47 protein-coding genes and 1 pseudogene are annotated in these 43,725 nt (G+C 61.9%); 30 read left to right on the top strand and 18 right to left on the bottom strand.

Annotated elements, in window-relative coordinates; all coding sequences use genetic code 11:
- Positions 1 to 52: 52 nt before the first annotated feature.
- The 9 genes from B3H64_RS05685 to B3H64_RS05645 form a co-directional block, all read right to left on the bottom strand.
- A complete protein-coding gene (locus B3H64_RS05685; protein ID WP_050617047.1) occupies positions 53 to 325 on the bottom strand; it encodes a hypothetical protein in 273 nt (90 codons plus the stop codon).
- A gap of 312 nt (positions 326 to 637) precedes the next feature.
- The gene (locus tag B3H64_RS05680; protein ID WP_286733661.1) at positions 638 to 2,404 is read right to left on the bottom strand and encodes a PcfJ domain-containing protein; all 1,767 of its coding nucleotides are present in this window, start codon (positions 2,402 to 2,404) and stop codon (positions 638 to 640) included.
- A gap of 4 nt (positions 2,405 to 2,408) precedes the next feature.
- The gene (locus B3H64_RS05675) at positions 2,409 to 2,747 is read right to left on the bottom strand and encodes a hypothetical protein (RefSeq protein ID WP_050617049.1); all 339 of its coding nucleotides are present in this window, start codon (positions 2,745 to 2,747) and stop codon (positions 2,409 to 2,411) included.
- Positions 2,744 to 3,907, bottom strand: a complete 1,164-nt coding sequence (locus tag B3H64_RS05670; RefSeq protein WP_286733659.1) for a DUF3102 domain-containing protein — start codon at positions 3,905 to 3,907, stop codon at positions 2,744 to 2,746. The genes B3H64_RS05675 and B3H64_RS05670 overlap by 4 nt, the downstream gene beginning before the upstream one ends.
- Positions 3,908 to 4,121: 214 nt before the next feature.
- Positions 4,122 to 5,471 (bottom strand): AAA family ATPase, encoded by a 1,350-nt coding sequence (locus tag B3H64_RS05665; RefSeq protein WP_414653464.1) that lies wholly within the window; start codon positions 5,469 to 5,471, stop codon positions 4,122 to 4,124.
- A complete protein-coding gene (locus tag B3H64_RS05660; protein ID WP_286733657.1) occupies positions 5,452 to 6,198 on the bottom strand; it encodes a helix-turn-helix domain-containing protein in 747 nt (248 codons plus the stop codon). Before B3H64_RS05660 ends, B3H64_RS05665 begins: the two co-directional genes overlap by 20 nt.
- Entirely contained in the window at positions 6,191 to 6,535 is a 345-nt protein-coding gene (locus tag B3H64_RS05655; RefSeq protein WP_286733654.1) for a hypothetical protein, read from the bottom strand. The genes B3H64_RS05660 and B3H64_RS05655 overlap by 8 nt, the downstream gene beginning before the upstream one ends.
- Before the next feature lie 162 nt (positions 6,536 to 6,697).
- Complete coding sequence (locus tag B3H64_RS05650; RefSeq protein ID WP_050617055.1) at positions 6,698 to 7,147, bottom strand: helix-turn-helix domain-containing protein; 450 nt, start codon at positions 7,145 to 7,147, stop codon at positions 6,698 to 6,700.
- A gap of 36 nt (positions 7,148 to 7,183) precedes the next feature.
- Positions 7,184 to 7,375, bottom strand: coding sequence for a hypothetical protein (locus tag B3H64_RS05645; RefSeq protein WP_154666614.1), 192 nt, complete (start codon positions 7,373 to 7,375; stop codon positions 7,184 to 7,186).
- Between the two features lie 549 nt (positions 7,376 to 7,924).
- On the opposite strand from B3H64_RS05645, the gene B3H64_RS05640 reads away from it, so the two are divergent.
- Entirely contained in the window at positions 7,925 to 8,092 is a 168-nt protein-coding gene (locus B3H64_RS05640) for a hypothetical protein (RefSeq protein ID WP_154666615.1), read from the top strand.
- A gap of 11 nt (positions 8,093 to 8,103) precedes the next feature.
- On the opposite strand, the gene B3H64_RS05635 is transcribed toward B3H64_RS05640, so the two are convergent.
- Together B3H64_RS05635 and B3H64_RS05630 are read right to left on the bottom strand one after the other, a co-directional pair.
- Positions 8,104 to 8,265, bottom strand: a complete 162-nt coding sequence (locus B3H64_RS05635; protein ID WP_154666616.1) for a hypothetical protein — start codon at positions 8,263 to 8,265, stop codon at positions 8,104 to 8,106.
- Positions 8,266 to 8,280: 15 nt separating this feature from the next.
- Complete coding sequence (locus B3H64_RS05630) at positions 8,281 to 8,502, bottom strand: hypothetical protein (RefSeq protein ID WP_286733650.1); 222 nt, start codon at positions 8,500 to 8,502, stop codon at positions 8,281 to 8,283.
- A gap of 118 nt (positions 8,503 to 8,620) precedes the next feature.
- Between B3H64_RS05630 and B3H64_RS05625 the strand changes: the two genes are divergently transcribed.
- On the top strand, positions 8,621 to 8,863 hold the full coding sequence (locus tag B3H64_RS05625) for a hypothetical protein (protein ID WP_278894504.1): 243 nt from the start codon (positions 8,621 to 8,623) through the stop codon (positions 8,861 to 8,863).
- 14 nt (positions 8,864 to 8,877) lie between these two features.
- On the opposite strand, the gene B3H64_RS05620 is transcribed toward B3H64_RS05625, so the two are convergent.
- The gene (locus B3H64_RS05620) at positions 8,878 to 9,078 is read right to left on the bottom strand and encodes a helix-turn-helix domain-containing protein (RefSeq protein ID WP_286733647.1); all 201 of its coding nucleotides are present in this window, start codon (positions 9,076 to 9,078) and stop codon (positions 8,878 to 8,880) included.
- 342 nt (positions 9,079 to 9,420) lie between these two features.
- On the opposite strand from B3H64_RS05620, the gene B3H64_RS05615 reads away from it, so the two are divergent.
- The gene (locus B3H64_RS05615; RefSeq protein ID WP_286733644.1) at positions 9,421 to 9,825 is read left to right on the top strand and encodes a DUF2513 domain-containing protein; all 405 of its coding nucleotides are present in this window, start codon (positions 9,421 to 9,423) and stop codon (positions 9,823 to 9,825) included.
- Between the two features lie 167 nt (positions 9,826 to 9,992).
- Here the strand turns inward: B3H64_RS05615 and B3H64_RS12055 are convergent, their stop codons facing one another.
- Positions 9,993 to 10,214 (bottom strand): helix-turn-helix transcriptional regulator, encoded by a 222-nt coding sequence (locus tag B3H64_RS12055; RefSeq protein WP_414653463.1) that lies wholly within the window; start codon positions 10,212 to 10,214, stop codon positions 9,993 to 9,995.
- 151 nt (positions 10,215 to 10,365) lie between these two features.
- On the opposite strand from B3H64_RS12055, the gene B3H64_RS05610 reads away from it, so the two are divergent.
- The 13 genes from B3H64_RS05610 to B3H64_RS05550 all read left to right on the top strand — a co-directional run bounded on the left by B3H64_RS05610 (position 10,366) and on the right by B3H64_RS05550 (position 20,769).
- Complete coding sequence (locus B3H64_RS05610) at positions 10,366 to 10,722, top strand: helix-turn-helix domain-containing protein (protein ID WP_286733641.1); 357 nt, start codon at positions 10,366 to 10,368, stop codon at positions 10,720 to 10,722.
- Positions 10,715 to 11,131: an ImmA/IrrE family metallo-endopeptidase gene (locus B3H64_RS05605; protein WP_286733638.1), complete on the top strand. Its 417-nt coding sequence runs from the start codon at positions 10,715 to 10,717 to the stop codon at positions 11,129 to 11,131. The genes B3H64_RS05610 and B3H64_RS05605 overlap by 8 nt, the downstream gene beginning before the upstream one ends.
- A 45-nt stretch (positions 11,132 to 11,176) precedes the next feature.
- Positions 11,177 to 12,265, top strand: coding sequence for a type I restriction endonuclease (locus B3H64_RS05600; protein ID WP_278894500.1), 1,089 nt, complete (start codon positions 11,177 to 11,179; stop codon positions 12,263 to 12,265).
- Between the two features lie 150 nt (positions 12,266 to 12,415).
- Positions 12,416 to 12,718, top strand: a complete 303-nt coding sequence (locus B3H64_RS05595; protein WP_286733636.1) for a hypothetical protein — start codon at positions 12,416 to 12,418, stop codon at positions 12,716 to 12,718.
- A gap of 103 nt (positions 12,719 to 12,821) precedes the next feature.
- A complete protein-coding gene (locus B3H64_RS05590) occupies positions 12,822 to 13,856 on the top strand; it encodes a tyrosine-type recombinase/integrase (protein ID WP_278894497.1) in 1,035 nt (344 codons plus the stop codon).
- Positions 13,857 to 14,068: 212 nt separating this feature from the next.
- Complete coding sequence (glf, locus tag B3H64_RS05585) at positions 14,069 to 15,277, top strand: UDP-galactopyranose mutase (protein WP_286733632.1); 1,209 nt, start codon at positions 14,069 to 14,071, stop codon at positions 15,275 to 15,277.
- A gap of 11 nt (positions 15,278 to 15,288) precedes the next feature.
- Entirely contained in the window at positions 15,289 to 16,311 is a 1,023-nt protein-coding gene (locus tag B3H64_RS05580) for a glycosyltransferase family 2 protein (protein WP_050617063.1), read from the top strand.
- A gap of 184 nt (positions 16,312 to 16,495) precedes the next feature.
- Positions 16,496 to 16,672, top strand: a complete 177-nt coding sequence (locus B3H64_RS05575) for an Arc family DNA-binding protein (protein ID WP_286733631.1) — start codon at positions 16,496 to 16,498, stop codon at positions 16,670 to 16,672.
- Positions 16,669 to 17,337, top strand: a complete 669-nt coding sequence (locus B3H64_RS05570) for a ComF family protein (RefSeq protein ID WP_050617064.1) — start codon at positions 16,669 to 16,671, stop codon at positions 17,335 to 17,337. Before B3H64_RS05575 ends, B3H64_RS05570 begins: the two co-directional genes overlap by 4 nt.
- Positions 17,338 to 17,512: 175 nt before the next feature.
- Positions 17,513 to 18,535, top strand: a complete 1,023-nt coding sequence (locus B3H64_RS05565) for a rod shape-determining protein (RefSeq protein WP_050617065.1) — start codon at positions 17,513 to 17,515, stop codon at positions 18,533 to 18,535.
- 57 nt (positions 18,536 to 18,592) lie between these two features.
- Positions 18,593 to 19,132, top strand: coding sequence for a hypothetical protein (locus tag B3H64_RS05560; protein WP_050617066.1), 540 nt, complete (start codon positions 18,593 to 18,595; stop codon positions 19,130 to 19,132).
- Positions 19,133 to 19,135: 3 nt separating this feature from the next.
- Entirely contained in the window at positions 19,136 to 20,098 is a 963-nt protein-coding gene (locus B3H64_RS05555) for a D-2-hydroxyacid dehydrogenase (protein ID WP_050617067.1), read from the top strand.
- A 164-nt stretch (positions 20,099 to 20,262) separates the two neighbouring features.
- A complete protein-coding gene (locus B3H64_RS05550) occupies positions 20,263 to 20,769 on the top strand; it encodes an S-layer homology domain-containing protein (protein ID WP_050617068.1) in 507 nt (168 codons plus the stop codon).
- A 55-nt stretch (positions 20,770 to 20,824) separates the two neighbouring features.
- On the opposite strand, the gene B3H64_RS05545 is transcribed toward B3H64_RS05550, so the two are convergent.
- Complete coding sequence (locus B3H64_RS05545) at positions 20,825 to 22,441, bottom strand: CTP synthase (RefSeq protein WP_286733626.1); 1,617 nt, start codon at positions 22,439 to 22,441, stop codon at positions 20,825 to 20,827.
- Positions 22,442 to 22,691: 250 nt separating this feature from the next.
- Between B3H64_RS05545 and B3H64_RS05540 the strand changes: the two genes are divergently transcribed.
- Positions 22,692 to 23,159 carry a helix-turn-helix domain-containing protein gene (locus B3H64_RS05540; protein WP_278894490.1) on the top strand — a complete coding sequence of 156 codons (468 nt, stop codon included), beginning with the start codon at positions 22,692 to 22,694 and terminating at the stop codon, positions 23,157 to 23,159.
- A 41-nt stretch (positions 23,160 to 23,200) separates the two neighbouring features.
- On the opposite strand, the gene B3H64_RS05535 is transcribed toward B3H64_RS05540, so the two are convergent.
- A complete protein-coding gene (locus B3H64_RS05535; protein WP_238072789.1) occupies positions 23,201 to 24,685 on the bottom strand; it encodes a DUF1846 domain-containing protein in 1,485 nt (494 codons plus the stop codon).
- Positions 24,686 to 24,867: 182 nt separating this feature from the next.
- Here B3H64_RS05535 and B3H64_RS05530 point away from each other — a divergent pair, with 182 nt between their 5' ends.
- From B3H64_RS05530 to B3H64_RS05515, 4 genes are all read left to right on the top strand, one after another.
- Complete coding sequence (locus B3H64_RS05530; protein ID WP_286733621.1) at positions 24,868 to 25,635, top strand: TSUP family transporter; 768 nt, start codon at positions 24,868 to 24,870, stop codon at positions 25,633 to 25,635.
- 70 nt (positions 25,636 to 25,705) lie between these two features.
- A complete protein-coding gene (locus tag B3H64_RS05525) occupies positions 25,706 to 26,068 on the top strand; it encodes a BlaI/MecI/CopY family transcriptional regulator (protein WP_278894485.1) in 363 nt (120 codons plus the stop codon).
- 68 nt (positions 26,069 to 26,136) lie between these two features.
- A complete protein-coding gene (locus tag B3H64_RS05520; RefSeq protein ID WP_286733617.1) occupies positions 26,137 to 28,149 on the top strand; it encodes a M56 family metallopeptidase in 2,013 nt (670 codons plus the stop codon).
- Positions 28,146 to 28,742 (top strand): hypothetical protein, encoded by a 597-nt coding sequence (locus tag B3H64_RS05515; protein ID WP_050617075.1) that lies wholly within the window; start codon positions 28,146 to 28,148, stop codon positions 28,740 to 28,742. The genes B3H64_RS05520 and B3H64_RS05515 overlap by 4 nt, the downstream gene beginning before the upstream one ends.
- Before the next feature lie 48 nt (positions 28,743 to 28,790).
- Here B3H64_RS05515 and B3H64_RS05510 read toward each other — a convergent pair whose 3' ends face one another.
- Positions 28,791 to 31,406, bottom strand: coding sequence for a cation-translocating P-type ATPase (locus B3H64_RS05510; protein ID WP_286733616.1), 2,616 nt, complete (start codon positions 31,404 to 31,406; stop codon positions 28,791 to 28,793).
- Between the two features lie 300 nt (positions 31,407 to 31,706).
- Here B3H64_RS05510 and B3H64_RS05505 point away from each other — a divergent pair, with 300 nt between their 5' ends.
- The 5 genes from B3H64_RS05505 (at position 31,707) to B3H64_RS05485 (ending at position 38,544) form a co-directional block, all read left to right on the top strand.
- Entirely contained in the window at positions 31,707 to 33,629 is a 1,923-nt protein-coding gene (locus B3H64_RS05505; protein WP_238072783.1) for an NAD(+) synthase, read from the top strand.
- A 1-nt stretch (position 33,630) separates the two neighbouring features.
- Positions 33,631 to 34,209, top strand: coding sequence for a chromate transporter (locus tag B3H64_RS05500; protein ID WP_286733612.1), 579 nt, complete (start codon positions 33,631 to 33,633; stop codon positions 34,207 to 34,209).
- Positions 34,206 to 34,787, top strand: coding sequence for a chromate transporter (locus B3H64_RS05495; protein WP_286733664.1), 582 nt, complete (start codon positions 34,206 to 34,208; stop codon positions 34,785 to 34,787). Before B3H64_RS05500 ends, B3H64_RS05495 begins: the two co-directional genes overlap by 4 nt.
- A 181-nt stretch (positions 34,788 to 34,968) precedes the next feature.
- On the top strand, positions 34,969 to 36,339 hold the full coding sequence (locus tag B3H64_RS05490; protein ID WP_256302968.1) for a citrate/2-methylcitrate synthase: 1,371 nt from the start codon (positions 34,969 to 34,971) through the stop codon (positions 36,337 to 36,339).
- A gap of 120 nt (positions 36,340 to 36,459) precedes the next feature.
- Positions 36,460 to 38,544 carry an SEL1-like repeat protein gene (locus B3H64_RS05485; protein ID WP_286733609.1) on the top strand — a complete coding sequence of 695 codons (2,085 nt, stop codon included), beginning with the start codon at positions 36,460 to 36,462 and terminating at the stop codon, positions 38,542 to 38,544.
- A 40-nt stretch (positions 38,545 to 38,584) separates the two neighbouring features.
- Here B3H64_RS05485 and B3H64_RS05480 read toward each other — a convergent pair whose 3' ends face one another.
- The gene (locus B3H64_RS05480; protein WP_286733606.1) at positions 38,585 to 39,835 is read right to left on the bottom strand and encodes a glutamate-5-semialdehyde dehydrogenase; all 1,251 of its coding nucleotides are present in this window, start codon (positions 39,833 to 39,835) and stop codon (positions 38,585 to 38,587) included.
- Positions 39,836 to 39,864: 29 nt separating this feature from the next.
- Positions 39,865 to 40,686 carry a glutamate 5-kinase gene (proB, locus tag B3H64_RS05475; RefSeq protein WP_414600961.1) on the bottom strand — a complete coding sequence of 274 codons (822 nt, stop codon included), beginning with the start codon at positions 40,684 to 40,686 and terminating at the stop codon, positions 39,865 to 39,867.
- A 224-nt stretch (positions 40,687 to 40,910) separates the two neighbouring features.
- Here proB and B3H64_RS05470 point away from each other — a divergent pair, with 224 nt between their 5' ends.
- From B3H64_RS05470 to B3H64_RS05455, 4 genes and pseudogenes are all read left to right on the top strand, one after another.
- A complete protein-coding gene (locus tag B3H64_RS05470) occupies positions 40,911 to 41,423 on the top strand; it encodes a tRNA (cytidine(34)-2'-O)-methyltransferase (protein WP_050617083.1) in 513 nt (170 codons plus the stop codon).
- 76 nt (positions 41,424 to 41,499) lie between these two features.
- A complete protein-coding gene (locus B3H64_RS05465; protein WP_238072777.1) occupies positions 41,500 to 42,690 on the top strand; it encodes a phosphoglycerate kinase in 1,191 nt (396 codons plus the stop codon).
- 28 nt (positions 42,691 to 42,718) lie between these two features.
- Positions 42,719 to 43,495, top strand: coding sequence for a triose-phosphate isomerase (tpiA, locus tag B3H64_RS05460; RefSeq protein ID WP_050617085.1), 777 nt, complete (start codon positions 42,719 to 42,721; stop codon positions 43,493 to 43,495).
- Between the two features lie 32 nt (positions 43,496 to 43,527).
- A pseudogene (locus B3H64_RS05455) lies at positions 43,528 to 43,725 on the top strand (2,3-bisphosphoglycerate-independent phosphoglycerate mutase); the annotation flags it as partial.

Below are 43,725 nucleotides of genomic sequence, written 5' to 3'. Positions count from 1 at the left end.
ACCATTTCGGTGTTAAACAGGATCGGTTTCACGTGTGCCTCCTTTCGTCGCCTCATCCTCCGCACCGCCCCTCCCGGTCAGCCCGGGCCAGCTCACGGAGGCGGGAGACATTGATCCCATAGCATCGAGCGGTAGACTTCATATAGCCATCTTCGACATCCTGCTTGATTTTTTTGATTTCCTCCGGCTCCAGGCCTGTGTCCTCGTAGGCGGCGAGACGGTTGATTACCGTTGGAATCTTAAACGCTTGCTCTGTCGGTGTAGCACCGTCTTTATTCGCAATGGCAACCCGTCCATCTGATCGTCTTACAGTCAACCTATCCATGTTCAACCCTCCTTTAGGCTTCTCCATTCTCGCGCAGGGGGCACCAGCGCGGCGATGTCTTGATGTTCGGATATTCCTCGCCGGGTTTCGTGAATCCAATAAAGGCCGCCATCCTGGGGCTGTGCGGGCAAACTCGCGAGAAAGTCTCCACAGCCGTGGGGTGCTTACACATACAGTCTCCGCGCGGCCCTTCCGGGCGGCTGTTGCCAGTAATTCGCGCTCTGCCGGTCAACTCCATGTGCTCGCACTGCCTGCATACGGGTATCCTTTTCACGTTTCCGCCTCCTTTTGGTCCTCATCGCCTCGTCAGTCTCACGCCGTACTGGGCTGGACAGCCTTTCTGCATATCGGCTTCCCAGCGCTGTCTCTGGGCGCACCGGCCCTGACCCAGCTCAGCCACAGGTCCTCAAAGGCCCGCACCTCCGGGGTTCGTGGGCAGTTCCGCATCCCCCGGTTCTGCTGTACTGTCAGCTTCCGTTCATCCAGCTCCAGGGTGTAGAAGGACTTCCGGGGCATGTTCTTCCTCCGGATGAAGAAAATGGCCGTTTTCCCGTTGGCGTGCTTCTTCCCATAGGTGCTGACGCAGTGGTGGAGGGCGTTGCCCTCATCGGTCAGCTCCTGCTGGCTGGCCGCTGGCCGGATCAGCAGGCCGTCCGCCGCGAAGGCGTACTTGCGCAGCACCATCCGACGTACCCGAAACTTGGACGCCAGCCCCTTCTCCTCCAGTTGGGACATCTGGGCGGTGGCCTCGTCGTGGGCGGCGAACAGATCATGTGGGTAGCGCACTCGCTCATTGCTCAGGTCCCAGCCCAGCCGCTCCGCCATGTCCCAGTAATCTGTGAGGATCTGCACATCCGGTACCTGGGCATACGCCGGCGGGTCCTCGTCCTCCGGCTCCGGGACGTAGTTGGCCTCCCACTGCCCGCACTGCTGAAGCAGGTACCGGATGCTCTTGGCCACTGGGCCGCGGCCCACCAGTTGTCCCACATGCTCGTCGCCCAGGTAGAAGGCGTTGACGATGTCTTCCCCGGTCAGGAGCTCCCCCGCCGCCTTGCTGTATCGAAACAGGTCCCAAAAGAGCTGGTTCCAGTCCTGCTCCCGGGCCAGGCGCAGCTCTTCCCGGTTCAGGTGCAGCATTTTGGCGGGCCTGGTCTGGCTCCAGTCCAGCTCAGGGATATCCAGCCTGCCCTTCGTGTTCTTGTCCCACTTGGCTGCCCGGACCTGGCTGTAAATGAGATCGTCCAGCACTTGTGGCAGACCGTGGACCAGCGCCGCCTCCACATTGGGGTGGGCCTGATAGAGCCGCAGCCAGGCCACCGGGAAGTGGAACGCTCCGGGCCGGTCCTCCATATAGACGTCCAGCTTGCAGTGGGGCAGGCAGCTCTCCGCCACCAGCTCATCGGTGAGGCCGAAGATGTTGTCCTCCTCCCCCCACTGCTCCATCCAATCCCGGGGCTGCCGCCACTCCCGGTTGTACTGGATGAAATAACCGGCATGGCCGCTGTAGGCGTTGCTCCAGCCCTTGAGCTGGGTGCAGTCCGAAGCGGAGAACACATAGGACTCCGCCGGGATGGCATCCAGGTGCTCCCCACCTCCGAAGGACACCTTTCTCTGGATCACCCAGCCCGTCAGGGCCAGCAGGTGATCGGGGCCCACCACGGCGGCGCTCATAGCCCGTCCCTCGGCGGAGACAAAATAGCCCTTCCGCCGCAGGTCCGCCTTCCGGCGGATCTGGACCTGAACGCCGCAGTTGGGGCAGAGGATCTCTTCCCCATCCTCGTACACCATCCCGCCCTCTACCTCGGTAAAGCTCTCCGGCAGGATAAATCCATAGCCCTTTTGTCCCCGGCCGTAGTGGTACAGATCCTGATGGCCGCAACAGGAGCACTGCACGCGGACCATCTTCCGCTTCCGGGGTCTGGCCCACTCGTCCAGCATCACGTCCAGGCCGTAGTCCTCCACCCACTCCAGCTCATAGAGAAAACCGTGGGTGTCCAGCTCATCCTGAAGGATTGCCGAGGCCCAGGTGAGAAAGCCCTCCGGCGGCTGGAGGGACACCAGTTTACGCACATCCTCCATGTCCTCACCCCCAGAAGTCGGCCAGATCCAGCCCGAGGAGGCCGGTAGAGCCGGACTCCTGCCGCTGGGGCAGTCCGTAGAACTCCCGTAGGATGCGGTCGGACTCCGCCGGGGTGACACAGGCAAAGCCCCCGCTCTTGTGGCTGTCCGCGAATGCCTTGATCTTCTTCTCCGCCTCCACGATGGACATGGCCTCCACCTCCAGGTCCTGGGCCAGGAGCTCGGCACACGCCGGCTCCGCCCGGCACAGGTCCATGAGCTGCTCCGCCACCATCCACTGAGGGGAGCGCTCCTTTACCTTGCTCTGCTGCTCCTTCAGCTTTCGGATCGCCTCCTGGATCATTCCGCACACCTCCCGATGGCCTCGGCCAGGGCCCTCAGCGCCTTCTCCGCCCCTTGGGCGGCGGTATGGTCAGTCCTTCCACGCAGCTTGAGGAGAATGCCGTGCATCTTGTTGGCCGTCTCCTGCGACTGTTGGAAGAGGAGCTTGAACATGGACACGTCCTCATCGGAGGCCAGCACGGCATTTTTCCGGGCCTGCTCGGAGTCCTTGAGCTGAGCCTGGGCCTGCTCCAGAGCGGCCTCGGCGGCCTTGCGCTTTTCGTCGGCCTTGGCCTTCGCCTCCTTGGCCTTGTCCAGCTTGGCCTGCATCTCGGCCATGGCCTCTGCCCTGCCCTGCTCGATGGACTCCTGGTCCACCACAGTCTCCACCGCCACGTCCACCGGCCGGTTCTTCAGCTCAGTCAGCTCCTGTTCCAGGCGGGCAGCCTCCCGATCCGCCTGTTCCTTCTCCGCACGGGCCGACTCCAGCGTGGCGTTGACCACCTTCATGTCGGCCTCCATCTTCGCCCGGGCCTGCTCCGCAGCGGCGGCGTCGGCCCTGGCGGCCTCGGCAGCTTTCCGGGCCTCGTCCCGCTCCTTGATGGCCTGCTCCAGCTGCCGGGCGGACATGTCGATAACGGGCATCTCCTTGCCGTCCACCTCGTGGGTCTCGCTCAGGAACCGCTCCCGCTCCTCCGCCGGCAAGGCCAAGAGCGCCAAGGCTTTGGAGGCTCCCAAATCCGCAAGCGTCTGCGGATTTGACCACTCTCTGGCAAGACGCATAAAGTTCTGGGCAGTCCGCTCCGAAAACTCAACCTGCTCGGTGAGCCAGGGCAGCCACTCCCCATGGGAAAGCATCCCTTTGGCCTCTATGAGCCGGGCGCCGATGTCCAAGATGGCCTCCCCGGCCTCCCGCTTCAGATCCAGGATCTCAACGGTGACCGTCTCAATGGTCCGGTCGGGCCGCTCAGGTTTGTAGCTCGACATAGCGGCCAGCTCCGCCTCCTCGGCCTCTCTCCACCGGGCTCTGCGCAACTCCTCTTGGTCATCGATCTCATAGCCTGGCCGGGCGTTGTTATCGTAATAATGGCAGTCCAGCTCCCGGCCCACATAAGCGCATTTCTTCTCACACTCGGCCTGGAGGGGACAGCGATCATTCGTTTTTCCCATAGTCTTTCCCATGGTCAAACTCCTTTCAGCGTTGGTTAAAAAATAAAGTTTGCCTCAAGGTGTGCCCATTCACCTTGTACTCTACGATGTAAAAGCGTCGCTCTGGATGTATGTACCAAACGGTACCCTCTACTGTGGGGGCCTTCGGTTTTTGTCGTTCTACGGCAACAGACGCTTCCTCTGCAAAGACCGACGGCTTAAAGCGCACTCTTTCCCCAATCTGCAATCAGTTTCCCTCCTTGAATGGGTCATCTTCGTCCCTCACCGTCGTCTGCATGGGGATCTGTTCTCCAGACAGCTCCCACCCGAACCGTTTGCTCGGGCCGGTCTCCAACCTGTAAAACCGTTTCGACATAGCTTCAAACTCCAACCCGATGGTCCGTTTTTCGCCAAAAGAGCGATTTTTCAGAACACTCAGCTCGGTCCGTGGCTCCACGGGATCTTCTCCTCTTTTTCCGCCCCGGACACCGCGCTCCAGGGAGAACACATTGTCCGCGAAATTTGTAATATCCCCGATTCCGCCCACATCGTCCACCTTCAGGTGTTTGCCGTCTGTCTTGCGTGGGTGGGCAACCAAGTGCACATGGACCCCGGCATGCTTGGCAAAGCTGACCAAAGCCTCTACAAAGTTGGACTGAGCCCGATAGTAATCCTCGTCCCGGCGTGTTTTGAATCTGGCCGTCATGATGTTGTCTACCAGGAACACCTTGGCGCCGTAAAAATTGCGGGCGTAGCTGAACAGTTTGATGATCCGATCCCCATCATGCGAGGCACTGTCTCCAATGTCGCAGAGGAAAAACCTGCGGCGATACCATTCGTCTATCTGGGCCTGTACGACCTCAGAGACCCTTGGCACCTTGCGGCCGCTGCGCTTGTCCTGCTGCATAGCGATATTATCCGGTCCCGCCGCCTGGAGCGATGTCCAGTATTTGAACTTCCAGGCCGGGAGCTCACCGGAGTAGGCGCACACTGGGATGCCCTGATCAATCGACTCTAGGAGCATCTGCCCCAGCAGCGTGCTCTTGCCCTCGCCTCGCCGCCCGGTCCATACGGAGAGCTCCCCCATGTAAAACCCGCCGATGGCCCGGTCCAAATTGCCGATGCCGGACAGAGCCCGTGGCATTTGTGATACATTCGGCTGTTTCACATCCGCCAGATCCAGCAACCCGTAGACCGGGAGCTCCATCACGTCCAGCAGGATCTGGTCTAAAGCCTTGATACCGTGAGCCGCTTTCAATTCCGGGATTGATTTGCAGCCCCGAAACGCTTTGTCCTGGGCCACGTAGAGCGGTGTCCCGGTCAGGCGTCGTCGGATTTCCTCCACCATCTTGTGGCGGCGCTCCGGGTCTGGGGATACAATGACCACATACGGGAATGCCTGGACGAACTCCGCGCACTTTGGGAGATCCGCCCACTCCACCCCGGAAGCAAGGCAAACGGCGTTGATCTGGATGGTATAGACAGCCTCCGGCCCGTCACAGAACCACAGGCCGCGTGGCATATCTGGGTCCAGGAACCGCGGCTCGTACACGAGCCACTGGCTTACGTCAGGCAGCTCACTCGACAACACGGTCATCCTCCTCCCCGCCATCCCGAGCCGCTGGCCGGTCCCGCGCCTTTGGCTCGTAGACTGTGATCCATCCGGCGGAAGCGGCCAAACTGAGCATGTCCGCCTTTACGGCATCATCTCCCGAGGAAAAACGGTCCAGTCGGGACAGCAGGGCCTTGTAAGCCGCTGGACTGTGCTTGGCCTTTGGCAGCTCCATGCGGGCGTCCACAAAGTTTTTCAGGGTGTCCCTCAGTACCGGGTGTTCCGCCACATAGCTGTTGAGCAGATCTGCAGATTCTTTCGGAAGTTCCTTTTTCCGCTGTTTCGCCTCTGGGGGGCTATAGGGGGTATTACGTTCTATACTTGTTACGTTCTCCTCCACTTTTTGGTGGAGAGGGGTCCCCTCTTTTTGGTGGATAGGGGTCCCCTCCGGGTGGGGAGGGGTATCCTCTTTTTGGTGGATAGGGGTGTCTACCCATAGCCTCCGCTTTACAACCGCGTTTGTGGAGGCGTCTCGGATGACCTCAATCATTATGTATCCCTTCTCGCCCAGGAGTGAGATCAGCCGGCTGATGGATTTAGGCACCATATCAAACAGCTTTGAGAAGTAGGCGTTGCTGGCCCAGCAGTAGCCCTTGGCGTCGGCCAGAGCCGTGATTTCGGCATAGAGCAGCTTGGCATTGGGCCGAAGCTCCGGATCATATCGCACCTTGGCCGGGAGATACGCCATATAGGAGGGAGTGCGCTCATCCATGTTCGCTCCCCCCCTTCCCGTGTTGACATACAAATCCGTCCGTCAGGCAGACCGCGATCCCGCCGGACAAGACAGCCCAGAGCTGATCGACCTCCGGGCCTATGACCGGGTCGGCCGGCATGTCATACTGCTCCCGCACCCGAAATCCGATGCTCCGCAGGTGCGACAGCCGTTCCATCGGCTTTTTTCCTTTCAGGCAGTCCGGGTATCCTCCGCCGTGGCCGGCTTCAAAGGTGACGGACAGCTTGTCCAGCGCCTTTGCCCAGTCTTCGGCTCTTCGGGCTTCTCGGATAGCCCTTTCGGCGTCAAGCTCTGCTAAAGTCGTCTCAATAGACACCGCTGCCACCCCCTTGCAAAACGCTTTTCAATCTGATAAAATGAACCTGGTTTTTAGAGCAGAACCAAGGGCCTGTGCGTCGATGCCAGTCGGCGCGTGGGCCCACTTTTTTTATGCTCATGGGCTCGTCCTCCAAATTTCCAATGTTTGAGTTGGTTTGTCCTATGCGTGCTCCTGCGCATAGCGCAGGGCCATGGCGGCCTTCCCCAGTCCCTCCACCTCGGAGAGAATCTTATCGTATAGGGGCCTCTCCTCATTGTCGATTCGTCCGTCGGCCCCAATGGATAGGAGATCCTTGTCCCTATGCTTATCGGCAAAGGCATAGATCTGACTGAGAAGCTGCATGATTGCCTCTGACAGGGGCATCTCCGCCATCTCTGGGATGATGCGCCGGGCCAGCTCCGCGTTGGCCCGCAGGTGCTGTACGGCCAGGAAGCGGTTATCATAGAGGTCCACCATCCTGGACACGACTTCATCGGATGGGACCCGCTGCCCCTGCTCATAGGCTCGGATACTCTCAACGCAGATGCCAAGGGCCTCGGCTGCTCTTTCCTGGGTCAAACCGGCAGTCTTGCGCGCAGCTTGATAGATATTCCGGTAGTTGTCGTACATGGTAATTGTTCCTCCCGGCGGGTATAATGATGGTAGTCAACAGGCTTCCACGTCGTCCATCAGCGTAATGGTGCCGTCTTGCTGACAGATGATCAGGGCCGTCTTGCCGTCCCGGTACGTAATGCGGACTGCATTGCAGGTCAGCGTATCCACCTGCCGCAGGCTCTGGGGCGGGACCTGTCGCTCCAGCCATTTCTTGATGTTGTTCTGTTCCGTAGTGCTCGGCATAAACATAAGGTTCTCCTCCAGATCATGATAAGAAATACTCCACCCACTGCGGCAGGCCCAGGCAAAGCAGGACCATGCCCCCAAGCAGCAGGCTGTCCCGGATGCGGGTCATGCGCGCATCGCCTCCTTTACTGCCTCGCAGATTGCCTCGAACGGGATCAGTAGCCCGCCCTCTCTTTTGTACCGGACCAGTCCGCCCGGGCTGATATTAAATGTGTACCTGGACTCCCCTTCAACGGACATCCCGAAGGGGGCCCTCTGCTCCCGCAATGCCAGGCGGAGCGCCATCTCCGTCCAGCCGATGTATCTGGCCGCCACGGCCAGGGGTACGTTATCATAGGACAGAATTTCTTCATCCGTCGGGGCGGGTGGCTTTGGGTGTATTCTGCGGTTCAAGATTTACGCCCCCTTCCTCTTAAAAGTGCGTTCTATCGGACAGGTAATGAGATTTCCCGTAAGCCCGCCTCCTTTCAGCTCACGGCCGGATCGGCCTGGTTGCCTCCCGCCCCGCCCTGTGGTAAGATGTGGGCGGAGAAAGGAGGTGGTTTCATGATTGACATTGATGGACTGCGCAAAGCAATCCGGGTATTTGAAATTGACTCCATGCCTCATTCATGGAGCGCCAGCAATCCTGCGAGTATCGGTGATATAAATAAGCTGCGAGATAGTATCAAAGCCGTACTCAGTGCATTTGTTGATGAACTTGAGAAAAAATAGCATAGGCGCCGTCAGTTACTGCTGGCGGCCTCCTTTTTACAAAACTCAATCATCCCGAGGTTGTTTAATCTGCTGTAACACTGATATATGGTTTCCTGTGCCTTGGTCAGCTCTTCCAGAATTTCCTTTAGCTCTTTATCATCTACTTTGATTGATACGGAATAGACGTTCATCGGTGCTTTCTCCTTTCAGCTCACGGCCGGATCGGCCTGGGGTCCGGGTGGTTCTCGGCCATAGAGGGCATCAATGGTGCAGCCTAAAATTTTTTCTGCAACATAGATATGGACAGCTTCGTTAATAATGGAGTTTTTTGTCCTGCATGTCCGCCTTGCATACATTTCCAGCGCCTTGTTGACTTCCCCCGTCGTACGGAATGTCAAACGCGCCCCATTGTCTTTTGTCATCTTCATGACGTCACCCCTTAGTAAATATAGCATGTCATTATTAAGACGTCAATAGTCTTAATTGATAATCTGGCTAATTATGCTTATAATTAAGACATGAGACGTCAAAATATGGAGGATATATATGGAAGAAAAACGTTTTACTCTTCGTATGGATGGGAACCTCTTCAATGATATTTGTGAGTTAGCCGCTACACATCGTCGGTCAACCGCAAAAGAAATCGAATGCGCTATAGCTGCATATGTCTGCAATGAGAAACGGAAAATGATTACGCAGGAATACGACAAAAATATTACCCATGAACAGGCATTGGAAGAAATTGAACGGCTAAATGCACTTTTCGAAACTTACAAGCGATTTGAGTAATTACCACTTCCCTTTCAGCTCGCGACCGGATCGGCCTGGGGTCCGGGTGGTTCTTGGCCATAGAGGGCATCAATGGTGCAGTGGAGTGCCTCAGCAAGTAGTGGCAGCTTGTCCGCGCTGGGGTACCCTTTTCCCGTCTCCCACTTATAGACGGCCATCTCCGTCACTCCCAGCGCCTCGGCCACTTGGGCGCGGATCAGCCCCCGCTGCTCCATTATTGTGTCAATAACAGCGCTATTACGGACACTATAAGAGATACGCAGGCAATTCCAAGCCGGATATAAGCGTCTACCGGGAAGCAACTGAATTTCCGCAGCCCATTTTTATAGTGCGTCAGGCTCCATTCTTCGTCTTTCCGCATTTCCTCACCTCCCTCTGCGCTCGACCTAACTCACCACTGCGGCAGGCCCAGGCAAAGCAGGACCATGGCCACAAACAGCAGGCCGTCATGGATGCGGTGCAGTCGTTTCATTGGTGAACTCCTCTCACACGCTGTCTTGGTTGCCTCCCGGCCCCGCCCTGTGGTAAGATGTGGGCAGAGAAAGGAGGTAAAAAGAATGGTACTGAATCCTGACTGCGTAAGGGACATCTTGCTTGAGGTCGAATCGCTCGGTTTTGATGAATGCCTGACCATCAATCTTTTGCACGAAAGGCTCCCGGTGTATAGTTCCGATCAACTGGAGTACACCTGTCTCATGCTTGAGGATGGTGGCTTTTTGGAACTCATAACCATTGAAACGCTGGGGCGGAATTTACCGGGCGTTAAGTTGATTCAATGCCTCACCTATAAGGGTCATGAGTTTCTTGCCAACGTTCACAAGGATGACATATGGGCTGGCGTTAAATCCGTTTCCAGCAAGATCGGTTCAGCGTCTCTGTCTGCACTCACCCAAATTGCCAGCAACGTAATCTCCGAAATTATCAAGGCCCAGTTCGGCCTTTCCTCCCCAGGAGCCGTTTGATTACCGCCGTACTACACGCCTTCATCTCTTCTTCAGATGGGGGCGTGTAGCCCTTCGTTTGCATGTAGTAACAGATGACCAGTAACCCGACATGGTTTTTTACCCAACCAATGACGCACACGATTATTGCAACGGTCCAAACAAAGCTGAGCATATCATCCCTCCTTTCAGCTCGCGACCGGATCGGCCTGGGGTCCGGGTGGTTCCCGGCCATAGAGGGCATCAATGGTGCAGCCCAATACGTCAGCAATCTGAGGGATCATTGCCCCCGTTGGCATTACAGTCCCAGATTCCCACATAGCTACGGTCGATTGGGTAACTCCCAGTTGTTTGGCCAGCTCCGTTTGCGTCAATTCATTTTTGGTTCGAATTGATTTAAGACCTTTCATTTTTTCACCCCTCTTATTTCAAGTATCTTGATATTACGGTTTTATATTATATCAATAATCTTTATATGTCAAGTATTTTTATTGATTTTCTTGAAATACTCTTTTCAGCAGTATGCTGATACGCTATGATGCTATCAAGGTGGTTGATATTATGAACCGTATTAAGGTGCTTCGGCTAGAACGCAATATAAAACAGGTCGATTTGGCCAAAGCTGTATCAGTCAGTCAGGCCGCACTCTCAGGGTATGAGACCGGAAAGTACGAGCCTGACTTCGATACACTTAAACGGATAGCAGCGTATTTTGACGTCTCCATTGATTACCTCTTAGGGGGCAAATTGGATTCAAGGGATAATGTCTCAGCCACCGAGGATGATATCAAAGCCGCCTTTTGGGGCGGAGACAAAGACTTCTCCGCCGAGGACATGGACGCGATGTGGGCCGACGTGAAGAATTTTGCCGCTTTTGTGGCCCAGAGAAAAAAGCAGGAGAAAAAACGGGATGAATGATATCATCGATCTCTATGACTATGCCGGGCAGCATGGGATCGGGGTTTATTGGTTTACGATGGAGAGCGCCGAGTCTCTCTCCATGGTTGCCCCGGATGGAGATTGCTATATCGCTATGGATCCTTGGTACTTGAGCACGCTGGCGGAGGAAAAAGTCAAGCTTGGGCATGAGCTTGGCCACTGTTCGACCGGCAGCTTTTACAATGAAGATGCCGCTTTGGATGTCCGGCAGAAGCATGAGAACCGGGCCAATCAATGGGCATATCAAAAGCTCGTCCCTGAGGACGAGCTGATGCGGGCTGTTCTCCACGGATATCGTGAGCCGTGGGAGCTGGCCGAGTATTTTGATGTTACCGAGCCTTTCATGCGGGGCGCGATAGAATACTACCACAGGAAGGCCGGAGCATAAATCTGCGTTTGGTAGGAGCCACGGGATAGAAAGAGAGGGAATAATATGGATTTCATTGACCAACTAAAACAGTTTGCAAAGCGAGTCGAGTCCTTAAAAGACTCAATTTCAACAGAGGAAGCTACGAAAACGGCCATTATCATGCCTTTCTTTTCTATGCTGGGATACGACGTTTTTAATCCCCAGGAATTTGTGCCAGAGTTTACGGCTGACGTCGGCATCAAAAAGGGAGAGAAGGTGGACTACGCAATCATCAAGGATGGAGAACCCGTCATTTTGGTTGAATGCAAATCTGTCACCGAAAATCTTGAGAAGCACGATTCTCAGTTGTTCCGTTATTTTGGGACGAGCACGGCTAAATTTGCTGTATTGACCAATGGTGTCATATATCGCTTTTATACCGACCTGGACAGCCCTAACAAGATGGATGATGATCCCTTCCTCTCTATCAACATTTTAGATATACGGGATAACCAGGTGCCAGAGCTGAAAAAGTTCTGCAAAAACGTTTTTGATATTGATTCTATCTTCAGCACAGCATCGGAACTGAAATATGTTCACGAGTTCAAAAGCACCTTTAGCGAACAGCTCAACACCCCATCTGATGATTTCATACGGTTTTTCCTGCAGGGTTGTTATTCGGGGCCCAAAACCCAAAATGTAATCGAAAAGTTCCGGCCCATCCTTCGTAAAGCTCTAAACGATCTCATAAGCGAAATGATGAACGACAAGATTAAAACTGCCCTCGGAGGATCAGGCGGAAGCGTCTCCATTTCCGATACCAAGCCGGAAACGGAGACGGAACCTGAGCAACCTGTTGAGGTTGAAGAAAAGCGCGGTCCCAATATCGTCACAACCGAAGAGGAGCTCGAAGCATACTTTATTGTCAAAAATTTACTTAGCGATGCTGTTGATATCAAGGACATCACATACAAGGACACAGAGTCTTATATTAATATTCTTTACAAAGCAAATACTAGAAAGTGGATCTGCCGTCTTCGGTTGACTGATAAGCAAAAAACACTGATCCTCCCTGGAGAAGATAAAAAAGAATGCAAGTATGCCCTAGATGATATTTATAACTTACCTCAGCATAAGGAAGCTCTGATGGCAGTCTTGCAAAGGTATTTGTAATCCCAATTGAACCTAAATGTGAAAATGGATGCCGCCCCCTGCGGGGGCGGTTTTCCACTAAGGAAGGCCGGAGTATTAACCTGTGGCCGCCGATCCTCTGGGGGAATTTCCCAGGGTGGTAGCACCGCCAGCAAAGGAAGGAGCATGGGCATGCTAGAAGAAAAGGATCTACAGGCAATCGCGCAGTTGATGCAGGGCATGAAAAAAGAAATCATAGGCGAGACCAATGAACTGCTGGCCCAGCAGAAGCGGGAGATCATGCAGGAGGTAGGCGTTCTGATCGAGAACGAGGTCACGCCAAAGTTCAACCTGCTAGCCGAGGGGCAGGAGGAAATTCTACGCCGGATGCCCAGCGAGGAGGATATGGATATCATCGACGGTCGGCTGACCGCCCTGGAGGCATCTGTGCGGAAACTCAACCGGGAAGTGGCCCAGCTCAAAAAAGTGCAATAAAAAACCGCCCCCGGCGCTGCCAACACCAGGGACGGCGGAAAAGGGGTGAATAGCTTGAGGCCCATTCACCCTTCTATTTTATCGGAATAGGAGGAATCTGTCAATGAGAAGAGCGAACGGCACTGGGTCCATCGTGAATCTGGGTCCCAACCGTCGGCGGCCTTATGCCGTCCGGGTGTCCTATCTGGCCCGACCGGGCCTGTGGAAACAGCGGTATCTGTCTTATCACCGCACCAGCCGTGAGGCTCAGGACGCACTGGAGGCCTACAACCGCCAAGAAGTCAAGCCTAGGGTTGCGCCAGTAACGCTGCAGGAGGTCTATGGCCAGTGGTCGGCCCGGAAGTATACCCGTGTCGGCTCGGCATCTGTGGTCTCTTACCGGGCCTCCTGGGCGCGCCTTGCCTCCCTGGCCGAACGGCCCATGGACCGGATCACGGTGGACGACCTCCAGCAGATCATTGACGATGATGAGGCTAACGGTATGTCCAAATCGTCCATCACGAACGACAAGATCCTGATGAAGGCGCTCTACAAATTTGCTATGGAGCGTGACATCGTGCGGAAGGACTGTTCCGCATTCGTGGAGCTTCCCACCGTGGGGGAAAAACGAGAAAAGGGGGCCTTTGACGAGCAGCAGATCCAGAAGCTGAAATCCCTGGCGGAGTCTGGTTTCCCGTGGGCCGACGCGGTGCTGATGCTCTGTTATACGGGCTTTCGGATTACCGAATTTCTGACCCTGACCCCTGCGGCTTACCACGCCGAGGGCGGGTATCTCCAGGGCGGGTTGAAGACCAAGGCAGGGCGTGATCGCATCGTCCCCGTTCACCCGCAGATCAAGCCATATTTGGATCAGTGGCTTTCCAAGGGAGCGGGCACCATTATATGCAGATCCAATGGCCGCCCGGTACCTTCAAAATGGTTCCGCGAAAAAGTCTTTCCGGCAGTCGTCCATGAACTTGGCGCGGATGGCGCCACCCCGCATTGGTGCAGGCATACGGCAGCCTCCCGTATGAAGGTAGCAGGCGTAGACGAGCTAGCAGTGAAGCGCATCCTCGGTCATGCAGACAAGGACGTAACGGAACACTACACGCACACTGATATCGACTTTCTGTCGAAGGAAATTCGGAAGGTTTTGTAACTAGTTTTCCAAACATGTGCAAAACTACAATTTAGAAAATGTTTTTAATTTGTCTCATTTTAAGAATAAATGGGTATTATTTTTAAATATATGTTTGACGGCAACTAAAAACTTTTAAGGAAACCTTAATACTTTTTTCGTTCCTTTCCAGCCCCTCCTATGGTAAAATGAAGAAGCAACCTACAAGAAATCCTGAAAAAGGTGTGAATCGGATGGAGAATTCCTTTGACTGTCTGATCATCGGTGCGGGTTACGCCGGGGCCGTGGCGGCCCGGGAGCTGGCCGAGCGGGGCGGCCGGCGGGTGCTGGTGCTGGAGCGCCGGGACCACATCGGCGGCAACGCCTACGACTGCCCCGACGCCCACGGCGTGCTCATTCATCAATACGGCCCCCATATCTTCCATACCTCCAACAAACGGGTCTTCGACTGGCTCTCCCGGTTCACCGGCTGGCGGCGTTATCAGCACCGGGTCATCGCGAATCTGCCCCGGGACAACCCGGAGGTGGTCCCGGCCCGCAAGAAGTCCGACGGCCGCTTTTGCTTTCCGGTGCCCTTCAACCTGGATTCCCTGGAAAATGCCTTCGGCGCCCAGGATGGCAAACGGCTGGGGCAGAAGCTTCTGGACGCCTACCCCGCCCAGAGCCAGGTGACGATTCTGGAGCTGCGGCAGAACCCCGACCCGGAGATCGCCGCCATTGCGGAATACGTGTACGAGCACGTCTTCGTCCACTACACCATGAAGCAGTGGGGCCAGACCCCCGAGGAGATCGACCCGGCCACCACCGCCCGTGTGCCGGTGCGCCTCTCACGGGACGACCGGTACTTCCAGGACGCCTACCAGGGGATGCCCTTGGAGGGCTACACGCCCATGTTCCAAAAAATCCTGGACCACCCCAACATCACCGTGGAGCTGGGCGTGGAGGCCCGCGACCGGGTGAAGCTGGAGGGCGGAACAGTCACCCTGGACGGCGCGCCCTTTACCGGCGCGGTCATCTTCACCGGACAGGCCGACGAGCTCTTCGGCTTCCGGTTTGGGCAGCTTCCCTACCGCACCCTGGACTTCCGGTTTGAGACCTACGAGAAGCAGTTCTACCAGACTCACGGTACGGTAAACTACACAGTGGACCGGGACTACACCCGCATCACCGAGTTCAAGCACCTCACCGGCCAGGATCTGCCCGGCCTTACCACCATCATGAAGGAGTACTCCCGTGCCTACACCGGGGCCCCTGGCGAGACCCCCTACTACTCCATCATCAACCCGGAGAACAACGCCCTCTATGCCAAGTACGCGGCCCTGGCATCGGAGTACCCCAACCTCCATCTGCTGGGCCGTCTGGCCGAATATAAATATTACAACATGGACGCCATCGCGGGGCGGACCCTGGAGCTCTGCGACAGCCTCCTGACCAAGTCATAGGAGCGGTTTTTGTGAAACTTCTGACATTCGCGGTCCCCTGCTACAACTCGCAGGACTACATGGAGCACTGCATCCACACCCTCCTGGAGGGAGGCGACGAGGTGGAAATCATCCTGGTGGACGACGGCTCCAGGGACAACACCGGCGCCATCGCCGACCGCTATGCCCAGCAGTACCCCGATATCGTCCGGGTCATCCACCAGGAGAACGGCGGCCACGGCGAGGGGGTGAATCAGGGCCTGCGCCACGCCCAGGGGCTCTACTACAAGGTGGTGGACTCCGACGACTGGGCCGACGTGGACGCTCTGCGCCAGGTGGTGGACAAGCTGCGGGAGTTCTCTCAGATGCCGGAGCCGGTGGACCTTTTGGTGTGCAACTATGTGTACGAGCACGTGGAGGACCACACCCAAAAGGTCATGCGGTATACCAACGTGTTCCCCCAGGGACGGGTGTTTACCTGGGACGAAATCGACCGGTTCCGCCCCTCCCAGTATCTGCTGATGCACTCGGTGTTCTACCGCACCGAGCTGCTGCGCCAGTGCGGGCTGGAGCTGCCCAAGCACACCTTCTATGTGGACAACATCTTTGTCTACCAGCCCCTGCCCTACGTCAAGACTCTGTACTACATGAACCTGGACTTCTACCGCTACTTCATCGGCCGGGCCGACCAGAGCGTCAACGAGCAGGTCATGGTTAAGCGGGTGGACCAGCAGCTCCGGGTGACCCGCCTCATGATCGGCAGCCACGACCTGACCCAGATCTCCGCCCAGCACCGGCGGCTGGGGCACTATATGTTCAACTACCTGGCCATGATGATGACCATCTCCTCCATCTTCCTCATCATCGACGGTTCCCCCGCAGCCCTGGGGAAAAAGACCGAGCTGTGGGAGTATCTGCGCACGGCCTCCCCCCGGCTGTTCCACCGGATGAAGTATCGCTCCTTCTCCATCGTCAGCAACTTTCCCGGCTATCAGGGCCGGAAGCTGTCGGTATCCCTGTACCGGCTGGCCCGGAAGATTTACAAGTTCAACTGACCGGGGGCCGCGCCGGACCGGCGCGGCCCTTCTCCTGTCATGTAGGCGGGGATAAAATGCCTCATCGGGAGCGCCCACCATCGTCCTTACATAAATTTTAAGCCGTAAAAATACACTAACAATAATCTTATTTTCACTGCAAAAGATATGCTTTGTTTAACCCGGATATGAGGAGGCGAAGTATATGGAGGAGCGCAAACATCTAAGCATCCGCATGGATGCCGAGCTTCACGACAAGCTGAAGTATATTGCCGAATACGATGGGCGCTCTATGAGCAGGCAAATACTCCATCTCATCACCACTTGTGTGCGGACCTTTGAGCAGGAGCACGGCCCCATCCAGACGGAGGACCCATCATGAGCCGGCCGCTGGGCGCGCTGCTGGACCTTCTCTTCCCGCCCCGGTGCGTGTTTTGTCGCAGACTGCTCCACCGCGGGGAGGAGGGCATCTGCCCCCGCTGCCAGCAGGAGCTGCCCTGGGCCCTGGGGGCCGAGGCGGAGCAGACAGGGGAGTTCTTCTCCCTGTGCGCCTCCCCGCTGTGGTATCAGGACCAGGTCCGCGCCTCCTTCCACCGCTATAAATTTAAGGGGGTCCGGGGCTACAGCCGGACCTACGGCCGCCTGGTGGCCCAGTGCGTCCAGGACCACCTGGCCGGACGGTACGACCTCATCACCTGGGTCCCCCTGTCCCGGGCGCGGCTGCGCCAGCGGGGCTATGACCAGGCCATGCTGCTGGCCTCGGCGGCGGCGCTGGCGCTGGACGACGTGGCGGCCGAGACCCTGTGTAAGGTGCGGGACACCGAGGCCCAGTCCGGCCTGGGGAAAAACGACGCCTCCCGCCGGGCCAACGTGCTCAGCGCCTATCAGGTCACCGATCCCGCGCTGGTGGAGGGCAGGCGCGTCCTGCTCATCGACGATATCGTCACCACCGGCTCCACCCTGTCCGAGTGCGCCCGGGTGCTCCGCACCGCCGGAGCCACCGACGTGGTCTGCGCCGCCCTGGCCCGGTCCCGGCGCTCCTGCTGACGAAACGCCCGCGGACGTGTCTTCTTTTTGAAAATATGGTTGAAATGCGCCGGGACACCCGATATAATAGGGAGGATAGCTCTGGCGATACGGATAATGGCTCATGCAAAGGGGATTAACCATGGGTTTCTGGGCTAAAATAAAGGAAAAGCTAAACAGATTTCGAGGTGCAGGTATGTTCAGTAAAGATATTGGAATCGACCTTGGCACCGCCTCCATCCTTGTATACATCAAGGGCAAGGGCGTGGTGCTGCGGGAGCCCTCGGTGGTGGCCATCGACAAGAACACCGGCAAGCTGCTGAAGGTGGGCACCGACGCCCAGAAGATGCTGGGCCGCACGCCCGGCAATATTGTGGCCATCCGGCCCCTGCGGGAGGGCGTCATCTCCGACTACGACATGACCGAGCGGATGCTGCGGGAATTCATCCGCAAGGTGACCTCCTTCCGGCTGTTCAAGCCCCGGGTGGTCATCTGCGTGCCTTCCGGCATCACCGAGGTGGAGGAGCGCGCCGTCATCGACGCCGGCGTCCAGGCCGGCGCCCGGAAGGTTTACCTCATTGAGGAGCCTCTGGCCGCCGCCATCGGCGCGGGCATAGACATCACCCAGCCTGACGGCCACATGGTGGTGGACATCGGCGGCGGCACCACCGACATCGCCGTCATCTCCCTCAGCGGCATCGTGGAGTCCACCTCCATCAAGATCGCCGGCGACCAGTTCGACGAGGCCATCGTGAAGTACATACGGCGCAAGCACAATGTACTGATCGGTGAGCGCACCGCCGAGGAGCTGAAAATGCAGATCGGCTGCGTCTTCCCCCGCCCGGAGGAGCAGACCGTGGAGATCAAGGGCCGCTGCCTGATGACCGGCCTGCCCCGGGTGTTCTCCGTGTCCTCCAGCGAGATGATCGAGGCCTTTGAGGAGGTCTCCACCCGCATTCTGGAGGCCATCCACGGCGTGCTGGAGCGCACGCCCCCCGAGCTGGTGGCCGATATCTCCACCAACGGCATCGTAATGACCGGCGGCGGCAGCCTGGTCTGGGGCTTCGACAAGCTCATCGAGTCCCACACCGGCATCGAGACCCATGTGGCCGACGACGCCATCTCCTGCGTGGCCTACGGCACCGGCAAGAGCCTGGAGTGGGTGGGCGACATGGCCGACGGCACCCTGAACATTTCCCGCCGCAAGCAAATGAACTGATTCCTGGAAAACCCCCGCCGCTGACGCGGAGGGGGTTTTTTGAAAGAGGGCTTGAAGATGAAAAAGAAATCCTTCAGCAGCGCTACCCTTCTGACCGGCGTGGCCGCCTTTATCGTGTTTCTGGTGGCGGCCTGCGCCGCCTATTACATGACCGCGGGGGTTTTCGTCACCGCCCAGATCGCCGCTGTCTACGCTGTGCTGGGGGCTCTGGGCGCCCTGGCCCTGCTCTTCCGCCGAAAACTGTTTGCCCTGTTCTTTTACGTGGGCTGCGTGCTGGGCTGGCTGTCCGGTAACTTTGTGGGCGGCCTGGAGGGGGACTTTGCCCCCACCGCCGGGCTCATCTGCACCTTTGGCCTCATCCTGCTCTTTGCCGTGCTGGGCGGCGTGCTGGAGTGGAAGGCTTTCCGACGCCGACGCCGGAAGGAGCAGGCCCGTCTGGAGCGCCAGCAAAAAGAGGACGCCGCCCGGGAAGAGCAGCTCATCGCCCAGCAGGCCGCCAAGGCCGACTCCCGGCAGAATTTTTCCTCCGTCCCCGGCCAGGAGGCCCCGGCCGCCCAGCCCCCCGAGGACGGCCAGGCCGCGGAAAGGAGCTTCTGACCCATGTCCGAAATCGTTGTCAATCTGCTCCCGCTGACCCCCGCCCAGCAGGAGCGCTTCCGCGCGGCCGCCCCCCAGGCGGAGCACCGCTTCCTTCCCCGGATGGACATCAACGGCGGCACCCTGCGGGAGGGAGACCCCGCCGGCTTTGACGGCGCCACCGTGGTGATCGGCTGCCCCACCCGCGCCCATCTGTCCCATGCCCCGGGCCTGAAATGGCTCCAGACCTGGAGCGCGGGCACCGACGTCTATCAGCGCCCCGGGATGCTGCCTGAGGGCTGCATGCTCACCTCCGCCGCCGGGGCCTACGGTCCCGCGGTGTCGGAGCACCTGTTCGCCTGCCTGCTGGCCCTTTGCAAAAAGCTGCCCCAGTACCGGGACGAGCAGCGGAACCACCACTGGACCGACCGCGGAACGGTGAAGAGCCTGCGGAACGCGCTGGTGCTGGTGGTGGGGGCCGGCGACATCGGCACCGCCTTCGCCGGGCTGTGCAAGGCCGTGGGCGCCCGGACCGTGGGGCTCAAGCGTACCGTCGGTCCGGTCCCCGCCGCCTTCGACGCTCTTCACCCCATCTCCGAGCTGGACCGGTGGCTGCCCCAGGCCGACGTGGCGGCCTTCGTCCTCCCCCACACGCCGGAAACCGTCCACATCCTGGACGAAAAGCGCCTGGAGTCCATGAAGCCGGGCTCCATCCTGCTCAATGCCGGGCGGGGCTCCGCCGTGGATCTGATCCCCCTGGAGGAAGTTCTCCGCTCCGGCCACCTGTGGGGCGCCGCGCTGGACGTTACTGAGCCGGAGCCCCTGCCCCCTGATCACCCTCTCTGGGATGTGGAAAATCTGATCCTCACCCCACACTGCGCCGGCGGCTTCCACCTAGATGTCACCCTGGCGCGCATCGTGGACATTGCCGTGGAAAATCTGCGGCGCTATGCACAGGGAGAGGCCCTGAACAACCGCGTCCAATAAACAAGAGGTCCCACCTGGGGGTGGGACCTCTTGTTCTGCTCTGAACCGGATGGCACCTCCAACCATCCGGCTTTTGAGGTGTCCGATCGGTAACAATCGGCGGGCCGATTCGACGGCCTTATTGCGCCAAGTATGGTATCTTCTCTGTAAAAGGAGGGATACTCATGCGCACAGCCGCCGCGCTTTTGGTCCTTGTCCTGCTGCTCTTCCTCAATCCGGCCGTGGTGGCGGCGGCGCCACCCGCCGCGCGTATGGACCTGGCCGTCCTGCTGTGGGAGAGCGCCGGTGCCGTCCCCTTCGCGGCCGGCGGCGCCTTCTCGGATGTAGCGCGGAACGACGACGGCGCCACCGCCGCGGCCTGGTGCCGTGAGGCCGGGCTGCTGCTGGGCACGGGCGACGGCCGCTTTTCTCCGGACCGGCCGTTGACCCGGGAGGAGCTGGCAGTGGCCCTCCGGCGGTACGCCCGCATCCTGGGCCGGGACACCTTTCTCCCCGCCGGTGCCGCGGAGTGCAACGACTACGCCGACATCTCTCCCTGGGCGGACGACTCCCTCTACTGGGCCTGCGACGCCGGCGTGCTGAACTGGTCCGAGGGCGGCCGCCTGGACCCCGGCGGCACCCTGACTCTGGCCCAGCTCCAGGCCGTGCTGGAGGATTTTTTGGCCCGCTAAAACCAGGCAGGTCCCTCCCCAGCGGTGTAAACCGCCGGGGAGGGACCTCTTTCGTCTATTCTGCTTCGGCGCGCTGCCCGGCCTTGGCCGCCGCGATAAAGTCCCGGAACAGAGGATGGGCCTTGTTGGGGCGGCTCTTCAGCTCCGGGTGGAACTGGACCCCCACGAACCAGGGGTGGTCCTCCAGTTCCACGATCTCCACCAGCCGCTCGTCCGGGGACAGCCCGGCCAGCACCAGTCCCGCCCCCGTCAGGTCCTGCCGGTAGTCGTTGTTGAACTCGTAGCGGTGGCGGTGTCGCTCGGCAATCTGGTCGCAGCCGTAGGCCTGGTAGGTCCGCGTCTCCCGGGAGGTGACCCGGCAGGGATAGGAGCCCAGACGCATGGTGCCGCCCTTGGCGGTGACGCCGCGCTGATCGGGCATCAGATCGATGACCGGGTGGGCGGTGGCGGGGTCCAGCTCGCTGGAGTGGGCGTCCGCCCAGCCGCAGACGTGCCGGGCATACTCCACCACCGCCATCTGCATCCCCAGACAGATGCCCAGGAAGGGCACCTTATGCTCCCGGGCGTAGCGGACCGCGGAGATCTTACCCTCAATGCCCCGGTCGCCAAAGCCGCCGGGCACCAGCACTCCATCGGCCTCCGCCAGGACCCGGACGGCGTTTTCGTCGGTGACGGTCTCAGAGTCCACCCACTGGACCTCCACCTTCACGTCGTTCTCGATGCCGCCGTGAGTCAGGGCCTCCACCACCGAGAGATAGGCGTCGTGGAGGGCCACATATTTGCCCACCAGGGCGATCCTCACCGTGCCCTTGGGGTGCTTGGCCCGGTGGACCATGGTGGCCCACTCGGTCAGGTCCGGGGCGTGGCAGATGAGGCCCAGACGCCGGACCACCACGTCGGCCAGCCCCTCCCGCTCCAGCATCAGGGGCACGTCATACAGCAGGTCAGCCGTCAGGTTGGGGATGGCGTTTTCCCGGGGGATGTTGCAGAACAGGGAGATCTTCTCCAGGATCTCGTCGGGGATGGGCGCGTCGCAGCGGCACATGATGACATCGGGCTGAATGCCCAGACTCAGCAGCTCCTTGGCCGAGTGCTGGGTGGGCTTGCTCTTGAGCTCCCCGCTGCCGGGGATGGAGACGATGAGGGAGACGTGGATGAACATCACGTTCTGGCGTCCGCGCTCGGCCGCCACCTGCCGGATGGACTCCAGAAAGGGCTGACTTTCGATGTCGCCCACCGTGCCGCCGATCTCCACGATGGCCACATCGGTGTCCGGCGTATCCAGCGAGTAGATGTTCCGCTTGATCTCCCCGGTGATGTGGGGAATGATCTGCACGGTGCCGCCCAGATAGTCCCCCGCCCGTTCCCGGTTGAGCACATTCCAGTAGACCTTGCCCGAGGAAACCGAGGAGTTGAAGGTGAGGTTCTCGTCGATGAACCGCTCGTAATGCCCCAGGTCCAGATCGGTCTCCGCCCCGTCGTCGGTGACAAAGACCTCCCCGTGCTGATACGGGCTCATGGTGCCGGGGTCCACGTTGAGATACGGGTCCAGCTTCTGTACCTTCACCCGCAGGCCCCGCTGCTTCAGCAGCCGCCCCAGAGATGCCGCCGTGATGCCCTTGCCCAGTCCCGATACCACACCGCCGGTGACAAAAATGTACTTGACCGTCATATTGTTTCCTCCCATCCTTCCCTGATGGGACGCCATCGTCCCGGGACGCCGTTGCCCCTGCCTTTTTGTTCCATAAAAATCCTATTTATTCTACCGTTCCCCACCCCTCCCGTCAAGAGAAAATCGCGGGAAACCACCCCGCAGCCTGCACAAAATACCGCTATTTTACCGTGCTATACTTTTTGCTCCACAGGCGCCGTTTTTATGATATACTGATATCGCATCACCCTTTACAAAGGAGGTCATTCCTATGGTCACACTGGCCCAGAGGATCGAGGCCCTCCGCACCGAGCGGAACCTGAGCCGCCCCGCCCTCTCCGCCGCCCTGGGTTTTTCCAAAAACGCGGTGGAAAAATTTGAAACCGGCCGCCAGACGCCCACAAAGGACCAGCAGGACAAGCTGGCGGAGTATTTCGGCGTGTCCCTGTTCTACCTCCGGGGGGAGAGCAGCGACCGCACCCGCATGGAAAGCTGGATGGACGCCGCTTATGCCGACGACGGACCGGGTCACGTTCCCGCTCCCGCCGCACCCCGGAAGTCCGTCCCGCCCACCGGACAGAGCGCCGGCACGGGACAGGGCACCCTGTTCGACTCCTTCCTCTCCAGCAAGCAGTTTCAGGAGCTGCTGCACGCCACGGTGCTGGACACCCTCCGCTCCCCCGAGGGGCAGGAGCTCATCGCCCGGGTGGTCCGCAAGGAGCTTCTCCGCCAACGGTAGCAAAACGCGCCGGCACTTTCGTGCCGGCGTGTTTTTGCGTTCTATTTGTGATAGAGCTTGTTGGTCTCGTAGGTGGGCTCGCAGGTCAGGCGCATCCCCAGCTTTTTATAGGTCACCGAGTCCGCCGGGGAGAGGATGACGGAGGAGTGGGCCTCGCAGGAGCGGAGCTGGTCCAGGTGGGCCAGGGCCTTGGCCGCCAGGGGGTTGGTGGTGGCGCTGATGGCCAGGGCGATGAGGGTCTCATCGGAGTGGAGCCGGGGGTTGCTGCTGCCCAGATGCCGCACCTTGACGGTCTGGATGGGCTCGATGGCCTCCCGGGAGATGAGGTGGTGCTCGTGCCCGATGCCCGCCAGCCGCTTGAGGGCGTTGAGCAGGGTGGCGGAGGAGGCCCCCATCAGGTCGGTGGTCTTGCCGGTCACCACCTCGCCGCCGGGCAGCTCAATGGCGGAGGCCGGGTTGCCCGTCTCCTCGGCCACCTTCAGGGCGGCGGCCACCACCGGCCGCAGCTCGGGACTCACCTTGGCCTGCTGCATCAGCAGCTCCAGCTTGTAGAGAATCTCGTCCCCCCCCGCGCCCTGGCGGCGGTCGCACAGGGCGTCGTAGTACCGCCGGATGATCTCCTGCCGGGCGGCGGCGCACACCGCTTCGTCGTCGGTGATGCAGTAGCCCGCCATGTTCACCCCCATGTCGGTGGGGGATTTGTAGGGGCTCTCCCCGGTAATCTTGTCCAGGATGGCGTTGAGCACCGGGAAGATCTCCACGTCCCGGTTGTAGTTCACCGTGGTCTCGCCGTAGGCCTGGAGGTGGAAGGGGTCGATCATGTTGACGTCGTTGAGGTCGGCGGTGGCCGCCTCATAGGCCAGGTTCACCGGGTGCTGGAGGGGCAGGTTCCAGATGGGGAAGGTCTCGAACTTGGCGTAGCCCGCCTTCACCCCCCGCTTATACTCGTGGTAGAGCTGGCTGAGGCACACCGCCATCTTGCCGCTGCCGGGGCCGGGGGCGGTGACCACCACCAGGGGGCGGGTAGTCTCCACGTACTCGTTCTTCCCGTAGCCCTCGTCGCTGACGATGAGAGGGATGTTTCGAGGATAGCCCGCAATGGGGTAGTGGAGGTAGACCCGGATGCCCAGCCCCTCCAGTCGGCGGCGGAAGGCGTCGGCGGCGGGCTGACGGTCGTACTGGGTGACCACCACGCCCCCCACGTACAGCCCCTGGGTCCGGAAGGCGTCGATCAGACGCAGCACATCCACGTCGTAGGTGATCCCCAGATCCCCCCGCACCTTGTTCTTCTCGATGTCGCTGGCGCAGATGGCGATGACGATCTCCGCCCGGTCCTTGAGCTGGGCCAGCATCCGGATCTTGCTGTCCGGTTCGAAGCCGGGCAGCACCCGGGAGGCGTGAAAGTCGTCGAACAGCTTGCCGCCGAACTCCAGGTACAGCTTGTTTCCGAACTGGGCGATCCGCTCCGCGATGCGGGCCGACTGCATCTCCAAATACCTGCCGTTGTCAAATCCGGGCCTGTCCATTCCTCGGCGGGCGCGCCCATCCTTGGACTGCGCCCCTCCCATCCTCTCTGTTTCTGTTATAGATATATGCAAAACTGGTTCTTGGCAATCCAACTGAAATAGTTTATCATAATTCTGCCCGCCATACAACGGTCAAGTCGTCCGGCGGGCAATAAAATGTCTGCCCACTGTGAGGTCATAGTATGGAAGTCACCTGGACCACTCTGCTAATCGTCTGCCCGCTGGTCTTTTTGTCCGGACTGGTGGACGCAGTGGCCGGCGGCGGCGGGCTCATCTCCCTGCCCGCCTATCTGCTGGCCGGACTGCCGCCCCACGCCGCCACCGCTACCAACAAGTGCGGCTCCGTCTTCGGCACGGGGCTGTCCACCCTCCGGTTCCTGAAAAACGGACGGGTCCGCCTGGGCCCCGCCGCCGTCTCCGCCGCCACCGCCCTCCTGGGCTCGGTGCTGGGCGCCCGGCTGTGCCTGCTGGTTCCAGACACCTTCCTCCACTACTTTCTGGTGGCTGCCCTCCCTGTTCTGGCCGTCTTTCTCCTGTTCAAGCGGGACTTTGGGCTGGAAAACAAGGCCGACGCCCTGTCCGGCCCCCTATTGATGCTCCTGTCCGGGCTCATCGGCCTGGTACTGGGCCTGTACGACGGCTTCTTCGGTCCCGGCGCCGGAACCTTCGTCATCCTGGCCTTCACCGCCCTGTGCCGCTTCGACCTGGTCACCGCCTCCGGCAACGCCAAGGTGGTCAACTTCTGCTCCAATCTGGCCGCCTTCGTCACCTTTGCCCTGGCCGGTGAGATCGTCTGGGCCCTGGGCGTCCCCGCCGCCGTCTGCGGCCTTTTGGGCCACTATACAGGCTCCGGCCTGGCCCTGAAAAAGGGAGCCAAGGCCATCCGGCCCATGTTCTTCGTGGTGTTGGGCCTGCTGCTGTGCAAAACCGCCCTGGAACTCGCCGGTTGATTCCTCTTGACAGGCGCCTCCTACAGGTGTAGTATCACTAACGGATACTACACCTGTAGGAGGCGTTTTTATGCGGCTGTCGGACCGTGAATGGAAGGTGCTGGAGGTTCTGTGGCAGGGGGAGGGGCTGGCCCTGGGCCCGGTGGTGGAGGCCCTGCGGCCCGGCACCGGGTGGAGCCGGAACACCGTGTTCACCTACCTCACCCGGATGGAGGGTAAGGGCCTGGTGACCATCGACAAGCAGCGCGTTCCCCACCTCTACCGCCCAGCGGTGGCGCGCTCCGACTGCGCCGCCGCCGAGCGCCGGGGCCTGCTGAACCGGGTATACCGCGGCTCCGCCGGGCAGATGGTGGCCGCCTTTTTGAAGGAGGAGACCCTCACGGCCCAGGAGCGGGATGAGCTGCGCCGGCTGCTGGACGAGATGGAGGTGTAGGGCCGGGCGCCGTTTTCGCCGCAGGCGGAGACGACACTCAGCGGACTTTGTGACAACGAGGTGACGACATGACCGATTTCTGGTCCTTTTTGCTCCAGACCCTGACGGCCTCCGGCGCGGCGGCGGCCCTGCTGCTGATCAAGGCTCTGTTCCGCGACAAGCTCTCGCCCCGGTGGCAGTGCGGCGTCTGGGCTCTGCTGGGCCTGACCCTGCTTCTTCCCGCCGGGCGGGGCGGCCGGTATGTGCTGTTTAACTGGCCCCTGCTGGTGGAGACCGCCAAGACCGCCTTCACCGGGGACTATGACCTCATCCGGGTGACCGCCCCCATCCCCCTGCCCGGCAGGCTGGGCGGACCCCGGGGGGTGTTCGATGCGCTCTATCTTCTCTACATGGCGGGGGTAGTGGCGCTGCTGGCCTGGTACGCCCTCACCTACCTGCGGCTGCGGCTGGCCCTCCGCCGGGGGACCCCCGCCGATGACGCCCCGCTCCGCCGGGTGGCGGAGCGGTACGACCTGCCCGTCTGCCGGGCCGTCGAGGTGGAGGGGCTGTCCTCCGCCTTCGTCTGCGGGTTCTTCGCCCCGGTGCTGGCCCTGCCCGCCGGGCGGGAGACCGACGAAAAGGTGCTCCTCCACGAGCTGCTCCACCGGACCTATGGCGACGTGGGCTGGGGGCTGCTGGTGTGCCTGTTCCGGTGCGTTCACTGGTGCACCCCCCTGCTTTGGTATGCCTTCGACCAGGTGCAGAACGACCTGGAGGCCCTCTGCGATCAGCGGGTGCTGGAGCGGCTGGAGGGGGAGGACCGGCGGGACTACGGGCGCATCCTCCTGTCCATGGCCGACGAGAAATACGCCCGGGCGCCCGGCACCTCCTCCATGGCCAACGGCGGGCAGAACATCAAGCGCCGCATCGCCTCCATCGCCCGGTTCAAGCGGTATCCGGCGGGGATGGCCCTGACCTCGGTATGTGTGGCGGTGATTCTGGCCCTGCCTCTCGCCCTGGGGACCACCCAGACGCTGGCCAAGGCCGACGGCCTTGGCCACAGTGATCAGGAGGCCTTTCTCACCGCCATGGCCTCCGCCCGCCTCACCCGATGCACCACCCCCGCCGGGGCGCTGGACGCCTATGGCAAGGCGGTGCTGGACTACAACGGCATCTACCGGGCCCTGTGCGCCCCACTGGAGCAGCACCCCGCCCTGGCGGCGGAGATGGAGGCCGCGGCCAGCGGCCCGGACCACTGGGTGCACGAGCGCTGGGAGAGCGGCCTGCCGGGCTACCCCAACGTACAGGCGGGCTACTATATCTATAACCTGACCCCGGCTGGGAAGGGGGCCTATACCGCCCTGATGGTCTTTCCCCTCCAGCGTGTCTATGGCGTGGAGGACGCCTACAGCGAGGAGTCCAACTGGCTGTGGACGGCGGTCCAGACCGTCCGGGTCTGGGCGTCGGAGGCCGGCTGGGTGGTGGAGCCCGCGGAGGACTTCCGGCAGGTCAAATGCCAGAGCATTGGCCGGGGCCATGAGGACGGATTGACCTGGGGGGACGAGGCTCTCCCTCCGGCGGTGGTCTATACCGCCGAGACCGAACTCTACCGGCTGGAGCTGCGCTACCAGACCGTCCACATGGTGGACAACGCGACCAAGACCGAGGATAGCATGTCCTGGTTTTCCGGCCCCGCCTTCTTCTTCGACACCAAGCCCAAGCCCCGGGCCGTATTCAGCGAGGCCCGGCAGGGGGACTCCTTCACCGGAACCTTCCTGGGCTCTGAGGAGGAGCTCGGGAGCATCCACACGGTGCGGTGGTCCGCCGCCCCCATGGACGCCGCCGGCCATCACCCGGACCTGGGCTACGCAGCGCTGGGCAACAGCGGCGGCAGCAGCAGTAGCGGGGCCTTCTGGGGCTGTAAGCAGCCCGGCGGGCTGGAGGAGCCGTGGGACGGCAGCCTGTTCAGCGGGGGCGGCAGCGGCTTGGACGGCGACCCCAATGAGGCCCCGGTCTATCCTGCCGCCTATCGGCTGGAGCTCAGCGTCAACGGGGAGACGGAGACCCTCACCCTCACCCCCCGGGAAGGAGGCGCGGCATGAATCCGGAGCAAAACGTTCTCTACCGCGGGGTGTCCCGCATCGCCTGGTCCTATCTGTTCGCCTTTTTCAACCTCAACCTGGGGTCCCTGAACATCCTGCCCGACTGGATGGCCTTTGCACTGATTTATGGGGCCCTGGACCTGTTGGCGGAGGAGGAACGGGAGCTGCCTCTGCTCAAGCCCTTCTGCATCCTGCTGGGCCTGTGGGAGGGGGCCGGGTGGCTGGCCCAGCTCTTCGGGCTTACCCTCTCCCTCTACCCGCTGGACCTGCTCTTCGCGGCGCTCTCCCTCTATTTCTATTTTCAGCTCCTCACCAACCTGGCCCATCTGGCCGCCCGATACGGCGGGGAGGACCTGTCCCGCCGCCTTCTGCGGCTGCGTACCGCTCAGGCCCTGCTGAACACCTTTATGGCGGTCTACCTCTACCTGGCGGGCTACGGCTCCGGCGTGACCCTCCCCGGCAGTGCTCTGTCGGCCTCCCTGACGGCGCTGCTGATCGCCGGTGTGGTGCTGATGCTGACCGTCATGTCCGCCCTGTTCGCCCTGCGTCGGTTCTTCTTGCCCGCGGAAGAGCCGGACCCTCCCTCCCCCTGAACGCAGCAGCCGGCCCCGCGGCAATGTGCCGCGGGGCCGGCTGGTCTTTTACTTGCGCCGGTCGCAGAGGACCTTGTAGATCTGGATGGCCGCCGTGGGCAGGAAGGCCAGCAGCACGATCAGACCGTACTGGCCTGCCGTCATATGGGCCACCTGAAACAGGCCGCTGAGGCCGGGGAGAAAGAGGACGGCGGCCAGCAGCAGCACCCCCGCGCCGAAGGCCGCCAGGCTGGCCCTGTTGGTGGTCAGGCCCAGCCGGAACACCGACTCCCGTCCCCGGCAGTTGAAGCCGTGGAACAGGCGGGCCAGGGTCAGGGTGGCGAAGGCCATGGTGCTGGCCAGGGCGGCTCCTCCGGCGTTCAGTCCCACGAAGAAGGCGGTCATGGTGGCGGCGGCGATGACCGCGCCGAAGGCCAGGATGCGCAGCATCAGGCTCTTGTTGAGGATGGGCTCCTTGGGGTTGCGGGGCTTCTGGTCCAGCAGGCCCTTGCGGGCGGGCTCCACGCCCACGGCGATGGCGGGCAGGGAGTCGGTCAGCAGGTTGATGAACAGCAGATGGACCGGCGCGAAGGGCATGGGCAGACCCAGCACCGAGGCGAGGAACACGCACAGGATACCCGCCATATTGCCCGACAGCAGGAAGTTGATGGCGTTTTTGATGTTGGTGTAGACGCCCCGGCCGTTGACCACCGCCTTGACGATGGTGGCGAAGTTGTCGTCGGCCAGGATCATGGAGGCGGCGTCCTTACTGACCTCCGTGCCGGTGATGCCCATGGCCACGCCGATGTCGGCGGCCTTGAGGGCGGGGGCGTCGTTGACGCCGTCGCCGGTCATGGAGACGATCTTTCCCTTGCGCTGCCAGGCCTTGACGATGCGGATCTTGTGCTCCGGCGACACCCGGGCGTAAACCGAGATGTGCTCCAGCCGCTCGTCCAGGTCGTGGTCGCTCATGCCGTCCAGCTCCACGCCGGACACCGCCTCATCCCCCTCCCGGAAGATGCCGATCTGCCGTGCGATGGCCGAGGCGGTCACCTTGTGGTCGCCGGTGATCATGATGGTGCGCACCCCGCCCCGCTTGGCGTCGGCCACCGCCTGGACGGCCTCGGGCCGGGGCGGGTCGATCATGGACACCAGACCGATAAAGGTGAAGTCCCGCTCGTCGTCCAGCGTCAGGTCCCGGACCTCCGGCAGCTCCTTATAGGCCAGGGCCAGCACCCGCAGGCCCTCCAGGGAGAGCTCCATATTGGTGCGGGAGATGCGCTCCTTCCACTCGGGCGTCAGCGGCACCGCCCCCGCCCCGGTGAGAACGTGGGTAGAGCGGTCCAGCAGCACGTCGATGGCCCCCTTGGTGTACAGGGTGGGGACCCCTTCGATGACGTGGAGGGTGCTCATCAGCTTCCGGTCGGAGTCGAAGGCCAGCTCCCGCAGCCGGGGGTGCTGGCTCCGGTAGACCCCCTCATCCACGCCGATGCGGTCCCCCATCATCACCAGAGCCACCTCGGTGGGGTCCCCAATGGAGGTCCCCCTCTCCTCGTCGGTGGTGGCGTCGCTGGCCAGCAGAGCGGCCTTCAGCAGCAGCCGCTGCACGTCGTTGGCCAAGTTCAGCTCCGGCTCCGCCAGCAGGGCGCCGTCGGCGTAGATTTTCTGGGGGGTCATCTTGTTCTGGGTCAGGGTACCCGTCTTGTCCGAGCAGATCACCGACACGGCGCCCAGGCTCTCCACCGCCTTCAGATCCTTGATGATGGCGTTCTGCTTGGCCATCTTCTGGGTGCCCAGGGCCAGGACGATGGTGACGATGGAGCTGAGGGCCTCTGGGATGGCGGCCACCGCCAGGGCCACGGCGAACATCAGGGCGTCCAGCACCGGCATGGCCCGCCACAGGGACAGGGCGAACACCACCGCGCAGACGCACAGGATGACCGCCGCCAGCTTCTTGCTGAATTGGTCCAGGCTCTCCTGGAGAGGGGTCTTGCGCTGCTGGGTCTGGTTCATCAGGGCGGCCACCTTACCCAGCTCGGTGTGCATGCCGGTGCCCGTCACCGCCACTGTGGCCCGGCCATAGGTCACCAGGGACCCGGAGAACACCATGTTCTTCTGGTCGCCCAGGGCCACCTGGACCGCCTCGATCACGTCGGCGGTCTTTTCCACCCCCTCGCTCTCGCCGGTGAGGGAGCTCTCGTTCACCTTGAGGGAGAAGTTCTCCAAAATGCGGCCGTCGGCCACCACCATGTCGCCGGCCTCCAGCTCCACGATGTCGCCGGGGACCACCTGGGCCGAGGGGATCACCGTCCGGGCGCCGTCCCGCAGCACCTTGGCGCTGGGGGCGGACATGGCTTTCAGGCTTTCCAGGGACTTCTCCGCCTTGAAGTGCTGGACGGTGCCCAGCACGGCGTTGAGGAGCAGCACCGCGAAGATGACCACGGTACTCTCCCCCTCGCCGGAAACCAGGGAGACCAGGGCAGCCACCATCAGGATGACCACCAGCAGGTCCTTGAACTGTTCGAAGAATACCTGTACCCCGGTTTTTTTCTTCCCATCCGCCAGGGCGTTTTTGCCGTAGCGCTCCAGGCGCTGCGCGGCCTGGGCGTCCGAGAGGCCGCCTGGCCGGCTGTCCAGGTCCTCCAGCGTCTGATGGACCGTCTTGTCGAAATAGCTCTGTTCCACTCTGACACGCTCCCTTTTCCATTCTATCATGTCCAATCGGGCAATAAAAAAGACTTTTGAGTATGCGTTTCGCCCGTGCAAAGCGCATACTCAAAAGTCTTGTCACCGAGATCGGCGTCCTCCACAGGCCGGAGCCGTGATGTTGATGGAGGAACTTGCGACTACTCCCTCTTGGTGAGGGGAATTATACGCAAGGAAACCGGATTTGTCAAGAAGAATTTGGGCGGCGCCGGAGGCCTTTTCTTGCAAATGCCGCTTCGTTGGGGTAAAATACCTCTGACACGAAGGAGGTCGTCATCTATGCGCGATGGATTCGTCAAGGTCGCCGCCGGCACGCCCAAGATCCGGGTGGCCGACTGCCGCTATAACGCCGAGCAGATCTTTACCCTCATGCGGGAGGCCGCCGCCCAGGGGGTGCGGGTGCTGTGCCTGCCCGAGCTGTGCCTGACCGGCTATACCTGCGGGGACCTGTTTTTGCAGGACACCCTTTTGAGCGGCGCCGAGGAGGGGCTGTCCACCATTCTGGAGGCCACCAAAAATCTGGACATGGTCACGGCACTGGGGATGCCGGTGCGTTTTAACAACAAATTGTATAACTGTGCAGCCGTTATACACAAAGGAGAGGTACAGTGCCTCCTCCCCAAGACCCATTTGCCCAATTACGGGGAATTTTACGAGAAGCGGTGGTTCTCGGCCTGGGAGCCGGGCCGGTTCGCCGGTGTGCGGGTGGGGGAGGTCTACGTCCCCATCACCGACCGCCAAATCTTTGCATTTGACGGCATCCCCGACCTGGTCCTGGGCGTGGAGCTCTGCGAGGACCTGTGGGCCCCGGAGCCCCCCTCCGCCGCTCTGGCCCGTTCGGGCGCCACCCTCATTCTCAACCTGTCGGCCAGCGACGAGACCGTGGGCAAGGCGGGCTACCGCCGCAGCCTGGTGACCGGCCAGTCCGCCCGGCTGGTCTGCGGCTACGTCTATGCCGACGCCGGGGAGGGGGAGTCCACCACCGACCTGGTCTTCACCGGCCACAATCTCATTGCAGAAAATGGGACTCTCCTGGCCGAGCGGCGGTTTGCCACCGGGCTCACCATCTCAGAGATCGACGTGGCCAGACTGGCCTACGAGCGCCGCCGGATGACCACCTTCCAGCTCCCCGCCGAGCAGGAGCGCTGTCCTTCCATCTCCCTGGAGCTGGAGCCCTCCACCACCACCCTGACCCGCTACGTCTCCCCCACCCCCTTTGTCCCGGAGGATGCGGCGGGCCGGGCCGAGCGGTGCGACGAGATCCTCAAAATCGCCGCCTTGGGGCTGAAAAAGCGCATCGAGCACACCCGCGCCGCGGCGGTGGTGGTGGGGCTGTCCGGCGGGCTGGACTCCACTCTGGCGGTGCTCATCACCGCCGTGGCCATGCGGCTGCTGGACCGTCCGGCCAGCGATATCATCGCCGTGACCATGCCCTGCTTCGGCACCACCGACCGCACCCGGGACAACGCCGTGGAGCTGGCCGGGCGGCTGGGCGCCACGCTGAAGCGCATCGACATCAGCGAGGCGGTCAAGCGCCACTTCAAGGACATCGGCCAGTCCATGGAGGACCACGACGTGACCTTTGAAAACGGCCAGGCCCGGGAGCGGACCCAGGTGCTCATGGACATCGCCAACCAGGTGGGCGGCATGGTGGTGGGCACCGGCGACCTCAGCGAGCTGGCCCTGGGCTGGGCCACCTACAACGGGGACCACATGAGCATGTATGGGGTCAACGCCTCCATCCCCAAGACCCTGGTGCGCCACCTGGTCAGCTACGTCTGTGGAGACAAGGCCGAGAGCGAGCCCGAACTCTCCCACGTGCTGGCGGACATCCTGGACACCCCCGTCTCCCCCGAGCTGCTCCCCGCCGTCAACGGCCAGATTTCCCAGAAGACCGAGGACCTGGTGGGCCCCTACGAGCTGCATGACTTCTTCCTCTATTACGCCATCCGCTGGGGCTTCCCGCCCAAAAAAGTGCTGCGGCTGGCCGAGCACGCCTTTGGTCGGACCTATGACCGGGCCACCATCCTCCGGTGGGAGAAGACCTTCTACCGTCGCTTCTTCGCTCAGCAGTTCAAGCGCTCGTGTCTGCCGGACGGACCCAAGGTGGGCTCGGTCACGCTCTCCCCCCGGGGCGACTGGCGCATGCCGTCGGATGCGGTGGCCTCTTTGTGGCTGGACGAATTGGAAGGGCTGGCGTAAGATGAACCTCTATCTTGATCTGTTTCTCACCTTTGCCAAGGTCGGCGTGTGTACCTTCGGGGGAGGCTACGCCATGCTCCCCATTCTCCAGCGGGAGGTGGTGGACGGCAAGGGCTGGGCCACCGAGTCTGAGCTGGCCGACTACTACGCCGTGGGCCAGTGCACCCCCGGCATCATCGCCGTCAACACCGCCACCTTTGTGGGGGCAAAGGAGAAGGGCGTCCCCGGCGGCATCGCGGCCACCCTGGGTCTGATCTTCCCCTGCCTGGTCATCATCGGGGTCATCGCCGCCTTCCTCTCCCACGTGGCTGACAATCCCTGGGTGGGCCACGCCTTTGCCGGCGTGCGGGCCGCCGTCTGTGCGCTCATTCTCTCCAGCGTCCTCAAGCTGCGCAAGACCACCATCGTCGACCCAGCTACCGCCGTTCTTTTCGCCGTGGTCTTCCTTCTCTCCGCCGCATCGGTGTTTTTCACCTTCGAAAACCCCGTGGTCACCTTCTTCACCTCCCCGGTGGTGCTGGTGGTCCTGGCCGGGCTGACCGGGCTGGGCATCCGGGTGGCAAGGGGGTGGAGGAAGTGATTTTGCTGCGCCTGCATTTCGAGTTCTTCCGGGTGGGTCTGTTTTCCGTGGGCGGCGGCCTGGCCACCATCCCCTTTCTCACCGACCTGGGTACCCGTACCGGCTGGTTTACCCCGGCCGAACTGGCCAATATGGTGGCCGTGTCGGAGTCTACTCCCGGTCCCATGGGGGTAAACATGGCCACCTATGTGGGCTTTGAGACCAACGGGCCGATGGGCTGCGTTATCGCCACTCTGGGACTGATTACCCCCTCCATCATCATCATCCTGGTCATCGCCCGCTTTCTCCAGAAATTCCGCCAGAGCCGGACCGTGGACGCCGTCTTTTACGGCCTGCGCCCCGCCTCCACCGCCCTCATCGCCTCGGCGGGCTTTCTGTCGGTGGCCAAGGTGAGCCTGCTGTTCTGGCAGGAGCCCCTTCCCGAGCCGGGCGTTCTCTTCACCCATCTGTTCAACTGGAAGTCCATCGCACTGTTCGCCCTGGTCTTTCTCGGCCTCAATGTCCCCAGGCTGAAAAAGCTCCACCCCATATTATTCATCGCCTTTGGCGCGCTGGTGGGCATTTTATTCCGTTTTTAGTGGTTTTTCAGAAAAAAGTCCTTCGGGCCTTTTCGGCGCCGGAGGACTTTTTGCAAGGCAAAAGTTCTATTAATTCATAAAATGGTAACATTTGTGTGCTAGAGTAATTTTTGAGAAACATCCATCTGCAGCCGGGGGGCCTCCCTCCGGCTGCGCTGTATCAGAAAGGAGCGCGATCCCCATGGCCAGCACCCCCATCTACTCCTATTCCGACGTGACGCCTGCTATCGAGGCGCTGGCGGCAAGAAGCCTGCAAAACAGTTGTATCGACCCGGACGACTATGTGCGCTACGACGTCAAGCGCGGCCTGCGCGACCTGAACGGCAAGGGCGTGGTAGCCGGTCTGACCGAGGTCTCCGAGATCGTTTCAAACCAGGTGGTGGGCGGCAAAACGGTACCCTGCGAGGGTCAGCTTTTCTACCGCGGCTACAGCATTGAGGACCTGGTCCGCTGCTCCCTCCAGGAAAAACGGTTCGGCTTTGAGGAGGTGGCCTACCTGCTCATGTTCGGGCAGCTCCCCACCCGCCGGGAGCTCGACGACTTCATGGACCAGTTGGCCTCCTACCGCACCCTGCCCAAAAACTTTGTCCGGGACGTGATCCTCAAGGCGCCCAGCGCCGATATGATGAACTCCCTGGCCAAATGCGTCCTCTCCATCGCCTCTTATGACGACAAGACCGACGACATCTCCCTGCCCAATGTGGTGCGACAGTGTATGCAGCTCATCGCCACCTTCCCCCTCTACTCGGTGTACAGCTACCAGGCATACAACTACAAAGAGGGCAATTCTCTCTATATCCACGCACCCAGCCCCGAGTTGTCCACTGCCGAGAACATTCTCTCCCTGCTGCGCGCCGATTCCTCCTACTCCTTCTGGGAGGCCCACATTCTGGACATCTGCCTGATGCTCCACGCCGAGCACGGCGGCGGCAATAACTCCACTTTCACCACCCACGTGGTCACCTCCTCGGGCACCGACACCTACTCCTGCATGGCTGCCGCCCTGGCCTCTCTCAAGGGCCCCAAGCACGGCGGCGCCAACATCAAGGTCATCCGCATGTTCGAGGATATGAAGCAGCAGGTGAAGGACTGGAACGACGAGGACGAAATCAAGCGCTACCTGAAAGCCCTCCTCCATGGAGAGGCCTTTGACCGGGCCGGGCTGATCTACGGCATGGGCCACGCGGTCTACTCCCTGTCCGACCCTCGGGCCAACATCCTGCGCTCCTTTGTGGAGACCCTGTCCCGGGAGAAGGGCCGTACTGAGGAGTACGGGCTCTATTCCCGGGTGGAGCGTCTGGCCCCTCAGGTCATCGGGGACGAGCGCAGGATCTATAAGGGCGTGGCCGCCAATGTGGACTTCTATTCCGGCTTTGTCTACCACATGCTGGACCTGCCCCTGGAGCTCTACACCCCCATCTTTGCCGTGGCCCGCATCGCAGGCTGGAGCGCCCACCGCATCGAGGAGCTCATCAACATGGGCAAGATCATCCGGCCCGCCTACTGCTACGTGGGGCAGCGGCAGGCGTATGTGCCCATCGACCAGCGCTGAACCGCCGCATCGGATACGGGAAAGGAGGGCGTCCGCCCTCCTTTTTTCTGCCCAAGTTGACACGGGACGGCTGTGCTGATAAAGTATAGGGCAACCAGAAGAAAAGCGAGGAATACCACCATGGCGCAAGACATCCAACCGACCAGCGAAGCCTACCATCCGCAGGATGTGGTCTTTATCAATACCCACCTGATCCAGCGGGCGATGGAGGGCCTGCAAAAGTCCAGGGAGAAATTTCAGGCCCTGCTGGAGCAGGCCGAGCTGGGGGAGCTCTCCGTCCAGTACGACCTGGCCCTCCGGTATCTGGAGGGCGACGGCGTGGAAGCCGACCCCGTCCAGGCCGTCCACTGGCTCTCTCAGGCAGCCGAGCTGGGAGACCTGCGAGCCATGGAGACCCTGGCCCGCTGCTACCAGTTCGGCACAGGGGTGGAGATGGACGAGGTCCGGGCGGCGGAGCTCTACCGGCAGTGCGCCGAGCAGGATTACGTCTCCGCGGTGTGCGACCTGGGGCTGTGCTATGAAAATGGTACCGGCGTGGACCCTGACCCCGCCCGGGCCGCCGGGCTCTATCTCCAGGCAGCCGAGCAGGACTATGCCCCCGCCATGTGCAACCTGGCCGTGTGCTATCTCAACGGCATCGGCGTGGAAGCCGACCCCGTCCAGGCCGCGGCCTGGCTGGAGAGGGCCGCCGCCCAGGACTTTCCCCGGGCCGTCAGCATTTTGGGCAACTGCTATGAGGGCGGCACCGGCGTGGAACGCGATCCGGAGCGGGCCGTCCAGCTCTACCGCCGGGCCGCCCAGCAGGACTACGCCCCCGCCATGTGCAATCTGGCCGTGTGCTACCTCAACGGCATCGGGGTGGCGCCCGATCCGGCGCAGGGGGTGGAGTGGCTCCAGCGCTCCGCTGCCCAGGACTTTCCCCGGGCCGTCAGCATTTTGGGCTGCTGCTACCGGGACGGGGACGGGGTGGAACCGGATGTGGTCAAGGCCGTGGACCTCTTCCGCCAGGCCGTCGAGGCCGGCTATCTTCCCGCTCTGTGCGATTTGGGCCTGTGTTATGAAATGGGTACGGGCGTGGAGCCCGATCCAGCCCAGGCCGTGGCGCTCTACGCCCAGGCCGCCGAGCAGGACTACGTCCCCGCCATGTGCAATCTGGGCTACTGTTACCTCACGGGCATCGGAACGGAGCCGTCCCCGGAGCAGGCTGTGCATTGGCTGCGGCGGGCAGCGGAGCAGGACTTTCCCCGGGCCCAGCTCCTGCTGGGCCGCTGCTGCCAGAACGGCAACGGTCTGCCCCGGGATGACGAAGCGGGCGCCCGGTGGTTCCAGGCGGCCGCCGGGCTGGGCTATCCGCCCGCCATGTGTGATCTGGGCCTGTGCTATGAAACCGGCGCGGGGATGCCCCAGGACCCGGCCCTAGCCGCAGAGTGGTACACCCGGGCCGCCCGGCAGGGCTACGCCCCCGCCCAGTGCAACCTAGCCGTGTGCTACCTCAACGGCATCGGCGTGGAGACCGACCCAGGCCAGGCGGTGGAATGGCTGGAAAAAGCCGCCGGGCAGGACTTTCCCCGGGCCCTGGACATTCTGGGCGACCGCTGCAAGTACGGCGACGGCACAGCGCGGGACGAGGCCCGGGCGGTGGAACTCTATCGCCGGGCCGCTGAGCAGGGCTACCCCGTGGCTATGTGCGATCTGGGGTTGTGCTACGAGCTGGGCGCCGGCGTGGACATGGACAAAGCCGAGGCCGTCCACTGGTACGCCCAGGGAGCCCTGGCGGGCCACGCCCCCTCCCAATGCAACCTGGGCTACTGCTATCTCACCGGCATCGGCGTGGAGCCCGACCCGGAGACGGCGGTGGAATGGCTGGAAAAAGCCGCCGGGCAGGGCCTTCCCCGGGCTATGGGCCTTCTGAGCCGCTGTCTCCGGGCGGGAATCGGGGTGCAGCGGGACGAACGGGAGGCCCTGACCTGGCTGCAAAAGGCCGCCGGACTGGGGGACGGGGACGCCATGCATGTGCTGGGCCAGTGGTACCGGGACGGCGCCGGCGCTCTGCCCAAGGACCGGGAGAAGGCCCTAGACTGGCTCCGCCGGGCGGCGGAGGCGGGCTGCACCGGCGCCGCGGAGGACCTGCGGGCGCTGGAGGCCGACGCGGACGCGCCCCAAGCCAGGAAAAAGGGCCTGCTCGGCAGGCTCTTTGGATCATAAATCAATTGGGCCCGCCTCTTGTAGAGGCGGGCCCGTTCTTTTATTCCCGCACCTGTCCGGTGCCGTAGACGATGTACTTGCTGGAGGTCAGCTCCTCCAGACCCATGGGGCCCCTGGCGTGCATCTTCTGGGTGGAGATGCCGATTTCGGCCCCCAGACCGAATTCAAAGCCGTCGGTGAATCGGGTGGAGGCGTTGACATAGACCGCCGCTGCGTCCACCTGGTCTAAAAACCGCTGGGCCGTGAAATAATTGTTTGTGACGATGGCCTCCGAGTGGCCGGAACCGTGGGCGTTGATGAAGTCGATGGCCTCTCCGGCGTCCTCCACCACCTTCACGGCCAGGATGTAGTCGCCAAACTCGGTGTCCCAGTCCGCCTCACAGGCGGGCTGGACGCCCTCCCCCAGAATGGCGCAGGTCCTGGGGCAGCCCCGCAGCTCCACATTTTTCTGATCCAGCAGGGCCTTGGCCTTAGGCAGGAAGGCCTCCGCCGCCTGCGCGTGGACCAGCAGGCATTCGGCCGCGTTGCACACCGAGGGGCGGGAGGTCTTGGCGTTGTAAATGATCCGGGCCCCCATATCCAGGTCGGCCTCCTCGTCCACATAGACGTGGCACACCCCCACGCCGGTCTCGATGACCGGCACCCTGGCGTTTTCCACCACCGTCCGTATGAGGCCCGCGCCCCCCCGGGGGATGAGCACGTCCAGATAGCCGGTGAGCCCCATGAGCTCCTGGGCGCTGGCCCGGCTGGTGTCCTCCACCAGGGCCACGCAGTCCCGGGGCAGGCCCGCCGCCTCCAGAGCGTCCCGCATGACCGCCACAAAGGCCCTGTTGGAGCGGAAGGCCTCCTTGCCCCCCCGGAGGATGACGGCGTTGCCCGACTTGAGGCAGAGGGCGGCGGCGTCCACAGTGACGTTGGGCCGGGCCTCGTAGATGATGCCGATGACGCCCAGGGGCACCCGGCGCTTGCCGATCACCAGGCCGTTGGGCCGTTTCTCCATCCGGGTGACGCAGCCGATGGGGTCGGGCAGCGCGGCCACCTGCCGCACCCCCTCCACAATACCGTCGATGCGCTGGGGGCTGAGGGCCAGCCGATCCAGCAGCGACGCCTTCATGCCGCTCTCCCGGGCGGCGGCCAGGTCCTTCTGGTTCTCGGCCAGGATAGCGCTCTCCCGCTCTTTCAGCGCCCGGGCCATGGCTTCCAGCGCCCGGTTCTTTTGGGCGGCGCCCGCTACGGCCAGCACCCGCTCGGCGTGCCGGGCCGCCAGGCCCTGGGTCTCCAGAATGGTCATGGACATTCCCTCCTTTTTTCCGCTCTGCGTTACAGCTTCAGGATCTCCGGCTGAGCCACGAACCGGGTCCCGATGTCCTCCCCCGCCACGATGCCGTACAGGTCCTCCGGCCGGGCGCCGTTGGTGATGACCATGTCTACGCCGGCCTTCATGGCCAGCTCCGCGGCGTTGAGCTTGGTGGTCATGCCGCCGGTGCCGCGCCAAGTCCCCGCGCCCCCGGCCACGGCCCGCAGCTCGGGCGTCACCCGGTCCACCCGGTGGATGAGCCGGGCGCCGGGGTTTTGGTGGGGGTCATCGTCGTAAAGGCCGTCGATGTCGCTGAGTAGGACCAGCAGGTCCGCCCGGCACAGCCGGGCCACCATGGCCGACAGGGTGTCATTGTCGCCCAGCACCTTGCACTTCCCTGTCTCGATCTCCGCCGAGGACACCGAATCGTTCTCGTTCACCACCGGGATGACCCCCAGCTCCAGCAGGGATTCAAAGGTGTTGTGCAGATGCTCGGCCCGCACCGGGGCGTCCACGTCCTCGCCGGTGAGCAGGATCTGGGCTACCACCCGGTTATACTCTCCGAACAGCTTGTCGTAGACGTGCATCATGGTGCACTGGCCCACGGCGGCTGCGGCCTGCTTCATCCGCAGCTCGGTGGGCCGCTCCCGCTGGCCCAGCTTGGTGCTGCCGATGGCGATGGCGCCGGAGGACACCAGGATCATCTCATGCCCCATGCCCTCCAGGTCGGCCAGGGTGCGGGCCAGATGCTCCATGTTCTTCAAATTCAGCTTGCCGGTGTCGTGGGTCAGGGTGGAGGTGCCCACCTTCACCACCACCCGCAGGCAGGATTGGCTCTCTTCCAAGGCTCTCACGCTCCTTATAAGTGGTCTCATCATACCACATCGGGCCCCATTCGAAAAGAGCCATTTCCTAAAATCCACCGTTTCTGCTCAACTGTGTGGAAAACAAAGAAATTTCATACAGAATTTATGCTTTTTAGTGTTGTAATTCTGCCACCTTTGCGTTACAATGGGGTCTGCTGAAAGGGGCTTCGACCTACGCACGAAAGTCCGGGAGGTTTCGTAAGATGCTGAACATCGTTTTGGTGGAACCGGAGATTCCCATGAACACCGGCAACATCGCCCGCACCTGCGCCGCCACCGGCAGCGCCCTCCACCTGGTCCGGCCCCTGGGCTTCGATATCTCGGATAAGGCCGTGAAACGGGCCGGACTGGACTACTGGTCCCTGGTGGATCTGCACGTCTACGAGAGTCTGGACGACTTCTTCGCCCGGCACCCCGACCCCGACCTGTGGCTCACCACCACCCGGGCCCGGCTGCGCTACTGCGACGCCCCGTACCGGGACGGCTGCTGGCTGTTTTTCGGCAAGGAGACCGCCGGACTGCCTCAGTGGCTGCGGGAGCGGTACCCGGAGCGCTGTGTTCGGCTGCCCATGATCTCGGAGGCCCGCAGCCTCAATCTGGCCAACACCGTGGCCGCCGTGACCTACGAGGCCCTGCGCCAGCAGGACTTTCCCGGCCTGGCCGCTGACGGCCCCGCCGCCTGGGCCCGGCAGAAGTCCGGCCAGATCCGGCGCTGAAGCCCCCCTGCTCCCCCATTGCGTTCACCATCCATTGCTCTCCTCCATACCATCCATCCTTGAAAGGAGCTTCGCCATGAATTACAACAAGAAAACGGTAAAAGACATCGATGTCGCGGGAAAAAAGGTCCTGCTCCGCTGCGATTTCAACGTGCCCCAGGACAAGGCCACCGGCGCCATCACCGACGATAAGCGCATCGTGGCCGCCCTGCCCACCATCCGCTACCTGCTGGAGCAGAACGCGGCCGTCATCGCCTGCTCCCACCTGGGCAAGCCCAAGGGGGAGTGGAAGGAATCTTTGTCCCTGGCCCCGGTCGCCCAGCATCTCAGCCAGCTGCTGGGCAGAGAGGTCCTCTTCGCCAAGGACATCATCGGCCCGGACGCCCAGGCCAAGGCCGCAGCCCTTCAGCCCGGCCAGATCATGCTGCTGGAAAACCTGCGCTTTGACAAGGGCGAGGAGAAAAACGACCCCGCCTTTGCCAAGGCCCTGGCCGACCTGGCCCAGGTCTATGTCTCCGACGCCTTCGGCACGGTCCATCGCGCCCACGCCTCCACCGCCGGCGTGGCCGCCTATCTGCCCGCCGTCTCCGGCTTCCTCATTGGTAAGGAGCTGGACATCATGGGCAAGGCCCTGGAAAACCCCCAGCGCCCCTTCGTGGCCGTGCTGGGCGGGGCCAAGGTCTCCGACAAGATCAACGTCATCAACAACCTGCTGGAAAAGGCCGACGCCATCATCATCGGCGGCGGCATGTCCTACACCTTCGCCAAGGCCCAGGGGCACACCATCGGCAAGTCCCTGCTGGAGGAGGATAAGCTGGACTATGCCCGGGAGATGATCGCCAAGGCCCAGGCCAAGGGCGTAAAGTTCCTGCTGCCCACCGACAACCTGTGCGCCGCCGAGTTTTCCAAGGATGCCCAACCCATGCTGGAGGGGGCCGACATCCCCGACGCGCTGATGGGCATGGACATCGGCCCCAAAACCATCGAGGCCTTCTCCGCCGCCGTGAAGGGCGCGGGCACCGTGGTGTGGAACGGCCCCATGGGCGTGTTTGAGTTCCCCGCCTTTGCCGAGGGCACCAAGGCCATGGCCAAGGCCCTGGCCGAGTCCGGCGCCATTACCATCGTGGGCGGCGGCGACTCTGCCGCGGCGGTGGAGCAGTTGGGCTTTGCCGACCGGATGACCCACATCTCCACTGGCGGCGGCGCCTCCCTGGAATTCCTGGAGGGCAAGGAGCTGCCCGGCGTGGCCTGCCTGCTGGACCGATAATCGCCAGAGAAAGAGGAGACTGATACCGATGAATAGAAGATATCGCAAAACCATCATCGCCGGAAACTGGAAGATGAACAAGACCCTCTCCGAGACCCGCGCCTTTGCCGAGGAGCTCAAGCCCATCCTGCCCCGGGGCAAGTGGTGCGACGTGGTCCTCTGCGTCCCCTACGTGAACATTCCCGCCGCAGTCCGGCTGTTCAAGGACTGCCGGGTGGCCATCGGCGCGGAGAACTGCCACTATGAGGCCAACGGCGCCTATACCGGCGAGGTCTCCGCTGAGATGCTCAAGGAGCTGGGCGTCAAGTATGTGGTCATCGGCCACTCGGAGCGCCGCCAGTACTACAACGAGACCGACGCCACCGTCAACAAGAAGGTTCACGCCGCCCTGGAGGTGGGCCTGCGGCCCATCGTCTGCGTGGGCGAGAGCCTGGAGCAGCGGGAGCTGGGCGTGACCATGGAGCTTATCTCCTACCAGGTCAAGTGCGCCCTGTCCGGCGTGACCGCCGACAAGCTGCGCCACGTGGTCATCGCCTACGAGCCCCTGTGGGCCATCGGCACCGGCAAAACCGCCACCGCCGAGCAGGCCGGCGAGGTCTGCCAGGCCATCCGCGCCATCATCCGCAAGCTCTACGGCGCCCGGGTGGCCCGGTCCGTCACCATCCAGTACGGCGGCTCCATGAACGCCAAGAACGCCCGGGAGCTGCTGGCCCAGCCTGATGTGGACGGCGGTCTCATCGGCGGCGCCTCTCTGAAGGCCCCCGACTTCGTGGAGATCATCAACGCCGCCAATCAGGGTGAATAAAGCGTCTTTCAGACACTAGATTTGAGGTTTCTATGAAAAAAACACCGACGACTCTGATCATCATGGACGGCTTCGGCCTCCGGGCCGAGACCGCCGGCAACGCCATCGCCAACGCCAAAAAGCCCCACCTGGACCGGCTCTTTGCGGAAAATCCCGGCTGTAAGCTGTCCGCCTCCGGCCTGGACGTGGGCCTGCCCGAGGGACAGATGGGCAACAGCGAGGTGGGCCAC

The sequence above is a fragment of the Intestinimonas sp. UBA1698 genome (assembly GCF_002320075.1).
In the GTDB taxonomy this organism is placed as follows: Bacteria; Bacillota; Clostridia; order Oscillospirales; family Oscillospiraceae; genus Intestinimonas; species Intestinimonas massiliensis.
The sequence above is the reverse complement of the archived record's forward strand: the minus strand, read 5'-3'. Positions and strand labels throughout refer to the sequence as shown.

Coding starts and splice junctions, on each gene's coding strand:
- B3H64_RS05685 (WP_050617047.1), bottom strand. CDS start 325: ATGGATAGGTTGACTGTAAGACGATCAGATGGACGGGTTGCCATTGCG.
- B3H64_RS05680 (WP_286733661.1), bottom strand. CDS start 2,404: ATGGAGGATGTGCGTAAACTGGTGTCCCTCCAGCCGCCGGAGGGCTTT.
- B3H64_RS05675 (WP_050617049.1), bottom strand. CDS start 2,747: ATGATCCAGGAGGCGATCCGAAAGCTGAAGGAGCAGCAGAGCAAGGTA.
- B3H64_RS05670 (WP_286733659.1), bottom strand. CDS start 3,907: ATGGGAAAGACTATGGGAAAAACGAATGATCGCTGTCCCCTCCAGGCC.
- B3H64_RS05665 (WP_414653464.1), bottom strand. CDS start 5,471: ATGACCGTGTTGTCGAGTGAGCTGCCTGACGTAAGCCAGTGGCTCGTG.
- B3H64_RS05660 (WP_286733657.1), bottom strand. CDS start 6,198: ATGGATGAGCGCACTCCCTCCTATATGGCGTATCTCCCGGCCAAGGTG.
- B3H64_RS05650 (WP_050617055.1), bottom strand. CDS start 7,147: ATGTACGACAACTACCGGAATATCTATCAAGCTGCGCGCAAGACTGCC.
- B3H64_RS05645 (WP_154666614.1), bottom strand. CDS start 7,375: ATGCCGAGCACTACGGAACAGAACAACATCAAGAAATGGCTGGAGCGA.
- B3H64_RS05640 (WP_154666615.1), top strand. CDS start 7,925: ATGATTGACATTGATGGACTGCGCAAAGCAATCCGGGTATTTGAAATT.
- B3H64_RS05635 (WP_154666616.1), bottom strand. CDS start 8,265: ATGAACGTCTATTCCGTATCAATCAAAGTAGATGATAAAGAGCTAAAG.
- B3H64_RS05630 (WP_286733650.1), bottom strand. CDS start 8,502: ATGAAGATGACAAAAGACAATGGGGCGCGTTTGACATTCCGTACGACG.
- B3H64_RS05625 (WP_278894504.1), top strand. CDS start 8,621: ATGGAAGAAAAACGTTTTACTCTTCGTATGGATGGGAACCTCTTCAAT.
- B3H64_RS05620 (WP_286733647.1), bottom strand. CDS start 9,078: ATGGAGCAGCGGGGGCTGATCCGCGCCCAAGTGGCCGAGGCGCTGGGA.
- B3H64_RS05615 (WP_286733644.1), top strand. CDS start 9,421: ATGGTACTGAATCCTGACTGCGTAAGGGACATCTTGCTTGAGGTCGAA.
- B3H64_RS12055 (WP_414653463.1), bottom strand. CDS start 10,214: ATGAAAGGTCTTAAATCAATTCGAACCAAAAATGAATTGACGCAAACG.
- B3H64_RS05610 (WP_286733641.1), top strand. CDS start 10,366: ATGAACCGTATTAAGGTGCTTCGGCTAGAACGCAATATAAAACAGGTC.
- B3H64_RS05605 (WP_286733638.1), top strand. CDS start 10,715: ATGAATGATATCATCGATCTCTATGACTATGCCGGGCAGCATGGGATC.
- B3H64_RS05600 (WP_278894500.1), top strand. CDS start 11,177: ATGGATTTCATTGACCAACTAAAACAGTTTGCAAAGCGAGTCGAGTCC.
- B3H64_RS05595 (WP_286733636.1), top strand. CDS start 12,416: ATGCTAGAAGAAAAGGATCTACAGGCAATCGCGCAGTTGATGCAGGGC.
- B3H64_RS05590 (WP_278894497.1), top strand. CDS start 12,822: ATGAGAAGAGCGAACGGCACTGGGTCCATCGTGAATCTGGGTCCCAAC.
- glf (WP_286733632.1), top strand. CDS start 14,069: ATGGAGAATTCCTTTGACTGTCTGATCATCGGTGCGGGTTACGCCGGG.
- B3H64_RS05575 (WP_286733631.1), top strand. CDS start 16,496: ATGGAGGAGCGCAAACATCTAAGCATCCGCATGGATGCCGAGCTTCAC.
- B3H64_RS05570 (WP_050617064.1), top strand. CDS start 16,669: ATGAGCCGGCCGCTGGGCGCGCTGCTGGACCTTCTCTTCCCGCCCCGG.
- B3H64_RS05565 (WP_050617065.1), top strand. CDS start 17,513: ATGTTCAGTAAAGATATTGGAATCGACCTTGGCACCGCCTCCATCCTT.
- B3H64_RS05560 (WP_050617066.1), top strand. CDS start 18,593: ATGAAAAAGAAATCCTTCAGCAGCGCTACCCTTCTGACCGGCGTGGCC.
- B3H64_RS05555 (WP_050617067.1), top strand. CDS start 19,136: ATGTCCGAAATCGTTGTCAATCTGCTCCCGCTGACCCCCGCCCAGCAG.
- B3H64_RS05550 (WP_050617068.1), top strand. CDS start 20,263: ATGCGCACAGCCGCCGCGCTTTTGGTCCTTGTCCTGCTGCTCTTCCTC.
- B3H64_RS05545 (WP_286733626.1), bottom strand. CDS start 22,441: ATGACGGTCAAGTACATTTTTGTCACCGGCGGTGTGGTATCGGGACTG.
- B3H64_RS05540 (WP_278894490.1), top strand. CDS start 22,692: ATGGTCACACTGGCCCAGAGGATCGAGGCCCTCCGCACCGAGCGGAAC.
- B3H64_RS05535 (WP_238072789.1), bottom strand. CDS start 24,685: ATGGACAGGCCCGGATTTGACAACGGCAGGTATTTGGAGATGCAGTCG.
- B3H64_RS05530 (WP_286733621.1), top strand. CDS start 24,868: ATGGAAGTCACCTGGACCACTCTGCTAATCGTCTGCCCGCTGGTCTTT.
- B3H64_RS05525 (WP_278894485.1), top strand. CDS start 25,706: ATGCGGCTGTCGGACCGTGAATGGAAGGTGCTGGAGGTTCTGTGGCAG.
- B3H64_RS05520 (WP_286733617.1), top strand. CDS start 26,137: ATGACCGATTTCTGGTCCTTTTTGCTCCAGACCCTGACGGCCTCCGGC.
- B3H64_RS05515 (WP_050617075.1), top strand. CDS start 28,146: ATGAATCCGGAGCAAAACGTTCTCTACCGCGGGGTGTCCCGCATCGCC.
- B3H64_RS05505 (WP_238072783.1), top strand. CDS start 31,707: ATGCGCGATGGATTCGTCAAGGTCGCCGCCGGCACGCCCAAGATCCGG.
- B3H64_RS05500 (WP_286733612.1), top strand. CDS start 33,631: ATGAACCTCTATCTTGATCTGTTTCTCACCTTTGCCAAGGTCGGCGTG.
- B3H64_RS05490 (WP_256302968.1), top strand. CDS start 34,969: ATGGCCAGCACCCCCATCTACTCCTATTCCGACGTGACGCCTGCTATC.
- B3H64_RS05485 (WP_286733609.1), top strand. CDS start 36,460: ATGGCGCAAGACATCCAACCGACCAGCGAAGCCTACCATCCGCAGGAT.
- B3H64_RS05480 (WP_286733606.1), bottom strand. CDS start 39,835: ATGACCATTCTGGAGACCCAGGGCCTGGCGGCCCGGCACGCCGAGCGG.
- B3H64_RS05470 (WP_050617083.1), top strand. CDS start 40,911: ATGCTGAACATCGTTTTGGTGGAACCGGAGATTCCCATGAACACCGGC.
- B3H64_RS05465 (WP_238072777.1), top strand. CDS start 41,500: ATGAATTACAACAAGAAAACGGTAAAAGACATCGATGTCGCGGGAAAA.
- tpiA (WP_050617085.1), top strand. CDS start 42,719: ATGAATAGAAGATATCGCAAAACCATCATCGCCGGAAACTGGAAGATG.